This is a genomic window from Brachyspira hampsonii 30446 (genome assembly GCF_000316195.1).
Classification (GTDB): domain Bacteria; phylum Spirochaetota; class Brachyspiria; order Brachyspirales; family Brachyspiraceae; genus Brachyspira; species Brachyspira hampsonii_C.
In genome coordinates, this window is the sequence record NZ_JH994111.1 from 668,928 (window position 1) to 726,598 (window position 57,671).

48 protein-coding genes (2 of these 48 cut by a window edge) are annotated in these 57,671 nt (G+C 27.3%); 23 read left to right on the forward strand and 25 right to left on the reverse strand.

All coding sequences use genetic code 11. The annotated features are described in order from the left end of the window. From A966_RS07820 to A966_RS07830, 3 genes are all read right to left on the reverse strand, one after another. Positions 1-1,029 carry the 5' portion of a lysozyme inhibitor LprI family protein gene (locus tag A966_RS07820; protein ID WP_008724348.1) on the reverse strand. The gene continues 900 nt to the left of window position 1, outside the view, so 1,029 of the gene's 1,929 nt are visible here — the first part of the coding sequence; its start codon is at positions 1,027-1,029; its stop codon lies beyond the left edge, outside the window. A 130-nt stretch (positions 1,030-1,159) separates the two neighbouring features. Further along, on the reverse strand, positions 1,160-2,053 hold the full coding sequence (locus A966_RS07825) for an Rpn family recombination-promoting nuclease/putative transposase (RefSeq protein WP_008724350.1): 894 nt from the start codon (positions 2,051-2,053) through the stop codon (positions 1,160-1,162). 103 nt (positions 2,054-2,156) lie between these two features. Continuing rightward, the gene (locus A966_RS07830) at positions 2,157-3,830 is read right to left on the reverse strand and encodes an ankyrin repeat domain-containing protein (protein ID WP_008724352.1); all 1,674 of its coding nucleotides are present in this window, start codon (positions 3,828-3,830) and stop codon (positions 2,157-2,159) included. 245 nt (positions 3,831-4,075) lie between these two features. Here A966_RS07830 and A966_RS07835 point away from each other — a divergent pair, with 245 nt between their 5' ends. Further along, positions 4,076-4,783, forward strand: a complete 708-nt coding sequence (locus A966_RS07835; RefSeq protein ID WP_008724355.1) for an acyl-[acyl-carrier-protein] thioesterase — start codon at positions 4,076-4,078, stop codon at positions 4,781-4,783. A 69-nt stretch (positions 4,784-4,852) separates the two neighbouring features. Continuing rightward, entirely contained in the window at positions 4,853-5,302 is a 450-nt protein-coding gene (gene rpiB / locus A966_RS07840) for a ribose 5-phosphate isomerase B (RefSeq protein ID WP_008724357.1), read from the forward strand. Between the two features lie 69 nt (positions 5,303-5,371). On the opposite strand, the gene A966_RS07845 is transcribed toward rpiB, so the two are convergent. The 8 genes from A966_RS07845 to rpsF all read right to left on the reverse strand — a co-directional run bounded on the left by A966_RS07845 (position 5,372) and on the right by rpsF (position 14,345). Next, positions 5,372-6,964 carry an ankyrin repeat domain-containing protein gene (locus A966_RS07845; RefSeq protein WP_008724359.1) on the reverse strand — a complete coding sequence of 531 codons (1,593 nt, stop codon included), beginning with the start codon at positions 6,962-6,964 and terminating at the stop codon, positions 5,372-5,374. Between the two features lie 337 nt (positions 6,965-7,301). Beyond that, the gene (locus tag A966_RS07850) at positions 7,302-8,909 is read right to left on the reverse strand and encodes an AIPR family protein (RefSeq protein ID WP_008724361.1); all 1,608 of its coding nucleotides are present in this window, start codon (positions 8,907-8,909) and stop codon (positions 7,302-7,304) included. Positions 8,910-9,417: 508 nt separating this feature from the next. Beyond that, a complete protein-coding gene (locus A966_RS07855; RefSeq protein WP_008724363.1) occupies positions 9,418-11,166 on the reverse strand; it encodes a protein-disulfide reductase DsbD family protein in 1,749 nt (582 codons plus the stop codon). A 195-nt stretch (positions 11,167-11,361) separates the two neighbouring features. After that, positions 11,362-11,949, reverse strand: coding sequence for a flavodoxin family protein (locus A966_RS07860; RefSeq protein WP_008724365.1), 588 nt, complete (start codon positions 11,947-11,949; stop codon positions 11,362-11,364). 73 nt (positions 11,950-12,022) lie between these two features. After that, positions 12,023-12,973, reverse strand: a complete 951-nt coding sequence (locus A966_RS07865; protein ID WP_008724367.1) for an aldo/keto reductase — start codon at positions 12,971-12,973, stop codon at positions 12,023-12,025. A gap of 223 nt (positions 12,974-13,196) precedes the next feature. Further along, entirely contained in the window at positions 13,197-13,523 is a 327-nt protein-coding gene (gene rpsR / locus A966_RS07870) for a 30S ribosomal protein S18 (protein ID WP_008724370.1), read from the reverse strand. Positions 13,524-13,556: 33 nt separating this feature from the next. Continuing rightward, positions 13,557-13,985 (reverse strand): single-stranded DNA-binding protein, encoded by a 429-nt coding sequence (gene ssb / locus A966_RS07875; RefSeq protein WP_008724372.1) that lies wholly within the window; start codon positions 13,983-13,985, stop codon positions 13,557-13,559. 12 nt (positions 13,986-13,997) lie between these two features. Beyond that, a complete protein-coding gene (gene rpsF / locus A966_RS07880) occupies positions 13,998-14,345 on the reverse strand; it encodes a 30S ribosomal protein S6 (protein WP_008724374.1) in 348 nt (115 codons plus the stop codon). A 245-nt stretch (positions 14,346-14,590) separates the two neighbouring features. On the opposite strand from rpsF, the gene A966_RS07885 reads away from it, so the two are divergent. After that, the gene (locus tag A966_RS07885) at positions 14,591-15,496 is read left to right on the forward strand and encodes a hypothetical protein (RefSeq protein ID WP_008724376.1); all 906 of its coding nucleotides are present in this window, start codon (positions 14,591-14,593) and stop codon (positions 15,494-15,496) included. Positions 15,497-15,654: 158 nt separating this feature from the next. After that, on the forward strand, positions 15,655-17,103 hold the full coding sequence (gene gatA / locus A966_RS07890) for an Asp-tRNA(Asn)/Glu-tRNA(Gln) amidotransferase subunit GatA (RefSeq protein ID WP_008724378.1): 1,449 nt from the start codon (positions 15,655-15,657) through the stop codon (positions 17,101-17,103). A gap of 79 nt (positions 17,104-17,182) precedes the next feature. Here the strand turns inward: gatA and A966_RS07895 are convergent, their stop codons facing one another. Beyond that, entirely contained in the window at positions 17,183-17,416 is a 234-nt protein-coding gene (locus A966_RS07895; protein WP_008724380.1) for a sulfurtransferase TusA family protein, read from the reverse strand. A gap of 255 nt (positions 17,417-17,671) precedes the next feature. After that, positions 17,672-18,757, reverse strand: coding sequence for a YedE family putative selenium transporter (gene yedE / locus A966_RS07900; RefSeq protein WP_008724382.1), 1,086 nt, complete (start codon positions 18,755-18,757; stop codon positions 17,672-17,674). Positions 18,758-18,895: 138 nt separating this feature from the next. On the opposite strand from yedE, the gene A966_RS07905 reads away from it, so the two are divergent. The 5 genes from A966_RS07905 (at position 18,896) to A966_RS07925 (ending at position 27,564) form a co-directional block, all read left to right on the forward strand. Then, positions 18,896-19,720 carry a DUF2262 domain-containing protein gene (locus tag A966_RS07905; protein WP_008724384.1) on the forward strand — a complete coding sequence of 275 codons (825 nt, stop codon included), beginning with the start codon at positions 18,896-18,898 and terminating at the stop codon, positions 19,718-19,720. 170 nt (positions 19,721-19,890) lie between these two features. Then, a complete protein-coding gene (locus tag A966_RS07910) occupies positions 19,891-20,241 on the forward strand; it encodes an aspartate 1-decarboxylase (RefSeq protein ID WP_008724386.1) in 351 nt (116 codons plus the stop codon). Between the two features lie 20 nt (positions 20,242-20,261). Then, on the forward strand, positions 20,262-24,563 hold the full coding sequence (locus A966_RS07915) for an acyl-CoA dehydratase activase-related protein (protein WP_008724389.1): 4,302 nt from the start codon (positions 20,262-20,264) through the stop codon (positions 24,561-24,563). A 367-nt stretch (positions 24,564-24,930) separates the two neighbouring features. Continuing rightward, complete coding sequence (locus A966_RS07920) at positions 24,931-26,937, forward strand: AAA family ATPase (RefSeq protein ID WP_008724392.1); 2,007 nt, start codon at positions 24,931-24,933, stop codon at positions 26,935-26,937. A gap of 198 nt (positions 26,938-27,135) precedes the next feature. After that, positions 27,136-27,564, forward strand: a complete 429-nt coding sequence (locus A966_RS07925; RefSeq protein ID WP_008724395.1) for a rhodanese-like domain-containing protein — start codon at positions 27,136-27,138, stop codon at positions 27,562-27,564. 64 nt (positions 27,565-27,628) lie between these two features. Here A966_RS07925 and A966_RS07930 read toward each other — a convergent pair whose 3' ends face one another. Further along, entirely contained in the window at positions 27,629-29,149 is a 1,521-nt protein-coding gene (locus A966_RS07930) for a bifunctional metallophosphatase/5'-nucleotidase (RefSeq protein ID WP_008724397.1), read from the reverse strand. A 141-nt stretch (positions 29,150-29,290) separates the two neighbouring features. Here A966_RS07930 and A966_RS07935 point away from each other — a divergent pair, with 141 nt between their 5' ends. The 4 genes from A966_RS07935 (at position 29,291) to A966_RS07950 (ending at position 35,808) form a co-directional block, all read left to right on the forward strand. Further along, the gene (locus tag A966_RS07935) at positions 29,291-30,679 is read left to right on the forward strand and encodes an MATE family efflux transporter (RefSeq protein WP_008724399.1); all 1,389 of its coding nucleotides are present in this window, start codon (positions 29,291-29,293) and stop codon (positions 30,677-30,679) included. A 438-nt stretch (positions 30,680-31,117) separates the two neighbouring features. Continuing rightward, positions 31,118-32,479: a cache domain-containing protein gene (locus A966_RS07940; protein ID WP_008724402.1), complete on the forward strand. Its 1,362-nt coding sequence runs from the start codon at positions 31,118-31,120 to the stop codon at positions 32,477-32,479. 66 nt (positions 32,480-32,545) lie between these two features. Next, positions 32,546-34,111 (forward strand): peptide ABC transporter substrate-binding protein, encoded by a 1,566-nt coding sequence (locus A966_RS07945; RefSeq protein WP_008724404.1) that lies wholly within the window; start codon positions 32,546-32,548, stop codon positions 34,109-34,111. 98 nt (positions 34,112-34,209) lie between these two features. Continuing rightward, on the forward strand, positions 34,210-35,808 hold the full coding sequence (locus A966_RS07950) for a peptide ABC transporter substrate-binding protein (RefSeq protein WP_008724406.1): 1,599 nt from the start codon (positions 34,210-34,212) through the stop codon (positions 35,806-35,808). Positions 35,809-35,872: 64 nt separating this feature from the next. Here the strand turns inward: A966_RS07950 and A966_RS07955 are convergent, their stop codons facing one another. The 4 genes from A966_RS07955 to mfd all read right to left on the reverse strand — a co-directional run bounded on the left by A966_RS07955 (position 35,873) and on the right by mfd (position 43,391). Beyond that, a complete protein-coding gene (locus tag A966_RS07955) occupies positions 35,873-37,750 on the reverse strand; it encodes a PTS fructose transporter subunit IIABC (RefSeq protein ID WP_008724408.1) in 1,878 nt (625 codons plus the stop codon). 37 nt (positions 37,751-37,787) lie between these two features. Beyond that, a complete protein-coding gene (gene pfkB / locus A966_RS07960) occupies positions 37,788-38,705 on the reverse strand; it encodes a 1-phosphofructokinase (protein WP_008724410.1) in 918 nt (305 codons plus the stop codon). A 17-nt stretch (positions 38,706-38,722) separates the two neighbouring features. Next, complete coding sequence (locus A966_RS07965; protein WP_008724412.1) at positions 38,723-39,466, reverse strand: DeoR/GlpR family DNA-binding transcription regulator; 744 nt, start codon at positions 39,464-39,466, stop codon at positions 38,723-38,725. A gap of 178 nt (positions 39,467-39,644) precedes the next feature. Next, entirely contained in the window at positions 39,645-43,391 is a 3,747-nt protein-coding gene (gene mfd, locus A966_RS07970) for a transcription-repair coupling factor (protein WP_008724415.1), read from the reverse strand. A gap of 175 nt (positions 43,392-43,566) precedes the next feature. On the opposite strand from mfd, the gene A966_RS07975 reads away from it, so the two are divergent. The 3 genes from A966_RS07975 to A966_RS07985 all read left to right on the forward strand — a co-directional run bounded on the left by A966_RS07975 (position 43,567) and on the right by A966_RS07985 (position 45,444). Then, positions 43,567-44,091: a hypothetical protein gene (locus tag A966_RS07975; protein ID WP_039955604.1), complete on the forward strand. Its 525-nt coding sequence runs from the start codon at positions 43,567-43,569 to the stop codon at positions 44,089-44,091. A 118-nt stretch (positions 44,092-44,209) separates the two neighbouring features. Next, on the forward strand, positions 44,210-44,773 hold the full coding sequence (locus A966_RS07980; RefSeq protein WP_008724420.1) for a hypothetical protein: 564 nt from the start codon (positions 44,210-44,212) through the stop codon (positions 44,771-44,773). Then, positions 44,770-45,444: an ABC transporter ATP-binding protein gene (locus A966_RS07985; RefSeq protein ID WP_008724423.1), complete on the forward strand. Its 675-nt coding sequence runs from the start codon at positions 44,770-44,772 to the stop codon at positions 45,442-45,444. Before A966_RS07980 ends, A966_RS07985 begins: the two co-directional genes overlap by 4 nt. Position 45,445: 1 nt before the next feature. On the opposite strand, the gene A966_RS07990 is transcribed toward A966_RS07985, so the two are convergent. The 3 genes from A966_RS07990 to A966_RS08000 form a co-directional block, all read right to left on the reverse strand. Then, positions 45,446-45,796 (reverse strand): PepSY-like domain-containing protein, encoded by a 351-nt coding sequence (locus A966_RS07990; RefSeq protein ID WP_008724425.1) that lies wholly within the window; start codon positions 45,794-45,796, stop codon positions 45,446-45,448. Positions 45,797-46,038: 242 nt separating this feature from the next. Further along, entirely contained in the window at positions 46,039-48,543 is a 2,505-nt protein-coding gene (gene gyrA, locus A966_RS07995; protein ID WP_008724427.1) for a DNA gyrase subunit A, read from the reverse strand. A gap of 184 nt (positions 48,544-48,727) precedes the next feature. Beyond that, on the reverse strand, positions 48,728-49,153 hold the full coding sequence (locus tag A966_RS08000) for a response regulator (RefSeq protein ID WP_008724429.1): 426 nt from the start codon (positions 49,151-49,153) through the stop codon (positions 48,728-48,730). A gap of 122 nt (positions 49,154-49,275) precedes the next feature. Between A966_RS08000 and A966_RS08005 the strand changes: the two genes are divergently transcribed. The 4 genes from A966_RS08005 (at position 49,276) to A966_RS08020 (ending at position 52,908) form a co-directional block, all read left to right on the forward strand. Beyond that, entirely contained in the window at positions 49,276-51,006 is a 1,731-nt protein-coding gene (locus A966_RS08005; RefSeq protein WP_008724431.1) for a motility associated factor glycosyltransferase family protein, read from the forward strand. Between the two features lie 24 nt (positions 51,007-51,030). Further along, on the forward strand, positions 51,031-51,681 hold the full coding sequence (locus A966_RS08010; protein ID WP_008724433.1) for an RluA family pseudouridine synthase: 651 nt from the start codon (positions 51,031-51,033) through the stop codon (positions 51,679-51,681). Positions 51,682-51,794: 113 nt separating this feature from the next. Beyond that, entirely contained in the window at positions 51,795-52,292 is a 498-nt protein-coding gene (tpx, locus tag A966_RS08015) for a thiol peroxidase (protein WP_008724435.1), read from the forward strand. Positions 52,293-52,425: 133 nt separating this feature from the next. Next, positions 52,426-52,908, forward strand: coding sequence for a glutathione peroxidase (locus A966_RS08020; protein WP_008724438.1), 483 nt, complete (start codon positions 52,426-52,428; stop codon positions 52,906-52,908). Positions 52,909-53,210: 302 nt separating this feature from the next. Here A966_RS08020 and A966_RS08025 read toward each other — a convergent pair whose 3' ends face one another. Then, entirely contained in the window at positions 53,211-54,068 is an 858-nt protein-coding gene (locus A966_RS08025) for an Rpn family recombination-promoting nuclease/putative transposase (protein ID WP_008724439.1), read from the reverse strand. 613 nt (positions 54,069-54,681) lie between these two features. On the opposite strand from A966_RS08025, the gene A966_RS08030 reads away from it, so the two are divergent. The 3 genes from A966_RS08030 to A966_RS08040 all read left to right on the forward strand — a co-directional run bounded on the left by A966_RS08030 (position 54,682) and on the right by A966_RS08040 (position 56,535). Beyond that, positions 54,682-55,419: a copper homeostasis protein CutC gene (locus tag A966_RS08030; protein WP_008724440.1), complete on the forward strand. Its 738-nt coding sequence runs from the start codon at positions 54,682-54,684 to the stop codon at positions 55,417-55,419. 80 nt (positions 55,420-55,499) lie between these two features. Further along, entirely contained in the window at positions 55,500-56,213 is a 714-nt protein-coding gene (locus A966_RS08035; protein WP_008724441.1) for an AzlC family ABC transporter permease, read from the forward strand. Further along, positions 56,206-56,535 (forward strand): branched-chain amino acid transporter permease, encoded by a 330-nt coding sequence (locus A966_RS08040; RefSeq protein ID WP_008724442.1) that lies wholly within the window; start codon positions 56,206-56,208, stop codon positions 56,533-56,535. Before A966_RS08035 ends, A966_RS08040 begins: the two co-directional genes overlap by 8 nt. A 5-nt stretch (positions 56,536-56,540) precedes the next feature. Here the strand turns inward: A966_RS08040 and lepB are convergent, their stop codons facing one another. The 3 genes in view from lepB to A966_RS08055 are tightly spaced (at most 8 nt apart) and all read right to left on the reverse strand, a layout consistent with a single transcriptional unit that may run on beyond the window. Next, positions 56,541-57,071 (reverse strand): signal peptidase I, encoded by a 531-nt coding sequence (lepB, locus tag A966_RS08045; RefSeq protein WP_008724443.1) that lies wholly within the window; start codon positions 57,069-57,071, stop codon positions 56,541-56,543. A gap of 8 nt (positions 57,072-57,079) precedes the next feature. After that, positions 57,080-57,646 carry an NUDIX domain-containing protein gene (locus A966_RS08050; RefSeq protein WP_008724444.1) on the reverse strand — a complete coding sequence of 189 codons (567 nt, stop codon included), beginning with the start codon at positions 57,644-57,646 and terminating at the stop codon, positions 57,080-57,082. Continuing rightward, positions 57,630-57,671: the final stretch of a hypothetical protein gene (locus tag A966_RS08055; protein WP_008724445.1), read on the reverse strand. The gene runs 1,005 nt beyond the window's last position; only the last 42 of its 1,047 coding nucleotides appear in the window; the start codon falls outside the window, past its right edge; the stop codon is at positions 57,630-57,632. Before A966_RS08055 ends, A966_RS08050 begins: the two co-directional genes overlap by 17 nt.

Consider the following 57,671-nt stretch of genomic DNA (forward strand, 5'->3'; position numbering starts at 1 on the left):
AAATGTATTTTTCTTAAACTCAAGAAAGCTAAGTCCATTCCATCCATCATAATACTCCATAAAATCAATTCCGTAATAATTTCTAAAATACTCCGTATCATCAAAATATAATTTATCATTGCTGAGTCTATTTGTAACATATGTTTTTAAATATTTATTTATTATATTTGTATTGACTATTTCTGGCACTACCATTACTGAAGCTATATGAGCTGTACCTTCCAATTCAATTGAACTTAAAGAATAATTATTTTCATTAAATAAATCTATATATCCAGTATTTTTTGTAATATATCTAGCGAAACCATTGTTATAAGCATCAGCTACTAATTTTTCTGCCCTTAAAGAATCAGGGGCTTCTATTATATAATCAACTAATTTCATTTTATTACTATAAGCGTCATCATCATACTTTGATATCATCATAGCAATATTACTTCCGCCTGCTTTTTTCCATTCTGTTAAATACTTTTTTTCTTCTTCAAAATAATAAAGCGAATCTGTAGCAAAATGAGATAAGAATAAAGCTAAATAAACATCAGCATCTTTTTTATTTAATTTTAATAATTCTTCTCTTGCCTTTTTTAATGCTAAATTCTGTTCTACATATAAATATTCATCAGCATAATAATCTGTAAGATCTTCATTATATCTATCCCAACTTGAAAATGTTTCACTAAATGGATCATAATTAACATTTGATATAAACTCTATAGAATATTTTTTTCTTTCATCATCATTGGCAAATTTCCTATTGAGAAAATCAAAATTTCTTTTTGCATATTCATTATTTTCTCTTGTATTTTTAAGCTCTTCATCAAATTTAGCTTTATCTACTCTAACACCTTTATAAACATATTTCATATCAAAGAATTCTTTTTTAGCTTCTGCTTTTTGATTATACGATGAAGTCTGAGAGTTAGTATTTTGTGATTGTTCTGTTTGATTTGCTTCTTTGTTACCGTCGCCGCAGGAAATAAGTGTAATTATTAAAATAAGTATTATTATAATAGAAAGAAGTTTTTTCATGCTAAACCGTCCATAAGTATTTTTATGTATCATAAATTAAAATGATTGAAATTGCAATTATAAAATATTTTTAACAAAAAAAGTGCTACATATAAAAATATGCATGCACTTCAATATTTTTTATTTATTATTATAGTTTTTCTATTTTTTCTATGCTCAAGCCTGTTAATTCACTAATAAGTTTAATATCCATATTTTTATTTTTCATATTTTTTGCAATTAATATTTGATTTTCTATTATACCTTCTTCTTTAGCCTTCTTCATATCTAATTCTATACTTTTATTAAAAAAATAAGTATCTACTTCTCGTTTTTTATATTTATCCATTACTGGACTATCGTTAATAAATATACGGCATTTTTTTTCTACTTCTTCAAATATAGTATTTTCTTTCATTAAAACAGACATATTTTCCCCCTTAAAAAATTTTACCCAAGAAATGAATTCTTTATGTATATTATCTAAATTTTCTATTTCATTAATATCTTTTAAATTGAATTTAGGAAGTTCAAGGAAATGCAATTGACAATGATCTGTTAGAATTTTATTATTGTTTAATTCTTTTAAAACATAACAGCTATGTACTTTATCTTCATCAGTTAATATAAAATTTGTAATATTAATACTTACAGTAGCTTTTAATTCATCATAAAAAGAACCTCTATTTAAACTAGAACTATAATTATAAGCCCAATAATATAAAGCTCTTTTTATAAAATCTTCATTTCCTCTCGATTGTATCTCTATTAAAACAGTTATACCTGTTTCTGTAGTAGCTTTAATATCAACTATAGATTCTTTCTCATCGTAATTTTCAGCAATATTAAATGGATTTAATATCTCTATTTTTTTAAAAGTTTCAAATCCTAAATCTTTAAATACGGCATTAATAAAGTTTAAAGCTATATTTTCATTACCTGTATGTGAAAATAAATAGCGTATAAAATAATCATTAATTCTATTTAAATTTTCAACAGTAACAGGTTCATTTAATATTTGTTTTAATCTATCCAAATCTTTCATAGTATTATTATACAAAAATAATTATAAAAGTAAAGTTTATTAAAATTATTATATATAATAAAGAGTGCATACATATATAATGCATACACTTTTTTATTATTTATTAGTAACTAAGATAATGTTCTAAATCGCTTGGATTAGTCATGTGATGAAGTGCTGATTTATCATTTCTAGCTGAAGCAATATCAATGGCTGTTTTTCCTTCTTTGTTTTTAATATTATAATCTGCCCCCATATTTACAAGAACTCCCACAATACCATAACTATAACTTGCAGCTGCAATCATTAATGGAGTATTTCCTTCTTTATTCTTTTTATTTATATCAGCACCATTTTTTATCATATAATAACAAAGATCCGCTCCGCCGCCGTACTTCTTGGCATTTACCAAATATGTTAAAGGAGTATCGCCTGTTGCTGAACATATAGCATTTAAATCAGGCTTCAAATCAATAATATTTTTAGCTAAACCAATATTATAATAATCTATTGCTTTCATTAAAGGAGTATATCCGTATCCATCTTCTAAATTTATATCAGTACCTTTATCTGATAAAAATTTTACCATTTCTTTATCATTTCTAGCAGCAGCTAAGCCAAGAGGTGTAATATTATCATATTGTTTATTTAAATCAGTATCATCTTTTATAAGTTTTTCTAATGCTTTCATATCTCCTTTTGATACAGCATTCATTAATTCATCATATCCGTCTATATTATTTGAAGCTTCGCTTGATAATAATTTTTCTATTTCATAATATTTTTTCTTCTTTGCTAATTCTATAGCTTCTTCTCTAGTTGTATTAGTATTAAGATTAAAAACATCATTATCTATTAATAATTTAGCTATATCATAATTACCATAATCTATTGCATTGTATATATAATCATCGCTTGAGTTTAAATTAGCTCCTTTATCAATTAAAAGCTTAGCTATTTCTATATTACCATTTTGAGCTGCTATTTTTATAGGAGAGTTAATCCAATCTCCATCTGCAAATATTTGAGCATTTACATCTTGTCCTATAGATATTAAATATTTAACCATTTCTATATTATCTTTTTCTATGGCATCAGGAATTAAGCTTGATTTCAAATCAATATCTCCGCTTTGTACAAGTATTTTAAGCATATCAAGATTATTATTGTTTATTGCTGCATCTGTTAAATAATAAGAATATTCATAACCATAATCTCTGCCTGCATCAAGTCCTTTATCAATTAAAATTTTACTCATTTCAACATTATTATTTCTAACAGCATAATAAAGCATATCAATACCATCTTCTGTTTCCATATCGCTTGCTCTGGCATTAACATCTGCCCCTTCTTTTATAAGCTCTTTTGCCAAATCATTGTACCCGAATTGTACTGCCAAAAACAAAGGAGTAGAATCTTTATATATGTATTTATCACCAAAATTTGTCATTTCAGTAATTTTTCCTTCTAGTCCTTCCTCTGCTAATAATTTTGATATTTCGTATATTGGTGCTTTATATTTATATTGATTAAGTATTTCATCTATTTTACTATATCCTGTAGCTATAGGATCTAACTCTGTACCTTGAATATATTCATTAGTATAGTTAGTTTTATTAATATCTATATCTGTATTATGATTTTCATTTGTAGTTGTAGGATTAATATATACTTTATTAGTTTCTGTTTTATTAGTTTGAGTATTTTCTGTTTGTTCTGTTTCTTTGTTTCCGCTGCCGCATGAAATTATGGCAGTAATTAAAATAATGCTTGCAATTATAGAAATAAAATTTTTCATAGTAAACCGTCCGTAGTATTCTGATTTTTATATCATAAATTAAAATAATTAAAATTTCAATTATAAAATATTATTACAATAAAAATAGCATGCATATAAAAAATATGTATACACTTTAATAATTTTATTTATATAAATAATCATCTAATTGTACGATATATAAAATTATACATTTATAATTACTTTGACAATTATATTTTTAGTATTATAATAATTAAAAAAATTATAATAAAAGGTTATTTTATATGTACGAAATGAAAACTATTGTAGGTACAAGCCAAATTGATAAAGATGGACTTCTTAAGGCTTCATCTATATTTGATATGATGCAGGATTGTTCTTTTTTTCAATTAGATTCTGATATAGAGCTTACTAAATATTTTAATGAAAATAATATAAGCATGTTTTTAGTATCAAGACAAGTAGATATATATAAACTTCCTAAATACAGTGATAAAGTAACCATACGAACCTATGTATATGAATGCAATGAGGCTTATGGGTATAGGAATACTTTTATATATGATGAAAATGATAATGAGCTTGCGGTTTGTTATGCTATTGGCGGATTTGTAGATTTATCAAGCGGAGCTTTAATTAGAGTACCGTCTTCATTTATAGAAAATTATAAATTTGATGAAAAACAAGAAATGAATTATCTTCCTAGAAAAATAAAGGCTGATAATTCTTTATTAGAAGAAGTTGATAGATTTAAAGTTAAAAAATATTGTATAGATGATAATAATCATGTTAATAATGCCAGATATATTGATATGGCAATAGATTATGTAGATGATTATTATAAAAGAATAAGAATAGAATACAGAGTACCTGCAGCATTGGGCAATGTTATAGTTGTAAAGAAGGCTGTAATTGATGATAAGATTTTATTAAAGTTTGATAGTGAAGATAATAAAACTTATGCTATATTGGAGTTTTCTTATAGCTTATAATTGGTTTTGCTTTATAATGCTGTTATAGATTTAAGATAGAAAAATATATAATAAAAAGGAAATAAAAACATGAAAATTGCTATAGGCTGTGATCATTCAGCTGTTGAATTAAAAAAAGAGATAATCAAATATTTAGAGGAATTAGGGCATGAGGTAAAAGACTTTGGAACTCATACTACTGAAAGTGTAGATTATCCTATATATGGGAAAAAAGTTGCTGATGAGGTGGCAAGCGGAAGATATGAAGGCGGCGTTTTAATATGCGGTACAGGTATTGGTATATCATTAGCGGCAAATAAAGTTAAAGGTATAAGAGCCGCTGTATGCAGTGAGCCTTATTCTGCAAAATTATCTAAACAGCATAACAATTCTAATATAATAGCATTCGGTGCTAGGGTTGTAGGTGTTGATTTAGCTAAAATGATAGTAAAAGAATGGATTGATGCTGAGTTTGAAGGCGGACGACATGAGAGAAGAGTTGGGCTTCTCACAAAAATAGAGAACGGCGAGGAAATTTAATTTTTTATTAGGTAACATAATATAAAAAGGGTTTTGAGTTAATTGAAAACTAAAGCCCTTTATTATTTTTTATTTATTGTATTCTTCTATTAACTTATTAAAGAAACCTCTTTCTAAATCAATAGCTTTTATTCTGCTTGTGTGATTAAATTTGGCAGCATCTGTTTTGTAATTATAATAATGCTCTTCGTTTTTTCCCTCTTTAGTATCTGATAGATTATACTTAGAGAAAGAAAATTTATCTAAATAAAAATCATTATTTTCTATTATAAATGTATAATAATATACTCCATCATCAGTTGCTTCTATTGTAATATAATTTCCTGATGAAGCAATATCATAAATTTGTGAGTAGTCATCATTTTGCATTGGATAAAAACCTGTTATAAACTCTGATTTATTTTCATCGTTTTTATCTCTTTTCCATATAGTTACATAATTAAAATATTTATCGTTTACTTCAAAATCATATACATATTTTTCCATTGATATAAGATTTTCTACATATTCTTCATTTAATATATGACTTTGTATTAAAATATATTTTTCATTATTATTTGTAAATTCAGTTTGTGAGGCAGGTGAATAAATATAGCTTGTATCTGCAAATTTAAAAGTTTGAGATATTTTATTTAATATTCTTATCATCAAATCTGCATTATTATTTTCAGTGATAACAGTATTAATCAAATTTGTAGGACTTAAAACAGGAAAATTTTCCATCAATACAAAAGATATATGAGGATCGTAAGTATGAATACTTTCTAATTCTTCTGTATCTTGAAAGCAGTGAATAGTAATATCCGCATTTTTTTCTTTTAAATAATCCATAATATCATACTTTTCATAATAGGCACTATACATTAAAGGAGTTCCCACATAACCATCGCGCATTCTGTTTATGGAATTGATATCAACACCAAGTTTTAAAAATAATATTACTAAATCCAAATTATCAGCTAAAATGGACTGAAATAATAAGTCGCTTTGTAATTGATAATCTATATCAGAAAAATAATAACCTGCAGATTCTAACTTTTTAATCAATTTTGATATTAAATTATAATTATTATTTTTTAAGTCAATTTTATTATATATTGTATTATAATCAAAATTAACTCCGCTATCTAATAAATAATCTATAATCTTATCAGTATAATTATAATTTAGTATTTCAGTATCATCTAAACTAATGCCATGTTCAACAAGCCATTTTACTAAATCATTATAAGCATAATTTTTATAGTCAAGTTTCTGCATTAGCATTAATATACTGTTTCCATCTTCATCTTCGCTGTTTATCCCTTCCAAAAGTAAATCTTTAATATTCTGCATTCTTTGTTTTTCTTCTTCTCTTCTTTCTTTTTTGGAATTATCAGATATTCCATAATTTGCTAATTCTGTGTCAATGGTTTTGTATAATATCTCATCAATTTCTTCTTCTGTATATGGTTTGATAGGATATATATTTTTAAATTCTGTTTTTTTCTTTATTGTTTCATTTGTTTGCTTACTTATAATTTGATTTGTATTTTGTGTAGTATTATTATTTACTGTTATGTTTGTATTGTTATTAACTGTTGTATTTGTTTGTGTGTTACTAGATTTGTTACTACAGCTTATTAAAATGCTTAAAGCTATTATTAACATAATTTTTTTCATAAACTTTCCTTAATTTATTTTTTAAATATTAAAAGTGTTCTAGCATTATACTAATTTATTTTTTAATTGTCAATTTTTATGTTGTTCTTTTTACCTATTTCATGCATTACGACACCATAGCGGAACTTTGTCGATGTACATCTAGCATGACTAACTCATATTAAATTTATAATGATGTATATTAGTACTTGTTTATCTAATTATGGTATATATAGTGGGTTGATAATTTTTTATGTGAATTTATAATTTGGATAATAATCATATTAATGTTATTGAGATGAATAATTTTATTATTACATTATTTATAATATGATGGATTAAGCCTCATATTAAAATATCATTTGATATATTCTAATATTATTTCTGTGGATTTTTGAGATTTAAAAAAATTAGTGTATGTAAAAGTTTTTATATTATCATTTCTATATTGTTGTACTATGTTATTAATTTTATCCATAGCAATATTAAATATTTCTATTGTTTTATTTTCATCAAAATTTTTTTTTAGTTCTGGTGAGATTTTTGTCATAAAAAATAAAACGGAATACAAAGAATGCGGAACGTGTTCGTAATTTGAATTTTGGTATTTTTCAATTATACAGTCATATATGTAAAAAGATATTAATAAATCATTATATATATCATCTCTTTTATATACTTCAGAATAGTATTTATTAACTAAATAATTTTTTGCTCTTTTAGCCTCATGTGGTATATCCATATATATAGAACAATATATTTGAAGTAATTTTTCAGATATTATGTGTTTTTCTAATAAGTTTTCTTCAGAATTCCTTTCAATTATTAATGATATATTTTTAATCGCAAAATATTCTTTTAATGTTTTTAAATTTTTTATATTTGATTTCAAATCAAACATTGTAATTTTGTTTTGATTATTTGTTCCTATTACTATTTGTTCTATCTTTTGATCATCTGTTGTTTGATATATTCTTAGTAATATAGAAGAAGTTACAAATATTTCATTTGTTTCATCTTTTTTAAAAATATTGTATAGTATTTTACTTGTTTGTCCCCCATTAACTATATATGGATCTTCTAATTCCATAATTGTTTGTCCTTTTAAAGTTTTTTTCTCGGCTCTTTTACATATAATAGATATACCATTATTTTTATACCAAAACATTTCAGGATCATTTATTATACTTTTTTCTATTTCTTTATTTAAACTTGTTTTTAACAATTTTCTTATATTTTTATTTAAAATATCATCTCCAATTTCTGAATATAATTTACAAATTTCATATGTATTAACATTAACTATATATGATAATATACCTGTGTTTATAGTTATACAATCTTTTGTATTTAAATTTAAAATGTGTGTTCTATTGGTTAATTTATTTTTATTTAGGAAAAATCTTGATTCAGTAATTACATTTATTTCAAATAAATTAGAATGTTCTTCCTGAAATTCTGATAATTTAATTTTATCTAAATCTGTTATATCATTACCATTTGTAACAAGAAATAAATTAAAATGTACTTTTTCAATGGGTAAATCTTCAAATTGTTTATATTTTTTTGAAAAAAAATCATTAAAATTTACACTATTTAATTTTTTATCAATGAATATTTTTTTGATACTATTTAAAAAATCATTTATATCCCTTGATCCTATAGTTGATGATAAATTTTGATCATTATGATATTTTACTTGAAATAAATTTATAATTATATCATCATAATCATCATCATCTATATAAAAAATATCTATATTATTATCATTTGGACCATCTGTTATATCATTTAATATTTCTACAGAGTAATTTCCTATGTAATTTTGTAGGGTATATATATTAAAACAATATGGAATTATATTATCTCCTTTTATTTTTCTTTGCTCTAAAAAATTTTGAATTTCTTTTTTATTACTTAGTTCTATTAAATGTTTTTTTAATATTTGATTTTCTAATTTATTCATAAAATATTTTCCTATATTATTTAGTCTACAATAATATTGTAAATTATAATATTTATTTTTCAATGGAACTATAGTTTGTATTTTTTACTTTTTTAATATAAAGTGTGGTTATTTGTAAAATCACAGATATAAAAATCAAAAATAAATTTAAAAATATTTATAGGGCTTTGCCTCGCACACTGCTTCTTTTGTTGACGCAAAGAACTTATATCATCGATAAACTCGGATACGTTTTGCAAAAGGCTATATTTGACGAAACGTGCTTTTTGCAAGGTGTGCTTAAATTTAATAGTTTATATTACATGTAAGATAATTTTAGTATGATGTAGTATTAATTTTATACTTGCACTTTCGCGAAGCGTGCCTTTGGCAGCAATTTTTTGCGGCGGAAAAAGTTGAATAAAAGAATTTACAAACTTAATAATTTTCAGTATATACTAATATGTTTTTTAATTGTCAATTTTTATAAATCAGATTATAAAACTATGATAAAAAATATTTACAAAATTTATTTATTAATTATTTTCTCTAAATCTTCTTTTATACTTAAAGCCATTTCATCATCAAAACTTGAAAATGAATTCTTTGTGTATAATATATTTTTGTTGCTGTCAATAACTATTATCCAAGGAAGCCATTTAACATTATACTCATCAGAAATATTTTTGTATTTATCAACATCAACTTCAGTGAAAATCATATTATCATCTATGAATTTTTTTAGTTCTTCATTTATAAATACTTTCTCTTTAAGTTCATAACAATTTGCACACCAAACAGCAGAGAAATCTATTAATATCGGTTTGTTATTTTGTTTTGAAAGCTCTAATGCTTCATTGTATGATATAGTATTTGAAACTTCGCTTTTTGACTTTATAAATCCGTATGTAGAACCTAATGCTATTGATATAATGACTACAGAAACGAATATTTTTATTTCTAATGCACTCAGTATAGCAGATTTATTTTTAATTATGTAAACTAATACTGCAAATACTAATATTGTAACAGAGGCAAGTATATAACTTATTTTATTAAATCCTAAAACTCCGAAAAGTATATTAGCATAATAGAAACTTATTATCATCATTAGAAAAGTGAAAATATATTTAACATATACCATCCAAGTTCCAGCCTTAGGCATTTTGGTGAGTATCGAAGCAAAAGTACCAAGAACAAATAATACAGAGGCAAAACCCAAAGCATAAACAGCCATGTATAAAGTTGCAAATACAGGATTAAGAAAACCAATTTCTAATATAACTGCTATTATAGGAGCAGCACAAGGAGTAGCAACTATTCCTGCAAGAAGCCCCATTATGTATTTATGAAATAATGACTGATTTTTTTTAGAGTACGCATTTGTTTTTGCAGATTGTAAAAAACTAGGAGCTTTAATCTCGTAAAAACCAGCCATAGAAAAAGTAAAGTATAAAAATAACAATACTAAAATAGTCAGTACAATAGGATTATATCCAATACTTCCAAATAGAATAGTTTTATGAAAAGCAAATCCAGCAACAGAAACCACAGCACCCAAAAGAGTGTATGTTGTAATTACTCCCAATGCAAATAAAAGAGAAGCTAATACACTTGATTTTTTATTGTTTTTGTCATCTGTTGTTGTTCCTAAAATAGACACTGTTATTGAGAGCAATGGATAAGTACAAGGCAAAAGTACGGATGCAAGTCCTGCTGCAAATATTAAAATCAATGTTATAAATATATTATTGCTTCCTTTTATATAATTTTCTATAGAACTTGCATTTTCTGGCTTTTCATCTGCTATATTATTGTTCGGTATATCAATTTCTTCTCCGTATATAACTTTACTTTGAGGCTGCAGACATACATTGTCTTTTGCTGAACATAATTGATAGGTAGATTTTATAAAGTTAATTTTATTTATATCAATGCCTTCTAAAATAAACTCTTGTTCGCCTTTTATTATAATGTCATCATGATATTTTTCTCCTTCTGGGTATATTGTATTAATTTGTTTATTTTCTGCAAAAAATAATATTTTATTTGCTATTTTTGATTCTAAATAGGCATAGTAATTGTTTGGTATATTTGCCTTTACTGCTAATTGATTATTATTATTCGTAATTAATGTAAAAGATATTTCTGCATTTTTATTCAAGCTGTCAAATGCATTTAAATTTATAAGATTATTATTTTGAGCCAAAGAAGTATATGCAGTAATAAAAATTACAATTATAATGTACTTTAAGACCTTAAATTGATTGTTATTCATTATTATTGCTCCGTTTTTTATCATATATTTTGTTTGTGTAATATAACATTTATAGCAACAAGTTTGTTAAAAGTCAATAGTTTAATTAAAATTAAAACATAAACTATAAAATTATATTATTCTAAAAAATACACAGTGAAAATTACGGAGAAATAAATAAAAATAAGAAAATATTTTTTGCATAAAAAATTAATATTATTTTAGTTTTTTATCTTCTAAAGCCTTCATTAAATAAGCTATATTTATACCAAGATTTTTTATAGTTTTTATTCCTTCTTCATCATTTTTTACATCTTCAATATCTTTACCAAAAGCAAAAGTCCAATAGCTTGATCCTGCTAAAAACATATCCTGAATAATTAAAAAATGATTCATAGCATCAATAGCATTCAAAGCTCCGCCTCTCCTCAAGGCACAAACAGAAGCACCAGCTTTATATTTAAATAAGTTTTTATCCCTATGCATATCAGAAATAACCGATGCCCTCTCTAAAAATGCCTGAAGATTAGAAGAAATATTTGCACTATAAACAGGAGATGCTAGTATGATGCCATCGGCATTTTTCATCTTCTCAAAATATTCTTGAAAATTATCATTTCTATGCACACAGTTAGTTTTTTTAGCACAGCCCCAGCATGCTTTACAAGGTTCTATCACTTGTCTTGCTAATTGTATCATTTCAGTTTCAATTCCTTCTCTGTTAAGCTCTTCAAATATTATGTTTACAAGAATAGCAGTATTTCCATCTTTTCTCGCACTTCCATTAATAGCTAATACTTTCATTTTTTAACACCTCTTTTAATATATAAAAATTAATATTCAAACATTATTTTTTAGTTTTTTATTTATTATAAAACTATTTCATATTCTCTTCCCAATCTCTTACTGTTTTTATATTAGTATCATCTGCCAATTTTTCTAAATATTTAATTTCATCTTCTTTTAAGATAATATTTAGAGACTCTTTTGCCTCTTCAACTTGATGTACTTTTGTAACCCCAATAATTGGTAATGTTCCTTTAGATATAGCCCAAGCAATGCTAACTTGTGCAGGGCTTGCATTATATTTTTTTCCAATAGTTTTTAAGCCTTCAATTAATGCTTCTAATTCTTTTAAGTGAGAATTGTAAGCTTTATCTCTCGCAGTATCTTTTTTGAATGGATTTGAAACATTATATTTTCCTGTTAATGCTCCTTGTTCTAAAACCATATAAGAGAAAAACATAATGCCTTTATCTTTAGAATATTTTAATATACCAGAGTTTTCAGAAAATCTATCTAATAGGCTAAAATGATTTTGAATAGCTGATATTTTTAATCCTTCTTTTTCAAGTATATCTTCAGCTTCTTTGATTTGTTCTATATTGAAATTTGAAAGTCCAATACTTTTAATTTGTTTATCTTTAGCTATTGGTATTATATAATTTATCCATTTTCTAAAGTCTGAAGGATTGTGAATCCAATATATATCTATTTTGTTAGTATTAAGACGTTTTTTACTTTCATCTAGCATTTCTTTAATAGGATTATCAGATTTTCCAGCTATTTGAGGAGTAAATTTTGTTGAGATTATGATATCATCCGTATTTGGCAAATTTTTAATAAAATTACCCAATATACGCTCTGAACTACCTTCTCCATAAACTGCAGCGGTATCCCATAAATTTAACCCTAATCTAATTGCTTTATCAAATACAGGTTTTAATTCTTCTTCAAATAAACTATTTCCAAAAACTTGATCTCCTCCTGCAAAACCTGCTCCCCAAGACCAAGCTCCTAATGCTATTTTAGGCATTTTTACTTCCATAAAATTAACTCCTTATCATATGTTATTAAATTATTTTGGATTATAAATATTTTTTCTATAATATCAAATATTTAATTGTTATAGTTAATTATGCTTAATAGGTATGGAAGTGAGATTATTATATTTATTAATTATTAATATTTTATTACAAAATAAAATAGTTAAAATAAAAAAGCCACCGTAAATAACAGCAGCTTTCATAATTTTTATATTTCAGTAAAAATTAATATCTAGTTTCATAAGGTAAAAGTGCTATATTTCTAGCTCTTTTAATAGCTTTAGTAACTAATCTTTGATGTTTAGAACAAGTACCGTTTAAGCGTTTAGGTATAATTTTACCGCTGTCTTTAACATATCTTTTTAATAATTTAATGTCTTTATAATCTAAAACATCAATATTATTTTTGCAGAAATAGCAAACTTTTTTCTTAAAGAATTTTTTTCTGCCATCTTTTTCATTAGCTTCTTTATTGAAATGAGGTTTTCTTTCACCTTTAGCTTTTACTTCTTCTTCGTTATTATTATTATTTTCATTATTTTCTAAATCCATTGTTTTTCTCCTAAAAAATTATACTATTAATTATTAAAATGGTACTTCATCATCATCTTCAAAACTGCCTAAATCAACATTTCCGCTAGAAGCAGAAGGAGAATAGGCAGTATCCATACCGGGAGCTGCATTAGCAGAAGTTCCAAGCATCTGCATAGACTGCATAATGATTCTCACTTTAGATCTGGCAGTATTAGTATCTTTATCCTGCCATCTTTCCTGCCTTAAAGTACCCATCACAGCAACTTGCTTTCCTTTTGTAAGATATTTGCTTACAGTTTCAGCCATTTTTCCGAAAGCAACAACATCAAAGTAATTAACTTCAGTAGTGTTTTTGCTGCTTACATAATAATTATTTGCTATAGAAAACTCAGCAACAGCACTTCCGCTAGGTAAATATTTAGATACAGGATCTGCTGTAAGTCTTCCTATTAAAGTTACACTGTTAAAATCTGTAGCCATAATAAAACCTGCTTAAGCCTCTTTAGAAGCTTCTTCATTAACATTTTCTTTATTGTTTTCTTTTTTATTTTTTTGAATAATTTCATCTAAACGAACTATTATGAATCTTAATATGCTAAGCTCATAGCGAAGTTCTTTTTCAATGCTTGATAAACTGCTTCCGTCGCATCTAAAATGGTAATAATAGAATTTACCCTGATTAACTTTACGAATAGGGTAGCTTAAATTATGAATACCATAATCAGCTTCATTAAAAATTTCTGCATGATAGTTTTGAAGAATAGTTTTTACATGATCTTTTGCATTTTGATGCACAGCGTCATTGATTTCTGTTACGAATAATATTTCATATTCTCTCATTGTTTTTAACTCCTTGGACAAAGCTTCTCTGAGTTTGTATTAAATTTTAACTCTATAAAGAAGCGAAGTATGTATTTTAATCAAAATATAATAAATTATTTTTTAGAAAAAGTCAATATATATCACTTTATTATCAAGTTATGTTTAATAAAGTGTAAAAAAATATCCATAAGTAAACATAATGTATTTGATTTTATTATTCAATAATAGTATAATAATAAATAATAAAAATCTTGGAGAACAAAATGAGAAAATTACTAGTTATGTTTTTGTTGGTAGCTATATCAATATCAGTTCATGCATACCAAACTGTTCCTTTCATGTTTAATGATTTAGTACCTTATGGAATCACTCCTGATGAAGTTAATGAAATATTAATGGCTTCTAATTTTTCTTCAGCAGCTGCTGAGCCTGTAAGCGGTACATTTTATGTTAGTAAATATCCTGATCCTGATTTAGTATGGTATAATCCTCATACTATGAAATGGATAAATGTTAAATTTACTACTAATGATGTTTCAGAAATTTTCACAAGAGATGAAAATATTTTATATTTTAATTTCATTGTTACTAATGAATTTAAATGTATGACAGTTAGAGCTGATGCCATTAATGAAGAAGCTACTTTAGCTGGAAAAGAAACTAAATGGGCTTATAAATTCTTCTTTCATGAAGATAAATTATTTGCTGTAAGTGCTGTTTATGAAGGTGATTACACATTAGAACAGTACAAATCAAGAAATGAAGGTAAAGAATATGCTCACCCAGGTTATGTAATGTCAAGAGGTTTATTCAGCAGAACTTTAGGCGGTTTCCATATGAAATACGGCGGATTCCACAATAGCGGATATACTACTTTTGATGATTTCACTTCTATGAGATATGGTAATTATGCCAATAGTGCTGCTAATACTTCTTTAGCTGTTTATTATGCTACTTATGCCGGCAAAAGTATTAACTTTGTTGCTTCTTATGTAGATAATTTTAGAATGCAGCCTATAGCTAATAGATTCCAAAACTTATATTATGAAAATTATTTTGATTTTGCTGATGTTCCTGTAGGAATACCTCCAGAAATCAAACCTCCAAAAGATGAAAATACTGAGAACAATAATAACAATGAAACTCAAGCTACTGAAAACGCTCAGTAATTATAATTGATTTTAATAAATAGAGAGTCTGTATTTTGCAGGCTCTCTATTTTTTTATATTATAGTTTAAAAAATATATTTATTTTTTGCAAAAAAGATTCATACATGATATAATCTTTCAAATTAATAACTTTTATTAATGGGAGAGGTTTTTTATTATGGAGTTAAATGAATTGACTATAATTCAAATAAGAGAAAAATTAAAAAATAAAGAAATAGATGCTCCTACATTAGTTGATTCTATCATAAAAAAAATAGAAGAAGACAATAAAAGAGATGATAAAATATATGCATATATTGAAATTTTCAAAGAGGAAGCATTAGAACAGGCTAAAAAAGCACAGGAAAGAATCAATAACGGAGAAGATTTGCCTTTGCTTGGAGTTCCATTGGCTATTAAAGATAATTTATGTTATAAAGATCATTTGATGACAGCTTCTTCAAAGATGCTTGAAGGTTATAAAGCTCCTTATACAGCACCAACAGTTCAGAGATTAATAGATAACGGAGCTATTATTATAGGCAGAACTAATATGGACGAGTTTGCTATGGGAGGTACTACAGAAACTTCAAATTACGGAGTTACTAGAAATCCTAAAAATAGAGCTCATGTTCCAGGAGGTTCTTCAGGCGGTTCTGCTGCTGCAGTTGCTGCTAATTTTGCTTTCGGTGCTTTGGGTAGTGATACAGGAGGATCAATAAGACAGCCGGCTTCTTTCTGCGGTATAGTTGGTGTTAAGCCTACTTATGGAAGAGTTCCTAGACTAGGCTGTGTTGCTATGGCAAGCAGTTTAGACCAAGTGGGACCTTTAACTAAAGATGTTAAAGATGCTGCTTTAATGACTAAGATTATTTCAGGATTTGATCCTAAAGAATCTACTACTTTAAATATCCCTGTACCTGATTATAATTCTTATTTAGATGGAAATATTAAGGGTATGAAAATAGGACTTGCTAAAGAGTATTATGATACAGATTTAATATCTCATGATGTTAAAGAGAATGTTATGGATGCTATAGGCAAATTAAAAGATCAGGGTGCCGAAATTGTTGAGATTAGTTTGCCTAATGCTAAATATGGCTCAAGAGTTTACACAGCAGTCATGGATGTTGAGGTTGCTTCTAATATGGGAAGATATGATGGTATAAGATACGGATATCACCCTAAAGGTGATTTTAATTTAGATGAATATTATTATACTTCAAGAAGTGTAGGACTTGCTTTTGAAACTAGAGCTAGAATATTATTCGGTACTTTGATGACAGGTAAAAAATTCTTCTACAGCCATTATCAGCATGCTTTGAAAGTAAGAAAACTTATGCAGATGGATTTTGATAATGCATTCAAAAATGTTGATGTTATAATTTCTCCTACTTCTCCTGTAACTGCAGGGCTTTTAGGCACTAGGGATCAAACAGACAGTGCTTTAAGTTTCTTGGCTGACAGTTATGTTTCTAATATTAACTTGGTTGGCTTACCTGCTATGAGTGTACCTTGCGGTGCAGATAAAAACAATATGCCTATTGGTATACAATTTATTACTAAACAATTTAATGAAGTTGATATGTTTAGAATGGCTTATGCTCATGAATTGGCTAATAAATAATTTAAGTTAGTTTTGAAAATATAAGGGGGCTTTAATGCCTCCTTTTTTATTGATTTATAAGAATATTTAATGATATTAATTATTTTACTTTTGTTAGAGTAACGAGTATATCTTCATTTTCTATATGTTTGAAAGTTCCTTCATAACCGTATTTTTTGCATCCTCTGATAACACTTTCACAGCTTGAATGTCCGCTCACTAAAACTTCTATGATTGTATTTAATTCTATATTATTAATAGCAGCACATTTTGCCTGAAAAGAGGCTTGAGAACATGACATTCCTCTAGTATCTACTTTTATAGTATCGGGCATATAAAATCCTTTTAAATTAAAATAAAGATGTATAATATTTTTTTATATAAGTTTTGTTTAGAAAAATTCTTATTATAAGAATTATATTTTTATCTAAATCTTTTTTATAATTTTTGCCTCTGCCTTGTATTATCATAACTCTATTAAGTTTTAAGAATACAAAGCAGAGGCAAAGTTTATTATATTACTTCCAAAAATTTGCTTCATTATCTCTCTTTTTTTATTATTGCAGCACACGGCTGTAAAAGAGATATATCACGCAGCAGTATTTTCTTTCATTGTAAAACCAATGATTATACAAAATACTAATCCTAAAATAACAGCTCCCATTCCATAAGCAGTAGGACCAGCAGTAGAACTTGCTAAATTAAAGTTATGAGCAAATCCTGCACCAACTAACATACCTATAACGAATATAAAACTGTCCATATTTCCTTCCGCAGATTGTATAACTTGTCTTCCAGGACATCCTGCACCTAAAGTGAAAGCTAATCCTGTAAGAATCATTGATACAGTATTCCATAAAATATTTGTATGGGCTATTGGCTGATTTTCCATAGATAAATTAAATCTGCTTGTAGCTATATTAACTATAAAAGCAGCAACGATAAAAGCTATAACACCTTTAGTCATATGGAAATCTTTCATAAATATTCCATCTCTAAGTCCGCCTACAGTACAGAATCTTGATTTTTGTGCTATAAATCCTATCACTATAGAAGCTATTAATGCTATTACTATAGGAGCTTTCATACTTCCAGGGCCAGATTCAGAGAAAAATATAGGACCGCCTTCAGAAAATTTAGTTTGTTTTAGTAATAGAATTAATAGAATTATTGATATAACTAACGGCAAGAATCCTACTAACTTATTTTTATAAGCTTTTGGCTGACCTAAAGAGAAATTTTGTTTCCAAAAGAAAACTCCTATTCCTCCACCTATAATGATGCCTATTAAACCGAATATTCCGTTAATATCACCGCCTGCCACTCTAAGCAAAGTTCTCCAAGGACAGCCCAAGAAAACTAAAGCTCCTATCATAGCAAAGAAGCCTAAACAGAATCTTATAATAGGTGAACTTCCTCCCTTAGGAACAAATTCCTTAGAGAGCATTGCTGAAACTGTAGCACCAATAACAAGCCCAATTAATTCAGGTCTTATATATTGTACTGCAGCCGCTCTATGTAATCCCAAAGCTCCAGCCAAATCGCGGGTAAAACATGCTATACATATACCCATATTGGCAGGGTTTCCCATTACAGCGAGCCAAGCAGCTATAGCACCTATAACAGCACCTGCTATTATAACTCCTATAGAGCTTGTGAAAATGTTTTTATTCATTTTCAACTCCTTTAATATATTTTTTTCAATTTTATAATAAAAAATGTTTATTATCAATATATAAGTTTTTTTTTGACAATTATTGTTATTTGTTTTAAAATAAATTATTAGTTTATAATACAATTATGGATTTTAATTATGTTTTATTTGCAAAAAGAAAGTGAATTTTTAGATGAGTATAAGGATGTAGCTTTTATAATAGGGTCTCCTGAATTTTTTGGTGCTAGGGCAGAAGATGATGATAAGATAAATGTACTTATGATGTGCATTGCATATAAAGATATTGAAACAGGATATATAGAAAAAAATAAAAAAATAGTTGTAAGAATGAAAATTGATGAAAAAGAGTTGGATTATTATAAAAAGATAATTAAGAGAGAGTCTGTTGTAAAATTGAAAGTTAGATACGAAAAAGAACAGGGAGAAGAATTAGCAGAGTTTTTGCTTGCTGATATTATAGATAATAATTACAAAGATGAAGATTTAAATAAAATGCTTAGAGACTATTTAAAGCCTATTTATTATAGTGATGAGGTTCTTGGGAGTTTTTTATATAATAGAATGGTAGGTTCTTTTGATAAAGAGATTGAATGGCTTAATAATAAAAAAGTGCTTATGGCATTTGATGATTCTACTGAAAGTGATAAAAATAAAGCTGTTAATTTTTTAAGAGATATATTTTTGGATAAGGAAGAATTCGACAAAAAAATAAAGGAATACTCTGCAAGAAAGATTATAAGAGAGGGTAACAATATTTCTTCTAAAAATGGTGGAAATACTATTGATGAGGAAGTATTTATTAAGGAGTTTATGAGTAAAATTGATTTTTTAGAGATTATAGTTCATGAAAAAGATGATTATGTTAATTATAGATTGGGAAATAAGAAAGTTTTTAAAATGGATATAATTGCTGAGGGTAATCTTAGCGGAAATTTATTTAATGCTTTTATAAGTCCTTTTTAGTGAAAAATATATTTTTTACTATTACATATTAAATGTATAAAATGTATTATTGTATTATAATTAATAATAGTATATAATAACTATTATTAATAAATATCTATATTTATAATATTGACATTTTCTAATATAATCGGTAAAATATTTTTAAAAATGATTATGGATTTTTATATATGATGAGAAGTGTCATAAAATCCAAAATAAACAGACTTACAGTTACAAGGACAGATTTAAACTTTAGAGATTCAATAACTATAGATGAGGCTCTTCTTGATAAATCAGATATAATGGATGGGGAGAGGGTATCGGTTATTAATTTAAGTAATGATATTCGCTTTGAAACTGAAGTTGTTAAAGGTATAAGGGGTACAGGTATCATAGGTATAAATGGAGATAATGTCCATTATGCAAAAAAAGATGATACTATAATAGTTCTTTTCTACGGGCATATACCGGAGGAAAATATAAAGAAGCATAAAACTAAAATAATATTTGTTAATTCGTATAATATGGTACTTGAATAATAAAAATTAGGAGAGATATTATGGAAAAAATTTTCAAAGCAGGTATTGATATTGGTTCAACTACTGCAAAAATGGTTGTATATGATAATGACAACATGATATTTAAAACTTATGTTAGACATAATGCCGACATAAAAGATACATTATTGTCAATATTAGATAACTTACAGGCTATGCATGGCGATTTGAAACTTTCACTTGCTATGACAGGTACTGCAGGTATGGGGGTATGTGAAAAGACAGGTGTTAGCTTCGTACAAGAGGTAATTGCTTCTTCAACAGCTATCAGAAAGATTTATCCTTACGGAAGAACATTAATAGATATCGGAGGAGAAGATGCTAAAATTATAGTATTTGATGATAACTTCAAAGCCGATATAAGAATGAATGGTAACTGTGCAGGCGGTACGGGTGCTTTCATAGACCAAATGGCTACACTTCTTAATGTTCAGCCTTCAGAGCTTTCTACATTAGCAGAAAAATCAACTTCTATTTATCCTATGGCAAGCAGATGCGGAGTATTCGCAAAAACAGATGTACAAACTCTTATAAGCCGTGATATTCCTAAAGCTGATATTGCTAAAAGTATATTCCAAGCTGTAGCTGTTCAAACAGTTAATACTTTGGCTAAAGGTTTTGAGATTAAGCCTAAGATATTATTTACAGGCGGTCCTTTAACATTCCTTCCAGAATTAAGAAGAACTTTCTTAGCTCTTTTAGATGCTACAGAAGATGATATGTATACTGTTGATCACCCAGAATTAACAGCTGCAATAGGTGCTGCTTTCGGTGAAGCAGAAGAGCAGACTATAATAAAAGTTTCTGATTTTACTAAATTAGTTCAAAATATTTCTGCAGAGGTAAAAATAACTAATTCTAAAACAAGAGAAGCATTATTTTCAAGTCAGGAAGAATATGAACAGTGGCAGGAAGAGCATAGCAAAGATAAAGTAAGAGCTGCTGATGTTTCTACTGTTAATGGTAAAAATACATTCTTAGGTATAGACTCTGGTTCTACTACTACAAAAATCGTTATTATAGATGAAGACGGACAGGTAGTATTAAGACATTACAGAAACAATAACGGCAACCCAGTAGGTGCTGTTACTGAAGGTCTTACAGAGATAAAAAAAGAATTAGATGAAAAAAATATTAAAATAAATATAGCAAGAACTGCCGTTACAGGATACGGTGAAGACTTGATAAAAGCTGCCTTTAATATGGACGAAGGTATCGTTGAAACTATGGCACATTACAGAGGTGCTAAGGCTTTTGATAAAGATGTCAGCTTCATACTTGATATAGGCGGACAGGATATGAAGGCTATATTCATTAAAGACGGTATTATAGAAAATATTGAAATTAATGAGGCTTGTTCTTCAGGATGCGGTTCATTTATAGAAACATTTGCAAGAGGAATGGGTTATAAAGTAGCTGATTTTGCTAATATTGCCTGCGAATCCGCAAGCCCTTGTGATTTAGGAAGCCGCTGTACAGTATTTATGAATAGTAAAGTTAAGCAATCATTAAGAGAAGGTTCTTCTGTTTCTGATATTTCTGCTGGTCTTGCTAAAAGTGTTACATTAAACTGTTTCACTAAAGTATTAAAAATTACTGATACTTCTATTTTAGGAGATCATATAGTCGTTCAAGGCGGTACTTTCAAAAACTCTGCTGTTCTTCGTTCTGTAGAAAAGTTTTTAGATAAAAAAGTTATTCGTCCTGATATATCTGAGCTTATGGGTGCTTATGGATGTGCATTGCTTGCTTTGGATACTTATAATACAAAAGAAGAAGATACTACATTTGTAGGTTTGGATAATTTACAGGAAGCTAATGATTATGAAAGAAAACAGCTTACTTGTAAAGGATGTGAAAATCTTTGTACTGTTACAAGATTAAAATTTAAAGATTTAAAATCATTCTACACAGGAAATAAATGCGAAAGAATATTCTCAAATAAAGGTACAGGCGAAAAGAAATATGGTATGGATATTACTCAGAAAAAACTATCTCTTCTTTTTGACAGACCTTTAGCACCTGATTCAGATGAAATAAAAGGTACTATTGGTATACCTCGCGTACTTAATATGTATCAAAACTTCCCATTCTGGGCTACTATACTTGTAGAATGCGGATACAGAGTGCAGTTATCATCTCCTTCTAGTATGGCTATAGCTGAAAAAGGTTCTGGTACTGTTATGAGTGATAATATATGTTTCCCTGCTAAAATAGCTAACGGACATATATATGATTTGATAGAATCTAAAGTAGACAGAATATTCTATCCTTCTGTAGTTTTAGAAAAAACTGAAGATGACGGAAGTTTCAATAGTTATAACTGCCCTGTAGTAACAGGATATCCAGATGTAATAGACAGTTCTATCAGCCCATTAACTAAATACGGCATACCTTTTGATGCTCCGACAATTTCTTTCTTGAATGAAGATTTATTATATAAAGGCTGTAAAGCTTATTTTGTAAAAGTGCTTGGAATAAATAAAAAAGATTTTGACAGAGCTTTCAAAATGGCTTTAAAAGAGCAGGAGAGAATCAAAAAAGAATTAAAAGCTGAAGGCAAAAAAATAATAGAACATGCCAAAGAAACTCAGACACCTACTATACTTATAGTAAGCAGACCTTATCATATTGACCCATTAATCAACCATAAAATACCTGAAACTATTGCTTCATTCGGTATTAATGTACTTACTGAAGATGGTCTTGATATAGATGAATCTCTTGCTGATGTACAAGTATTAACTCAATGGTCTTATCCTAATAAAATGTTTAAAGCTGCTTTGTGGGCTGCTAAACAAAATGACATGAAACTTGAAGTAGTTCAAATTAATAGTTTTGGATGCGGTCCAGATGCTACTACTTCAGATGAAATAAAATCTATACTTAATGCTTATGGTAAGAGTCCTACTTTGGTAAAAGTTGATGAAATATCAAGCCCTGGAAGTATCAGATTAAGAATACGCTCTATGATAGAAAGTATGAAAATGAAAGGCGATTTCATACCTAAAGAAAAACCTGAAAGAACTATCATTAAAAGATATGAGAAAAATGATAAAAGAAAAATACTTGTTCCTAAATTCGCTCAATTCTATGACGGCATGATACAAACTCTTTTGGAAAGAAGCGGATATGAACCTATAGCTTTACCAGATCCTGATGTAGAATCTGTAGAATTAGGTTTAAGATATGCCAATCAAGATATATGTTACCCTGCTACTATTGTAGTTGGTGATATTATAAGAGCAGTTCAAAGCGGACAGTATGATCCTAATGAAATAGCTGCTGGTATTACTCAGACAGGAGGACAATGCCGTGCTAGTAACTATGCTTCTCTTATAAAAAGAGGTTTAATTAATGCTGGTTATCCAGATGTTCCAGTAGTAACTGTAGGGCTTACTGTAGCTAATGATCAGCCTGGTTTTGAAGTATCAAAAATGGATTTGATGAAAGAAGGTATTGTAGCTATGCCTTATGCTGATGCTATATCTACAATGTACTACTACACTGCAGCCCGTGAGGTTAAAAAGGGAGAGGCTTTGGCTCTTGCTAATAAATATATAGCTTTACACCCTAAAGATTTTGCTCTTAAACCTACTGATAAATTATTAAAACAAGCTGTTGCTGAGTTTAATGCTATTGAAACTAATGATTTGGATATGCCTAAAGCTGGTTTGGTAGGTGAGATTTATGTAAAATATAATAACTTTGCTAATGGCGATGTTTGCGATTGGCTTATGGCTAAAGGAGTTGAAGTAATAGTTCCGCCTGTATTTGACTTCTTTGTACAGAAAGTTATAAGCGAACAGGTAAACAAAGAAACTCATGCAAGAGAGGTATCATTCCTTGGATATTACGGCTCTAAACTTTCAGAAAAAGTTATTGATGTAAGAGTAGATTCTATTAATCAGATAATGTCTAAATTCAAAGGTTTCAGACCTGCTCATCATATTCGTCAAATAGCTGAAAATGCTGCTAAAGTTACTGCTATGACTAACCAATTCGGAGAGGCTTGGCTTTTACCTGGTGAAATAGCTACTTTCGCAGAAGAAGGTGTTAATAATGTACTTTGTTTACAGCCTTTCGGTTGTATTGCTAATCACATTATAGCACGCGGTATTGAAACTAGACTTAAAACTAGATATCCTAATTTGAATCTTCTTTATTTGGATATGGATGCTGGTGCTAGTGAAGTTAATACTATAAACCGTTTAGAGTTCTTTGTTCGTTCTGCTAAAGACAGTATGAACAGTGTTATGTCTCAAGAAAGTATAAAAGATGAAGTTGGAGCTTATGCTAAATAATTAGTATTAGTTACTTAAAATATAAAAAAGATTAATAATGAAAGGCTTACAGATTATGATAATTTGTGAGCCTTTTTTATTGTTATTTTACAGCTGTTAGTAATTAGACTTGTTTTAAAACTACTTGAAAAGGTTATATATGAAATTTTAGTAATTTATTAATTATAAAAATAATGTTTTATATATTGTATAAAATATTATTTAAGTATATAAATATGCAGCCCTTATTCTAATTTAGGCTGTACATGATGCTTAACTATAACTTCATTAGTATGCAGATGAGACTTACTTAGTATGCAGTTAAATGGTGGCATCTTAAAATAAGTGTATAAGAATAATAAATAGATAAAAGCAAAGGATAAAACTTATGAAGAGATATTTAACAATAAAAAATTTCAGAAACATTAATCCTATAATAGTGAGCAAAGAGGCATCAGACAAAGAAAAAGAAAATGAAGTAAAATACGGCAGATTATATATTAACGGCGATGTAGAGCAGGGGGCATTAATAAGTATTATAGGAGCCAATGGCACTGGGAAAAGTAATATACTTTCAGCTATAGAAAAAGCATTTAAAGGGGGTATAGATGATAAAATAGATAACCCTAAAATAGAAGGTTTTATAGGATGCAAGCCTGAGTTAGAAATATTTATTGAATCAGACAGCGGTCTTATATATAAAGGTAAGTGTGAAGCTATAGAGATAAAAAAAGAAGGCTATGGTGATGAATATAAATATAAACTTGTATGGGAATTAGAAGAAAATAAAATTAATACTGATATTATATTAATTAAAGATTATTTATTAAAGATAACAGATTATATATTTAGAAGAGAAATGAACATAGATGAAAAGAATAATAAAAAAAATATAGATGAAGAGAATATAATTTATGATATTTATAAGAATAATTATGAACTTGATAATAAATCAAAAAAAGAATACACTTATGAAGATATATTAGATTATACCGTATCAAAAATAATGGATATAATTTATAAGTACAAAGAAAATGAAAATATAGATAAATTAAAATTATTAGTGAGCTTGCTTGATAAAACATTTTATATAGAAAATGAAACTTCTAAATATTATGAGTTTGATTTTAATGAAGATTTAATTGATAAAAATTATTTTGAAAAATTATTGTGTATATTAAAAGAAATTGAATGTAAAGATATAAATATATATGTTCATAGAGAAAATATAAAAGACAGTGAGCTTACAATAAAATGTTATGGAACTAGAATAGATAATATTATATATAAATCTAATTTTCTGCGTTCATTATTCAAAGCCTCTGATAATATGGATATGTATAATAATTTAATAGAAAACTATACTGATATATTATTGGATGTTGCTTTTACAAAGCAGACAGAAAGCGAGATAAATAAGCTTTTTGACAGCACTGTATCAAAGAAATTCAATGAGCTTTATAAATCAGATAATGAATATAAATTTAAAATAGCATTAGAGGAGCGTACTATAAAAATATATTTTGAAACTAAAAACGGACTTACAAATTTAGAAAATGAATCTGAAGGCTTTAATTGGTTTTTTAGTTTATTCTTCAATACAATAAATCCTAATGAATTAAAAAAAGGCGATATAATAATAATTGATGAACCAGAACAGCATTTATCAGTACCTTTAATTAAAGAGCTAAGAAAATTTTTAAAAGAGTTTGCAAAAGAGAATGGAATTACTATAATAACATCCACTCAAATACCTTATTTTGCTGATATTAATTATTTAGATGAGTTAAAAATAGTAGAACCTAAACAAGACGGCATTGGGGTAAAAATAGAAAATGACTTCTCTGCCACTTACGGAAAAGTAGATACATTAGAAAAAATTATCAATGCATTTGGAGTTAAGCATATAGATATTATGAGAGATACTAAAATAGTATATGTTGAAGGTATTACAGATTATAATTATATTACAGCTTTCAAATTATTAATGGAGTATATAGAAAACAAAGAAATAAATACAGCTTTTATGCCTATTAATGGGGTGGGAAGACCTAATGATGAAAGACAAAAAAATGATATAATAGATTCTTTATTTAAACTTTCTAGTAATCCAATTTTATTAATTGACAGTGATATTTCGGCAGATCAATTTACAGAATTAGCAGAAGGAACAAGTTTGAAAATAACTCAGCTTAAAGATATTAATCCAAATTTCATTACAATAGAAGATTTATTTGATGATAAAGATAAACGAACTTATAAAATATATGAAAATCATAAAGATGCTTTGCTTTCTGCTTTGTTCAAAAATAATATAATAGACTATTATGAAAAAAATATGATATCTCAGTTAACTATTGATAATTTCTTTAAGGTTATTAGAGAAATAGATTAGTTAAAAATTATACTAAAAAATAATAGGTATTATATAGTATTTTGATATATGATTCATTAAAGTATTTAAATTTAGAATATAAGTACAAAAAAAAATAAAATTTTCTCAAAAAATAATAAAAAATTAATATTTTAGGGAACTTTCATATATTAAATTCGTCTAATTAGTAAATTAAATATACTAATAGGGAGTAGACCTATGAAAAGGAATCTTTTTATTATCATCGCATTATTATTAACAGCAGTAGTATGTAATGCACAAACTGCACAAACTAATGAAGTTTCATACGAGCTTGACAATGTAAAAGTTGTTAATAAAAATGGCTTAGCCATTAATGATTTTATATCATTATGGAAATCTGATCCTAATATAATATTAGTTGATGTCAGAACACCTCAAGAAATTAAAGAAACAGGAACTATAAAAAATGCTGTCAATATTGATTATAGGGCTGAAGGCTACAGCAAAAAACTTTTATCATTGGATAAAAATAAAAAATATATGTTCTACTGCAAAACAGGAGGACGCTCTGGAAAGACAGTGCAGTATTTGATTGATAATGGATTTAAAAATGTTAACTATCTTAAAGAGGCAGGATATATAGAATTTTCATCTGCTTTGAAATAATTATATTTATTAAGTACATAAAATATAAGGGACTGTTATTACAGCCCCTTTTTTATATAAAAAATCATTTAAATATTATACGCGCTGTATTATCAATGGCACTCTCTGGAACATTCTTATATTCTTTTAGAGTTTTTATTATTAAATCTCTTATATCAAGTCCTGTATGTATGGTATTTTCACCGTACTGAAATAAAGGTTTGCCGCTTTCATCAATATATTTTTCTCCTCCATTAAATATATAATCGGCAACAGCGACTACATATTTTTCATTGTCATTTATACTTTTTCCTTTTATATATGATTCTAAAAGTTTTCCATTACTGTCGAAATTAATAATGCAGTCTTTTGAAACCTGTAAAAATGCTCCTTCTCCTTTTCTCGAAGCTGATAATTCTAATATATTTTTTAAATCTTTTCCATTTAAAGTTGTGAGTATTATCAAATTATCGAATGGGAAAAACTCATACATATTTCCTAATGTAACTTTTCCGCTTGGAAGTTTTCCTCGTAGAGAACCTGAATTTATTAATGCTATATCAATACCTTCCTGAGATGAAGCAGCTATATCAGAAACAAAATTTCCTAAAGCAGTAGATTTATTTCTAACATTTTCATCAGTTAATTCATAAGGAAGTTTTGCTATTTCAATATTAAACTCTTTATCTACCTCAATCTGCATTTGATTTATTTTAGCCAATATATTTTCATCTTCTTTTATATTTTCATCTAATCTATTGAGTTTATATTCAGGATAAGCATATTTTCCATTTTTGAATATTACATCAATAGTTCCAATATACTCTCCATATTCCCCCGTCTGAACTATTGTGGTATTTCCTATAACAACAGGAGCATCTAATAGAGTATGAGTATGTCCTCCTATTATTATATTAAATGTATTTGGTATTTCCTGAGCTATTTTTTTATCAGTATCGAATCCTGCATGACTTAATAGAATTGTTATATCATTTGTAGTATTTAATGGTATTTCTGCTAAGAGATTTTTTATAGAGGTAACTTCATCTTCTATATCTATATAATCAAGCCCCTGAATTATATTCATTTTTTCACTTTGCAAAACTCCTACTATTGCAGTATGTATACCGTTAATATTTGTTACTATATATGGAAGAACATAATTTTCGCCTGTTGCTTTTACTTTAACATTACATGCTATTGTTGGGAAATTTCTATTACTTATAATATTATTTAATTGTTCTATTCCAAAATCAAATTCATGATTTCCCAAAGTTGATACATTAAAGCCCATATCATTCATAAGTTCTGCTTCGTCCATACCTTGATATACAATAGAAAATACGCTTCCTGCAATTGTATCGCCGGCATGCATTACTATAACATTTTTATTTTCTTTTTTTACATTATCAATAAAAGTTTTTCTTCTAGCGGCACCTGCATATCTGTTTGTAGAGCCGTCTTCTTTTGATATAGTAATAAATTCCTTATTTTTTGAATGTGTGTCATTTACATGTACTATTGTAAGAACTTTTTGATTATTTACATCATTAGAACATGATAAAATTAAAAAAATAGAAATAATTAATACATATAAGTTTTTCATTTTAGTATCCTAGCATATAATAGTTTAATGATATAATATTAACTTTTAAAGTCAATAATTTAAAGTTTGACTAAAACATAAATAGGTTTATTATATATCATAAAATATAAACTATATTAAAAAATAATAGATGAGATAATTATGAGTAATGAAGCAGTATTAGATAATAATAATTCAAAATCAAATGATCTTGCAAATAAGCCTGTAGGAAAATTGCTTTTTCAATTAGCACTTCCAGCAATAGCCGCACAAATAATAAATGTACTTTATAATGTTGTAGACAGAATGTATATAGGGCATATTCCTAATATTGGGGCAATGGCTTTAACAGGGGTAGGAGTTACAATGCCTGTTATAATGGCGGTTTCGGCATTTGCATATCTTATCAGCATGGGCGGTTCTCCTAGAGCTTCTATTATGATGGGAAGGCAGGATTATAATAAAGCTGAAGAAATAGTTGGAAACTGTGCTATGACATTAATTATCATTTCAGTAACTTTAACTATAATATTATTATTATTTTCAAGGCCTCTTCTTATGATTTTCGGAGCAAGTGAAAATACTATTATATATGCATTAAGATATTTAAGAATATATTCAATAGGCACAATATTCGTTCAATTAGCTTTAGGACTCAATGCTTTTATCACTGCTCAGGGAAAAGCAAAAACAAGTATGTTTACAGTTTTGATAGGTGCTTTAACTAATATAATATTGGATCCTATATTTATATTTGTATTTAATATGGATGTAAGAGGTGCTGCACTTGCCACTATTATATCGCAGGCTATATCATGTATATGGATACTTTCTTTTATGACTTCAAATAGAAGCATATTAAAATTGAAATTAAAAAATTTAAAAATATCTCCTAATATAATACTTCCATGTTTAGCTTTAGGTTTTTCACCGTTTATAATGCAGTTTACAGAAAGTATTTTATTTGTATCTTTTAATACATCGCTTTTGAAATACGGAGGAGATTTAGCCGTTGGTGCCATGACTATACTAAGCAGCATTATGCAGTTTTCTTTTCTTCCTATAATGGGACTTACTCAAGGAGCTCAGCCTATTATAAGTTATAATTACGGAGCAAATAATTTAAATAGGGTAAAATCTGCTTTTAAGATACTCTTAATAAGCTGTATTTCTTTTTCTTTTTTAATGTGGTTTATATCTGAATTTTTTCCTTATGTTTTCGTGAGGATATTTACAAGTAATGAAGAATTAATAAATTATGCTGTTTGGGCTTTAAAAATATATATGGCAGCTTCATTAATATTCGGAGCACAAACCGCATGTCAGCAGACATTTGTTGCTTTAGGAAATGCTAAAATATCTGCATTCTTAGCTATATTAAGAAAGGTAATATTATTAATACCTCTTATATTTATATTACCGATATTTTTTGAAAATAAAGTAATGGCGGTACTTCTTGCAGAACCTATAGCTGATTTTTTAGCTGTTTGTACAACTGTAACATTGTTTACAATTTCTTTTAAAAAATTACTTAAAAATAGTTCTATATAGTAATATTAGACTTGTTTCAAAACTACTTGACAATATTAATTATAAAAATTATTTAATTTTCAAATTACAGAGAAGATATTTTATATGTTGTACAAATTGTTATTTTAGTATATAAATATGCAGTCTTTCGCCACAGGCGTACTTCGTATGCTTCTCGCCGCAGGCGGGCTGTGCCTGTGCCACACCGAAGGCGGACAGGCGTCACAAAAGAAGTGGGGGTGTGGCACGACTGTGTACTTCGTAGGGCTAGTCCCCACAAATTATAAATAAAATTACTTTTGAAACAAGTCTAATATTATGAATGAGAATTATAACATTTTTAAATAATGTAAATGAAATTTAAAAATATATTTTATAAAAGTAAAAGTAATTGCAAAAAATAACAAAATATTTTACACTATATTGGAAAATATTATTTTATTTAAGTATCATAAGATTATGAATAGCAGAAATAATTTAAATATTAAAATAAGTTTATTTATTATAATACCTATAATAGTTATAATAATGATATGCTGTATTATAACTATTATGTATACATATAATATTTCTAGAGATATGTCATTATCTGCAATAGATCAAATATCTGAAGTTAAATTGCTGAATATGAAAGATGTCGTCAATAGTGAATTAAATTTCATTAGAAGTATAAAAATTGTGTCAGAAGAATTATACAGCAGCAGCATAAGAAATAGAAAGATATATGAAAAATTTATGGATAAATTTGCTAAAAATATCAGTGAAAATGCTGAAGCAGTTTTTTTACTTTTTCTTCCGAATGCAATTGATGATGATAATATATATAGAAATGACAGCTTGTATAAAAATATAAACGGACAATTTGGAATATATATCGGCAAAGATAAAGACGGAAATATATCAAGACTTGATGCTGAAAATTTAGAATTAAAATCATCATTTATAGAAAATGCAATAGAAAAAAATGAAATGTACATAACTCCGATATATACTGTTCAGATGCAAAATAAGTATAAGCAGATTCAAACTTATATAATGCCTATATATTCTAATGATGATAAAATTATAGGTATAATTGGTTTGGATATGAGTTCTGCTAGTATGAATTTTTATAAAGAAAATGATATATCTATTACTTTATTTGATGAGAATGGAAATATTATTTATTGCAACACTGATGTTGAAATTATAGGAGAAAATTTTACTAATTTATATCATCCGTATAATAATTATAATGTAATGGATATTGTAAATTCTAATGAAAGTTTAATAATAGAAAAATACAATTTCAAAAATTTAAATAGATATTTTTATATTGTAAAGCCTATAGAGTTATTTGATAATGTTCATTGGGGTATTGAGGTGGCAGTGCCGTCGGCTATGGTATTAAAAAATAATAGTAAAATGTTTATAATGATAGGAATTATGATTTCTGTGATGATTATTTTAATAATTATTATAATACCTAATATTATAAATAGAAAAGTAATACCTGTAATAAATTTTATTAATAAGAACAAATATAAAATGAAATCATATAATATAGATTTAAATAATTCTGTAAATAATATAAAATCGGATAAAATTACAGATATGAATGCTGATAATAATAACACTATAGAATATTTAAATAGTATTATTAATGTATTGAAAGATAATCAGTATAAGATATCTAATAATTCCAAGTTAGAAGTTTCAAATGATGATAAGTCAAATAATAATTATAAATTTGTAAATTGTATTTCTGATAACTATAAATCCATTGCAGATGAATCTGAAGAGTTAAAGAATATAATAGAGTATTTTAAACTAATAAAATAATATTATTTGACATTAAATGTTATAGAGTATATACTTAATTGAAGTAAAATGCATTTGGATAATAAAATGTTAACAAAATATTATATTCTTATAATTATTCTGATGTCTGTAATTATATCATGTACAAAAATAGAAGAAAGCATTACCGACAGTCCTCCTTCAGGGAAGTATTTTTCATTGCTGATAAATATAGGTCAGGAACCATATACTATGGATCCTAGTAAAAATGTAACATCAGATACTTTAATATATTTAAATCATATATTTGAAGGATTGGTTGGTAAGGATAAAGACGGTAAAGTAATACCTGCTGCCGCTGAAAGTTGGAATGTAAGTGCTGACGGACTTGTGTACACATTTCATTTAAGAAAAGATGCTTATTGGTCTGACGGCAATCCGGTTTTAGCAAAAGATTTTGTTTATTCTTTTAGAAGGCTATTTGATCCTAATACAAAAAGCAAATTCGCATATCAATATAGTTTTATAAATAATTCTAAAGATGTACTTAGCGGTGAAATAGAAACAAAATATTTGGGTGTTGAAGCTATAGATGATTATACATTAGAGATAATATTAGATATGCCTTTAGCTTATTTTATTGAAATTTTATCATACCCTACATTTTATCCTTTAAGAGAAGATATAATAAAACTTCATGGAGATAATTGGACAGAAAAACCTGAAACTTTTATAGGAAATGGAGCATTTAAAGTTGTAGAGAGAAAAATAGATAATAATATTATAATGGAAAAAAATGAATTTTATTGGAATAATAAAGAAGTTATACCAAGCAGGCTAGAGTTTATATTAAAAAATGATCCTCAATACTCTTTGAACTCTGTAAAGAATGGTTCGCTTCATTTTTCAAGAAACTTTCCAATAGAGAATATAGCATCATTGCAAAGATCTGGATATATATACGATGTGCCTAGAATAGGAACATATTTTTATTTTATAAATAATACAAATAGAGTATTATCTGATGTAAATGTGAGAAAAGCATTATCTCTTGTAATTGATAGAAATTATATAGTTGAAAATATCACTAGAAATGGTGAAAAACCTGCAGCAGCTTTTGTACCTTACGGCATACCTGGATTTTTTGGAGATTTTAGAAAAAATGGCGGCGATTATATAGATATAAGTAAAGGAAGTTATGAGAATAATGTTAAAGAAGCAAAGAGACTTATGATCCTTGCCGGATATCCTAATGGTAATGATTTTCCTGTTATGACATTAAAAACCACTTATGGTATACATAGAGATATATTTGAGGCTATACAAAAAATGTGGAAGGAAAACTTAGGTATTGATGTAAATATAGAAGAGTTAGAGTTATCTGATTTATTTACTCAAAGATTTGATAAAAATTTTGAAATAGCAAGCGGAACTTGGAATGGAGATTTTAATGATCCTATAAATTTTCTTTCGGTATTTTTAAGCACATCGCCTAATAATAATAGTGTTTACAATAATACAAGATATGATGATCTTATAAAAACAGCAGCATTAATTACAGATTCATCTCATAGAATGATGACTATGCATAAAGCTGAAGAATTATTAATTAATGATATGGCAATAATACCTATATATTTTTCTAATGAACCATATTGGTATCGCCAAAATTAAAAGGCGTTTTGTATGATTCTATGGGACAGCATAGTTTTGCTATGGCATATTTAGAAGATTAATTTTAATTTAAAATAAAATGTTAGGAGTTAATATTAATGAAAAAAATATTTATTTTATTTATGATTTTTATATCATTTATTATGTCCTGCTCTAATAATAAATCAGAAGACGGCATATCTATATTTATTAATACAGGACCGGAACCCAATACTATAGATCCTAGTATTAATGTAACTTCAGATGCCGTATTCTATTTGATGCATACATTTGAGGGATTAATAGAAAAAGATATGAATGGGAAATTAGTTCCGGGTGTAGCAGAGAGCTGGGAAATAAGTGATGACGGACTTACTTATACATTCAAACTTAGAACTAATTCTAAATGGACAGACGGCAAATCAGTTGTTGCTGATGATTTTGTTTATTCTTGGCAAAGAGTTGTTGATCCTGCTACAGGAAGTCAGTACGGATATCAGCATGAACCTGTAAAAAATGCCAAAGCTATAACAGCCGGAGAGATGCCTAAAGAAAGTTTGGGTATAAAAGCAATAGATGATTATACTTTAGAAGTAACTTTAGAAGCTCCTACTGCTTATTTCTTAGAGCTTTTAACTTTTCCTACATTTTATCCGCTTAGAAAAGATATTATAGAACAGTACGGAGATGAATGGACTTTAAATGCTGATACTTATATAGGAAATGGTGCTTTTAAACTCGTAGAAAGAAACAGAGATGAAAGTCTTGTAATGGTAAAAAATACTAATTATTGGAATATAGAAGATATAGTTCCTGATAAAATAACATTTGTACTTATGGAAAATGAAACTGCTTCAGTTGCAGGTGTTAAAGCAGGTTCTTTGCATTTTGCAAGATCTTTCCCAAGACAGGATATACAGACACTTCAAAAAGAAGGACTTATAGTAATAGAGCCTAGAATATCATCATATTATTATTGTTTAAATTTAACTAATGATATATTAAAAGATGTAAGAGTAAGAAGAGCATTATCTCTTGCCATTGACAGAAATTATATAGTAGAACAGGTTACAAGAGGAGGGGAGAAGCCTGCAGGTGCTTTAGTTCCTTTTGGAATATCAGACTATGAAGGAGATTTCAGAGAAAATGGAGGAGAATATATTGATGTAACTAAAGAAGGATATGCCAAAAATGTTGAGGAAGCTAAAAAATTAATGGCTGAAGCAGGATATCCTAATGGGGCAGGTTTTCCTGTTATGGAGTTTAAGGCAGATCCCGGTATACATGTAAAAATATTTGAAGCTGTTCAGCAGATGTGGAAAGAAAATTTAGGAATTGATGTTACATTAACTCAGGAAGAATGGGCAGTATTTTTGCAAACTAGATATGATAGAAATATTACAATGGCAAGAGGAGGCTGGAATGGCGATTTTGATGATCCTGTAAACTTTATGAGTTTATGCTTAAGTTATTCACCTAATAATTACAGTGTTTATAGTAATAAGGCTTATGATGATATAATAAGTCAGGTTATGCTTTCAGGAGATCAGAAATTCAGAATGGAGACTATGCATAAAGCAGAAGAAATGCTTATGAAAGAAGAGGCTATAATACCTATATATTATTATACAGAGCCTTTGCTTGTATCTCCTAAACTTAAAGGTGTTTATTATGATCCTCTAGGATTTCATAAATTCCATCATTGTTATTTAGAATAGTTTGAAATGTTATCGGCTGTATCCTTATTAAATAAGAATACAGCCTTTTTTAAGAAGATATATGTTAATTTTCTGATGGTTTCTTAATAAATCCAAGTATAAAAGCAGTTATAACAGAACCTATTACTATAGCAAGCAAATATAGAAGCGGATTATTAACTATAGGAAGAACAAATATTCCGCCATGAGGAGCTCTTAATTGTATACGAAAAGCCATAGTTAAAGCTCCGGCAATAGCAGCACCAATCATACAAGAAGGAATAACTCTTATAGGATCTGATGCGGCAAATGGTATAGCTCCTTCAGTAATGAATGAAAGTCCCATAACATAGCAAGTTTTACCTGCATCTTTTTCATCAGCAGTGAATTTATTTCTAAATATTGTAGTAGCTAATGCTATACCCAAAGGCGGAACCATACCCCCAGCCATAACAGCAGCATGAGGAGCATAATCGCCAGATGCTATCATTGCTATGCCAAATGTGAATGCCGCTTTATTTATAGGTCCTCCCATATCAGTGGACATCATAGCACCAAGTATAGCACCTAATAATATTAAGTTTCCGGTACCCATATTCTTTAAGAAATTAGAAAGTCCTGAGTTTATTGCAGCTATTGGATCAACTATGAATAAATACATTATAGCACCTGTGAAAAATATTCCAAATAACGGATATAGTAAAACGGGTTTAATTCCGTCCAAACTTTCAGGCAATTTAGAAAATACTTTTTTTAGTAAAAGAGTAATATATCCGCCCAAAAATCCGCCTATAAGTCCGCCTAAAAATCCGCCGCCGCTGTTTAATGATATAAGCCCCCCAACCATAGCAGGAGCAAATCCAGGTCTGTCGGCAATACTCATACCTATAAATGCCGCCATTACAGGAACCATTAGGAAGAATGCATTTCCTCCTCCTATATCATTTAAAAGTTTCGCAAATGCATTATATGAAGGATCATTAGGATTGCTTGAGTTAATACCAAACATAAATGAAAATGCTATAAGTATACCTCCGCCTACAACAAAAGGAAGCATATTTGATACACCAGACATTAAATGCTTGTATACTCCTGTTTTAGGCTTTTTAGCAAATTTGTTTGAAGAAGAACCATCAGAATTAATTTGATATATAGGTGCTGTTTGATTTAAGGCATTTTGTATTAATCTTTCAGGATCTTTTATAGCTTCTTTAACGCCCACTATATCAACATTCTTTCCAGCAAATCTATCCATAGCAACATTTTTATCTGCTGCTACTATTATACCTTTGGCATTTTTTATTTCATCTTTTGTAAGCTCATTTTTTACACCGCTTGATCCATTAGTTTCTACTTTTATAGTAATTCCAAGTTCTTTACCTTTTTTAAGCAGAGCATCGGCTGCCATATAAGTATGTGCTATACCTGTAGGACATGCTGTTACGGCAAGTACCTGATATGAATCATTATTATTATTATTTTCCTGATTTAAAGAGGAATTCTCATTATCATTTTCAGCATTTTTTACTAATATATCAAATACTTCTTCTTTAGTTTTTGCATTTAATAATGCCTCTCTAATATCATCTTCAAGAAGCATAGTTGTTATTTTTGATAATAACTCTATATGAGAGTCATTAGAGTTCTCAGGAGCTGCTATCATAAAAAATAAATGAGAAGGCTCGCCATCTAATGATTCATAATCAACACCTTGTTTAGAAATGCCTATAGCAACTGTCGGAATTTTTACAGCCTTAGTTTTACCATGCGGTATTGCTATGCCCTCTTCCATACCTGTAGAGCTTTGAGATTCTCTTTTTAATATCTCTTTTTTATACTCTTCTTTGTCATTTAATCTTCCATTCTTATAGAGAATATCAACCATTTCATCTATAATTTCTAATTTTGTTTTTCCCTTTAGATCTACATCAATACAATCTAAAGTTATGACATCTTTTAGCATTTTTAGCCTCCATTTTTTATTTATAGCATTTATAATATTAATTAATTTTTTTTATTTCTGTATTCTCTAAAAATTTCTTCATACTATCAAATGTAGTTAAACCTTCAGAACAAGCTGTAGAACTTCCGCTTGCTATAGCATATTTATAAGAATCAATTATATTCAAATTATTGCTTAATCCATAAACTATACCAGCAACCATAGAATCCCCAGCTCCAACAGAACTTATTAATTTTCCGTCTGGAGCATTTCCTAAATATGCTTCATCTTTTGTTACTAAAACAGATCCCTCTTTTCCTAGAGATACTATTACATTCTCACTTCCTTCTTTTATTAATTCTCTTGCATACTTTATAATATCTTCTGTAGTTTCTATTTGTTTATTGAAATATTCGCTTAATTCTTTTTTATTTGGCTTTGTTAAAAATACTCCTTCTTTTAATCCAAATTTGAAAGCCTCATCTCTTGCATCTAGTATTACTTTTATATTTTTATTTGATATTGATATAATATCTTTATATATGCTGTTTTCTATTGAGTTAGGAACGCTTCCAGATAATACTAGTATATCATTTTCTTTTATACTATTTTTTATATAATCTAAAAGCTCATTAACTTTTTCTTTTGAAATATTAGGTGATTTTCCTGCTATTTCACTTTCTGTTTTATTTGTTTTTAATTTTATATTGATTCTTGTATCTTCTTCTAAGTATATAAAATTCTCTTTAATGCCATATTCTTTAATATGCTTTTTTATATAATCTCCTGTGAATCCTCCGCAAAAACCTAAAGCAATGGAATCAATATTGAAATTTTTTAAAACTTTGGAAACATTTATTCCCTTTCCTCCAGCCAATGTATAGGCATTATTAACTTTGTTTAATTCTCCCTCTTCAAAGTTATCCATGCCTATATAATAATCTACAGCTGGGTTTAATGTTAAAGTATATATCATAAATAATCCCTCACTTTTTATTGATTAACTATAAATAATCCTTTTAATTTATTTTTTATATTATCATCTATATCTTTTTCATTAGTTATCAAATAGGAATCTTCTAAGTTATAAAAATTAATAAAACTTTTCTTTTTTAACTTTGATTCATCGCATAAAAAGTAAGTTTTATTCGCTTTTGAAGCAGCTTCGCTTTTTATTAATGCCTCCTCACTGTCTGGTGTGGAATATCCGTTAATATCTATTGCATTTGCTCCCATAAATGCTAAATCAAAATTGAAATTCCTTATTGATAAAACAGCACTAGCTCCAACTAAAGCACCTGTAAGCATTTTCATTTTTCCGCCTATTAAGTATGATTCTATTTTTTTGTTATAAAGTTCCTCTATATGACTTAAACCGTTAGTTACCACTTTTATATTTTCTATGCCTGCTAAATATTTAATCATAGCAAAAACACTAGTTCCCGCATCTAAATATATTGTATTACCGCTTTCAACTAATGAAGCAGCAAACTTTCCTATTTTTTCTTTTTCTTCTGAATATATTTCCTTTTTGTATATCAAACTTTCTTCCTGAGTATCAACTAATATAGCACCTCCATGAACTCTTCTTATTTTTCCTGCTTTTTCAAGAAATGTTAAATCTCTCCTGATAGTTGCCTCTGAAACATTAAGTCTTTCAATGAGTTCTTCTATTTTGATATTCTTTTTCTCTTTTATAACTTCAAAAATTAATTCATATCTGCTTACTTTCAGCACTTTTATTCTTACCTCATTCAATCTTTATATTAATAATTATATCAAAAAAAACTATAAAAATCAATCAAAATCAATCAAAAATAATCAATTTCAATCAAAAAATATAAAAAAAACTGCATTAAGTATAATTTGCAGCATATTATTATACTTAATGCAGCTTAAATAAGTTAAAATTATATTATTTTTTATTTACTTTTATCAATTTAGGAGATCTTCTTGATATAGTTCTTTTTTTATTATTTTTGTTATTTTTTAGATTAGCTTCGGCAATGCTCATTTTGGAATGTTCTTCTTTTTTATTGTCTATTTTATTTTCATTATTTTTGTTACTTTCATTTTGTGAATTACTATTCTCTGTATAATTTTCACTTTCTATTTCTAATATTACATTTTTTATTTTTTCTAACTTCCATTCAATATCATTTTCTTTTTCATTTACAACAGGTATTATTAATTGATTAAGATTATCCTTATCAAAATAAACTCCTGAATTTTTAGTATTGATTAATTTTACAAGTTTATCAGTATCTATTTTTGAAAGTTTATCAAGTTTAAGATATATATTATACTGTCCCTCTATAACAGATAATATTCTAATTCTTTTTAATATGATTTTGAGTTTTGCTATATTGAAAATATCTTCTAATTCTCTAGGAAGTTTTCCGTATTTATCTGTCATAAACTCTTTGGAATATTCTATATCCTCATCGCTTTGAGAACGCATTATTAATTTGTATGCGGATATTTTCTCTTTTGAATCTGCTATATAAGAGTCAGGAATAAATAAATTATGCTTCAAATCTATAACGGTATCGAATGTTACTTCTTTTATTTCGCCTTTATATTCATTGGCAGCTTCTTCAAGCATTTGAGTATAAAGTTCATAACCTACCTGATATATCATACCGGATTGCTCTTTACCTAAAATATTTCCTGCCCCTCTTATTTCCAAATCACGCATAGCTATTTTAAATCCTGCCCCTAAATCTGTATGTTCGGATATAGCTTCAAGTCTTTTATAAGCAACTTCTGTAAGAGCTAAATCGCTTGGATAGAACATATAAGCATAAGCCTCTCTGTCGCTTCTTCCAACTCTTCCTCTTAATTGATAAAGTTCAGATAATCCTAATTTATTTGCATTATCTATTAGTATAGTATTAGCATTAGGTATGTCTATGCCGTTTTCTATTATAGTAGTTGATACTAGTATGTCATATTTATGATTAATAAAATCTTCCATTATTTTTTCTAACTGATGCCCTGTCATTCTTCCATGTGCCACGCATATTCTTGCCTTAGGACAAAGTTTTTTTATCATAAGTGCAAATGATTCTATTGTGTCTATTCTGTTATAAAGATAAAATACTTGTCCTTCTCTTTTTAGCTCTCTTTCTATTGCATTTACAACTGCTTCTTCGCTGAACTCTGTAACGAAAGTTTTTACAGGTATTCTATTTAATGGTGGGGTTTCTATTATACTGATATCTCTTATCCCTGTTAAAGCCATATTTAAAGTTCTAGGTATAGGAGTAGCTGAAAGGGTGAGAACATCTGTTTCTAATCTTAATTTTTTTAATGCTTCTTTATGCTTAACACCAAATCTCTGCTCTTCATCTATAACTATAAGTCCGAGATTTTTAAACTCAATATCTTTTGATAAAAGCATATGAGTTCCTACTATTAAATCGCAGGAGCCTGTTTTTAATAATTCTTTATTTCTTTTTGCCTGCCTGCTTGTAACGAATCTATTTAAAACTTCTATTCTAATAGGAAAATCTTCAAATCTTTTTTTGGCATTATTATAATGCTGCTGCGATAATATAGTAGTAGGGCAGAGTATAGCACATTGTTTTCCTGCCATTATAGCTTTAAATACAGCTCTGAATGCCACTTCTGTTTTTCCAAATCCTACATCTCCGCATACAAGTCTGTCCATCATTTTCCCGCTTTCCATATCTTCTTTTATATCATTAATAGCTCTTAACTGATCAACCGTTTCCTCATAACGAAATGAAGCTTCAAAATCGTCCTGCCATTGAGTATCAGCCCCATAAACATTTCCTCTGATATTGGATCTTATAGCATAAAGTTTTATTAATTCTCTGGCAGTAGCTAAGGCATCTTCTCTTGCCTTGCTCTTTATTTTATCCCAAGCACTTCCGCCTAACAATGTTAATTTAGGAGCTTCGCCATGTCCGGATATGTATTTCTGCACGAAGTTCATTTGCTCTACAGGTATATAAAGTTTATCGCCTTTAGCATATTCTAATGTGATATAGTCTTTTTCTTTACCATTGGACATTTTTCTTGTAAGACCTAAATACTTTCCTATACCATAATTAACATGTACAGCATAATCTCCTACATTTAAATCTACAAATGTTTCTATTAAGTTTTTATTAACTTTAGGTATTTTTCTTACTTTTTTTCTCTTTCTTCCAAATACTTCCCAATCTGCTATGAATATTGTTTTTATATCATCTTTTATAAAACCTGATGATGCTTGGGTAGTTATTATATAAAAATTATTTTCATTTTTTGAATAATCTTTTTTTATTTCTTTATCTTTATTAGCATCTTCAAGAATTATTTCTTTATTATCTTCATTATTATTCTCAGTATTTTCTATGCTGTTATTTATTATTTCTTTATTGTCATTATTTTCTTTATATTCAGATACTTTTTCTTCATATTCTATTTCATTTTCGGTTATGATTATTGGAGATAAATCCTGCATTATCTTATAAAATCTTAATGCCTGATCATTATGACCTGTAGATAAAATAATTAAATAATCTTTTTCTCTATATTCTTTAACATAATCGAGAAAATCTGTTAATCTTGATTTAAAAGAAATACCCTCTAAAAAGTTAAATTTATATATATCTGTATCTGTTATGAAAGGAGATATATTTATTGATTTTTTTATTATCTCAGAAAAGTAATTATTATCAATATAAAGTTTATAAATATCTTCTATTATATTAAATATATTATCTATATCATTAAAATTTTCTTTTATAGTATCTATAATAGTGATAAATTTATTTTTTAATTTTAAAGCATCGTCAATGAATATATAGCCATAATCAAAATAATCAAATATAGTTTCTAAGTCATTATAAAAAATAGGCAGTAAATTTTCACTTCCGGCGAAATATTTTCTTTTTATTATATTGTCTCTAATTTCATCATTAATATTGTTATTGTTTAAAAATTCATTTACCGCCGTATCGCTATATACCGCTTCCCTCACAGGATAAATAATGATATTTTCTGCAGTTTTGAAAGATCTTCCGTCTTCTATGTTGAATAATCTTATACTCTCTATTTCATCATCAAATAATTCTATTCTAATAGGATTATCATATTCCACAGAAAATATATCTACTATACTTCCTCTTACAGAAGCAGTACCTTTTTCAGCAACTTCTCTTTCTATAACATATCCTAAATCATATAGTGTTAATCTTAAATTATCTAAATCTAATTTATCTCCTACATTTAAATATATAGGCAGATTTTTCAGATCATTTCTATTTGGTAATTTTCTAGTTACAGCATTTATTGTTGTTATTATTATACATTTTTCTTTATTTATCAATTTATACAATATATTTATTCTTTCCTGTGCTATATCAGTAATAGGAGACATTTTAGTAAAAGGAACTGTATCATAATCAGGAAAATAATAATTAGGTATATTATAAAAGTTTAAAGATTGGCTTAGAAGCATAGCATCGCTTTCATTTTCTTTGATTATTAAAATACTTTCTGTATTAAAAATAGAAGCAAAAAATAAAGAATCACTTCCTCCTTTAAGTCCTGTTATGCTTTTTGTTTTTTTTATATCGAAATTTACAAATTCTTCACTTTTTGAAAATTTTTCTATTAATTCTCTATATATTGATTCATTATTATGCATATTACTTTTACCATTTATATAATGTGTTAAAATGTCAATATATAATAAATATTATTTTATTAAATAGCAATAGTTCATAATGAAAAGGTTTTGAAAAATTAATACAAATATAATTTTATATTATAATTAGTTTTTATGCCGAAAATAAAAAAAATATTTTTAAATAAGGTATCTTATGTTGAAATTGTATAGTATATTCGTATTATTATTTATTATAAGCTCTTGTGCTTCTAATGTTAAAGTATCTGAAAGTAAATACAATAGTATATGGATAAAATCGGTTAAGGGTAAAAGTGTGCTTGCTCCTAACGGATATTTATACACATTTAAAGAAAATGGAAATGTTGAATATAAAATAAATGGTATGAAAAGGGGTACAGGAATATTTTTATATGCAGAAAGTTCTACTAATGCTTATTATTATGAAAAGATGCCTTTAAATTATGTTGCTTATGATGTAAGAGATTCTATTCCAAACAGCAATGTAAATATGCTGGTAGGCTTTATTCTTAATAATGGTGTATTAGAAATGACTTCAGGCTATACTAAAGAATACAAAAAAAGATTATCCGATTGGAAAAAAACTAATTTAACAATATACAATACCTTAAGAGAAGGAAAAGATATGTCTGAATATCCTATTCCTTTAATAGAAGAGGTAGATAATTTCAATACAATAGAATTCGGAGCATTAAGATAATTCTTATATGTAGTAAAAATAATTTGCTTAAGTAATCATAGATAATATCGATATTCAGTTTTAGAGCTATTTTACAAAGATACGGCTAATAGGTTAAAAAAAATAAAAGGTTTTTATTGTGTATAATTCAACTATAGGATATGCTTCAAAACTTATTAAAGGAAGTATTGTATTTTCAATAATAATATTTATTTCATTATCTCAGCTTATGACTGTAACTTCTATATTCAGTTTGGTATGGAAATATGAAATATTATTAAATGAAAATATACCTTTCTTCAGAGAGTTTTCTATATACGCTTTATTTATAGGAATATTAATAATAGGGGTGTTATATTCTGCAATATCCAGCTCTTATATATTTTCAAAGAACAGCAGAATGTTTTCCACTTTGCGTATATTCGGAGCTACTAAATTAGCTATAAGAAAATTAGCCATATTAATAAGTCTTTTATATCCTTTAGTATCATTTTTGATTTGTATTATAGAAATGTTAATATTGTATATAAGATATAGTTCATATATATTAACTTTGATAGAAGTTTCTGATGTAATTAACGGAGCTTATGTAGTATTACTTGCAAATGCTGCATTAATAATAGGATTTATGATAGGAGCTTTTATTTCTAATTCTATACTTTTGAGAAAAGATCCTTATGATGATTTGAGGGGAACACTATGAATATAAAAATAATCAATGTATCAAAGGTTTTCCCTTTGGGAGTTAATCAATTTAATGCCTGCGAAGATATTAGTTTGGATATCAATCAAGGCGATTTTATAAGTTTTGTAGGACATACAGGAAGCGGAAAAAGTACATTGCTAAGTATAATAGGCGGAATACTTAAACCTACTAGCGGAACTATATATTATGATTCTTTCAAATTGAATGGAGCTAGCGAAGATGTTCTTGCAAGTTTTAGACGAGAATATTTTTCTTATATATTTCAATATCCTGTTATTATACCTACTATAAGCGTTATTGATAATATATTAATGCCTTTATCTTTTAAACATAAAATTACAGAAGAAAAAATAAATCAGACTAAGGAAAATATAGAATTATTTGCTCTTAAAGATAAAACATATTCTAAAGCATCTAATCTCTCAGGCGGCGAAATGAAAAAGGTTGCTATATTAAGAGCATTGGCTTACGGCTGTAAATGCTTAATAGCCGATGAGCCTACAAGCGATCTTGATCCTGCAAGTACAAAAACTTTGATGGAAATATTGACAACTATTAATAAACAAGGAACTAGCATCATTATGGTTACACATGCACACAATATAGCAGCTTATGCCAATAATGTTTATGAAATGTCTAATGGCAAAATAGTTCGCTGTTTAAAATGATTTAATTGCTGTATATATGCATTTCCAAATAATGATCTAATATTACTCTATATGAATTAATGATTTTCCTTATTTCATTAATATCTAAATTTTCATATTTATATTTTGTTTCAAATCTTTTTAATTTACTTATTTTCTTTTGAACTATATCAGGAATAACATCTTCAGGAAGCCTTTTTTCACTATTAATAGAAATCCAATTACCATTCTCATCAAATGTGATAAAGACTTCATTATCAAGTTCTACTTTAAAAATATTATCTATTTTTTCAATTTCTACTATCTGTGCTTTAAGAAATTTACTCTTTATAAATATTTCAGCATCATAAGGCAGCTTTATTGTAGTATCCATAATGTAACCTCAAAATAACATATTAATATTATCTATATTTTTATATATTTAATAAGTAAATTTTTTCTTTAACATTTAAGAGAAAAAATTATATTTAATTAAAATTAAAGATTTAATAAATAAAATAACAATTATTTCAAATATTCATTTTGTCATATTACCAATATAATAAAATTTTATAAAAATGCAATTTTTTAATTAAAAAAGCCTATATTAAAAAATATAGGCTTATAAATATTAAATTATTTTTTTTCTTCACTATCAGCAGGTACAACAGCTAAATCGCTAACCCTAGCACCGTCAGAAATATTAACGATTTTTACACCCTTAGCATTTCTTCCAAGTTCAGGTATAGAATCAGCTTTGATTTTTATAGTCATGTCATCAGTAGTAACAACCATTATCTCATCTTTATCACCTACAGTTTTTACGCTGACAACATTTCCTGTTTTGTTATCCGGCTTAATATAAATCTGTCCTTTTCCTCCTCTTCCTTTAACATTAAACTGTTTTGAAGAAAGTCTTTTACCTATACCATTTTCTGTAATAACGATTAATGATTCACCCTTATGTATAGCATTTCCTGATACGCAAACATCACCATCATCTAAGGCAATACCTTTAACACCAGCTGCTGCTCTTCCCATTTTTCTAATCTTCTCTTCAGTGATTCTTAAAGCAAGTCCTGAAGCCGTAGTCATAATAAAATCATCTCCGCTCTGAACAGCAGAAACAGCCACTAATTCATCATTATTTTCTAATGTTAAAGCAAGTATTCCTCTTTTTTTGGCATTTTCAAGATGCTTTAATTCCATTTTCTTTATAGTACCCATTTTTGTAACCATAATAATAGATTTCTTAGGATCAAACTCGGATACTGTGAAGTAGCTTGTAATTTTCTCTTCAGGTGCTAAATTAAGTATAAATTTAATACTTTTACCCTGAGATATCTTGCTTAAAGCAGGTATTTCATGCACCTTCATCCAGAAAGCCTTACCTCTGTCTGTAAATATAAATAAATAGTCTTTAGTAGAAGCAACAAATAAATGTTCTATATAATGCTCGCCTTGAGATTTTCCGCCCTGAACACCTACGCCGCCTCTGCCTTGAGTACGATAACTTGAAGCTGGTACTCTCTTAATGAATCCCTGAGTAGTGATAGATACTGCTACATCTTCATCATGTATCAAATCTTCTTCATCTATTTCTGTATCATTAGTTTTTCCGATTATCTCGCTTCTTCTGTCATCACCGTATTTTTCTGCTATTTTTTTAAGCTCATCTTTGATAACAGCAAGTATTTTTTCTGGGTGGGCGAGTAAGTCCTCACAGTAGGCTATAAACTCTCTTAATTGCTGTAATTCTTGTTCTATTTTTAATTTTTCTAAAGCAGTTAAGCGTTTGAGAGGCATGTCAAGTATAGCCTGAGCCTGTTTTTCAGAAAGTTTGAATCTGTTCATAAGAGTTGTTCTTGCAGCATCAGTATTTTCGCTTTCTCTTATTATTCTTATAACCTCTTCAATATTAGCCTGAGCTATTAGTAAACCTTCTAATATATGAGCTTTAGCCCTAGCTTGATTCAAATCATATTCTGTTCTTTTTGTGATAACCTCAACTCTGTGGTCGACAAAATATTTTATAAGTTCTTTTAAATTTAAAACTTTAGGCTCGCCATTAACTAAGGCAAGATTAATAATACCAAAAGTAGTTTCCAAATCAGTATGCTTCCATAACTGATTAAGCACTATTTGTGTGGCAACACCTTTTTTAAGTTCTATTATAAGACGAATACCTGCTCTGTTGCTAGATTCATCTCTAATATCAGCAACACCTTCAATTTTACCTTGTTTTACTAATTCAGCTATTTTTTCATGCAAATTAGTTTTTACAACGCCGTAAGGAAGCTCTTTAACTATTATAGCCTCTCTGTCTTTTTTGGTTTCTTCTACTTCAAGTCTTGCTCTTAGCTTTATTCGTCCTTTTCCTGTAGTATAAGCCTCTTTTATTCCCTCTTTACCGTATATAATTCCAGCAGTAGGGAAATCAGGACCTTGTACATAACGCATCAAATCTTTAATTTCTGCATCCTGATGATCTATATAATAAACTATAGCATTTACAACCTCTTTTAAGTTATGAGGCGGCATATTAGTAGCCATACCAATAGCAATACCCATACTTCCATTGACTAAAAGCTGAGGTACTGTAGCAGGAAGCACAGAAGGCTCAGTTCTGGAATCATCGAAGTTCGGTACAAATTTAACAGTTTCTTTTTCTATATCATTAAGCATCTCTTCTGCAAAACGAGTCATTCTCGCTTCAGTATAACGCATTGCTGCAGGAGGGTCATCATCTATAGAACCGAAATTACCCTGTCCGTCTACAAGTAAATAACGCATAGAGAAATCCTGTGCCATTCTTACCATAGTTCCGTAAACTGCAGCATCTCCGTGAGGGTGATAACGAGCCAAAACTTCTCCGACTGTGGCTGCAGATTTCTTATATGGTTTATCATGTGTAAGATTAGCATCGTACATAGCATATAAGATTCTTCTATGAACAGGTTTTAAACCGTCTCTTACATCAGGCAATGCCCTAGATACGATAACGCTCATAGCATAAGTTAAATAAGATTCTCTTAATTCATTTTCTATTGAAATATGATCTACTCTTTTTAAGATATCTTTTGTCAGTGTGGAATATTGTCTTTCTTCTGAATTATCTTCTTTATTCTTTTTTACTGCCATATATTTATATCCTTAAAAAATATTCATACAATTATAACATTTTATGATAAAATTATCAATATACAAAATGATACTATAATATAGAAGAAAATATATGATTTATATTATAACTATTGTAATAATATATTTTATTTCTGAAAATATAGCATCAGATATTATAAATTAAAAGTGTTAAAGACTAAATTTATTTTAAATAATCTTCTCTTCCTATTACCCTAGCTAAATGATATATCATAGTCTGACGCTGAACAGGCTTTACAATATAACCGTCTACTTTTAATTTTAAGAACTCCATTAATACGCCTTTATTGGCATAAGAAGTAACAACTATTATCTTGGAGTCTATATTTAATGCTCTAATTCTTTTAAGTAAATCGATTCCGTTCATCTGCGGCATATCAAAATCCGTCATTATTATATCCGGTTTATCTGCTGCTTCTCTAAGCTTTGTTAAAGCATCCATAGCGCCGTCAGCTTCCAATATTACATCAAATTTTTCAGATAATAATATCTTTCTTTCAGCTATTCTTATAGTACTAGAATCATCTATAACCATTACTTTATATGGCTTTCCTGTTTTAGTATTATATCCTAATGGTGAAGTTGACATAAAAATACCTCATAAAAGTTATATCTTTATAATTTATAATAATTATAGATATTGTCAATTATTTTTTATTATATATTGTGCTATATATTTGATTTTTATATTTTTTTTGTTATTATAAATAGATGAATATATCAGTAAAACTGCATAATTTATTAAAAGAAGAAAAAAGCGAACTCGACGCTTCATACAAAATAGAAAAAAATAAAGATAATATCATAATAATTTCTAAAAATGGAAGAGCTTTACATAGTAAATATAATATTAATAATGAATCAAAAAGAGCTTTAGAAAATATCAATAAAAATAAAAATCTCCTCATAATATATGGATATGGATTAGGATATACTTTAAAATATCTGATTGAAAATATTGATAATTATTTTAATAAAGAAATCATAAAAACTCTTAAAATAATAGTTGTCATAGAAGATGCAGCAGTTTTCAAATATTCTTATTATAATATATACAATACGGATAATAAGAATATATTTTTTGTATATAAAGATGACAGTATTGATTATATAAATAAAATCATTGATTATAAAAGCATAAATGGTATTAATTTGGTTCTTCTTCCATCGCTTACCAAAGAAGAAAAGGATAATGCTAATATATTTTATACTCAGATATTAAATATAATGGAAAAAGAAATATCAAATATATTTACCAATATGTATTTTGAGAATATATGGACTAAGAATATAATATTTAATAGTGAGTATATAAAAAAATCATCGGATATAATTCATTTTAAAGATGCATTCAAAGGATTAAAGGCTCTTTTAATATGTCCAGGACCTACATTGAAGCATAGTATAGATACAATAAAAAAAGAAAGAGAAAATTTCTTTATTATATGCGTTGATACTAGTTACAGTGTATTATGTAAACATGGCATAATTCCTGATTTTGTGATTACTGTAGACGGAGGATTTTTTAATTCTTTAGATTTTGTATATGAAAATAGTGTATTTCCTTATTTGGTTATGGATATAGCGGCAAATAAAATAATACCTAGAAATATAAATGCTGATATTATAAGATTTACTTCTTCTGAAAATTTAGGAATAATAAAATATATACAAGATTTTACCAAATTATCATGTCTTACTACTTCAAGCACCGTAGCAACAACTATGATAGATTTTGCTCATTATATTGGTTTAGATGAAGTATTATTAATAGGTTTTGACAATAGCTATCCTTTTTATGAGAGGCATATTAAACATGCTCTTTCTTATGAATATATGGTGAATAAAACTAATAAATTAAAAACTTATGAATCATATTATTTTAATGCTATAAGAAATAATAATACAAATATAGATAATTATCCGCCTACGGAATTTGTATTTGAAAGTCAGATGGAATATTTTAATGAATTCAAAGATAAATATTCAAATATGAAAATAAATAGAATTACTAAAGAAGCTGTGAAAATAGATTCTATAGAAGAGGGCAGCATAGAGAATTTTTCTATTGATAATATAAGAAAGAAAGCATTAAATATAGCTAATAGCATATATGAAAAAGATAATAATACTGATATAAAAAAAGCATATATAGAATTAAAAAATACATTAGAAGAATTTAGAAATATTTTGTCAAATATATATAACGATATAAATAATAATTTAAATAATATAGATGAATTATATTATGAAACAATGAATCTTGTAAAAGAATATCAAAAAAAAGCAAGCATACTGCAAACTATTTTATCAGCGACTATACTTATGTGCGAAAGGGGAGAAAGAGAAAAAAAAGAAAAATTAATATTTCTTATTGCTGAAAGTTTGAGAAATGTGAATTACTTTTTTACTAGAATATCTTTAATTATAGAAAAATTATAATAATTATAAAAAAGTGAATATAAAATGAAAATTATTTATGAAGATGATTATTTCATTGCTATTGATAAAGAAGCAGGTATTGAAGCAGATAATAATTTAATAAATATGATAAAAAAAGAATATAATCATATTGACAGTTTATATTTAGTTCATAGAATAGATAAATTTACTTCAGGAATACTTATTCTTGCTAGAGATGAGAAAACTAAACAATATTTTGAAGAATCTTTTAAAAATAAAATCATTAATAAAGTATATCATGCCATAGTTCAGGGAAAAGTGAAAAAAGATAATGGTACAATAGATGTATCAATAGGAATAGACAAAAAAAATCCTAATAGGAGAATACCATTGCCTGTAAAAGATGGAGGAGAATCAGCAGTAACTCATTATAAAGTTCTGAAAATATTAAATGAACATACTTTACTTGAGCTTAAACCAGTAACAGGCAGAACGCATCAGATAAGAGTGCATCTTTCATATATAGGACATCCAATAATAGGTGATAAAATATATTCAAAAAATGCTGATATTTATAAAATGAAAGGTTTTGCTTTAATAGCAAAAGAAATTAATTTTGTTCACCCAATCACAAAAAAAGATATAAAGATAGATATAAAATACAATAAAGAGTTTTTAATTAGGATTAAGCTCCTTGAAAGAGTTAAAAAATAAAATTATTCATTTTTTTTATTGACTTTTTTCCTAATAATTTATATATTTTCTTAAATAATAAAAGATTATATTTAATTTTTATTAAAATTAATAAATAATAGAAGGAGTAAAAAATGACAGTTACATTTCAAGGTGCAACACAAACTTTAGAAGGTGCTCAATTAACAGTAGGAGCTAAAGCTTTAGATTTTACAGTAGTAAAAACAGATTTAAGTCCATGGTCTTTAAAAGATGCAGGTGATACAGTAAAAATAATAGCTTCTGTACCATCTCTAGATACACCAGTATGCGATGTACAAACTAAAAGATTCAATAAAGAAGCTGCTTCTTTAAAAGGAGTAACAGTAGTAACAGTATCTGTTGACTTACCATTTGCTCAAGCTAGATGGTGTGCTGCTGCTAATGCTTCTTCACATATAGTAGCTTCTGACTATAATCAAAAAGATTTCGGAAGAAAATACGGTACTTTATTAAAAGAATTACAACTTTTAACTCGTGCTGTATTTGTACTTGACAAAGACAATACTGTTAAATATGTACAATATGTTCCAGAAATCACTAATGAACCAGATTATGATGCTGCTTTAAATGCTGCTAAAGCTCTTTTATAATTTATAATTAGAGAGTAATTTTAAGGCATATTCTATTATTATAGAGTATGCCTTTTTTATTTGCATATATATAAAAACTAATTTATAATTTCAAAATAAATAATTAATACTTATAAAAATTTATGGAGGAATTATGAGTATATATGACTACACTGTAAAAGATGCTGAAGGCAAGGATGTTAAATTAAAAAAATATGAAGGTAAAGTTTTATTAATAGTAAATACTGCCACAAAATGCGGATTTACAAAGCAGTATCCAGCATTGCAAGATTTATATAAAAAATATAAAAAAGAAGGCTTTGAAATATTAGATTTCCCTTGCAATCAATTCGGAGGTCAGGCTAAAGAACCTATTGAAGAGATTGCCGAGTTTAGAAAAGAAAAATTTGGTATTACTTTCAAACTATTTGATAAAGTAAAAGTTAATAGTAAAAATGCAGATCCTTTATTTGTTTATTTAAAATCAGAAAAACCAACTGAAGAGGGTGTTGAAAAAATAAGATGGAACTTCGGTAAGTTTTTAATAGACAGACAGGGAAATATAGTAGGACGCTATGATCCTAGAGTAAAACCTGAAGAACTTGATGAGATAGTAGGAGAACTTCTTAAAAAGTAATAAATAAAAATTAAGAGCTTTTATATATTGTTGTATATAGAAGCTCTTTTTATTTCTAATAGTTAAAAGTTTTTTATTTATAAAAAATTATTCTCTGTTTATATTATATGTACGCCACTATACTATTACTATTTTTTATTATAGTTTTTCTATTTCTTTATTATTTATATATAAAAAATTTGTTCACTAAAAGTATCTGACAAGTAAACTTGCCAGATGTTCACAAATTTTTTATTTCTTTATTTTTATATATAAAAAAATTTGTTCACTAAAAGTATCTGACAAGTAAACTTGCCAGATGTTCACAAATTTTTTATTTCTTCTATACTTAATCCTGTGTTTTCACTTATAATTTTTATGTCTATGCCTGCATTCTTGAAACTTTTAGCTATGGATATTTGCTGCTGCCTTTTACCTTGTTCTATGCCTTCTTCTCTTCCTAATCTTCTTTCTTCTTCAAGCATTATTTGATTACCATATAAATATGCCTGCCTTTTATCATATTCGTTCATCAGTAGTCTATCTTTAATAAAGTTATTGTATCTTCTTTGTACTTCTTCCATTATAGGTTTTTCTTTTACTAGATCAGACATAATAACCTCCTTATTATCTTTTTCTTTCATTGTAAAAAATTTAAGCCAGCAGTTTAAATCTGATTGTAATAAATTATATTTAAATTTTTTGAGTTCAATTATATGAATTTGCAAATGATCTGTTAACAGTCTTTTGCCGTTAGTATCATAAATCATATAACATGAATGTATAGAATCATTATCATCTAAATTAAAATTAAGTAAGTTGATACTAATTACTGGAGTTAAAGCATCATATTTTTCTCCATGCTTTAATAGCTTACTATAATTAGCTGTCCAATAATATAGTATGCGTTCTGGAAATCTAGAATTACCTTGTAACTGTATTTCTATAATTACAACAGTACCATTTTGAGTTATACACTTTACATCTGCTATTGTTTCCTTATCTTCATAATTTTCCTTATAATTAAATGGAGTAAGTATCTCTACTGATCTAAAAGTTTTCATATTAGAGTCAAGCATTATTGAATTGATAAAGTCAAGCAGTATAGGATTACTGTCTGGTGATGAAAATAAATACCTCACAAAATAATCATTTAAAACATTAATATCTCTTCTGCTCATAATACTATTATACAAAAAATAACTATAAAAGTAAAGTTTAAGACTATCATATATTTTATCTCCTAAAGGTTTTATGGTTTGTATATTTAAGCTTAATAGTTTACTCTTATTTTTCCAGCTTCCTTTTAAATCAATATTCTTTTTGCCATTTCCTAAATTAATAATATTATTTAACTGACTATTATCTATTTTAAAGCTGAATTATTCTTTTTTATCAGAATTATCATAATCAAAGGCAGTTAATTTAATGTTATTTTTATACATTTCTCCGCTTATAGGTATTGGATTATTAATACTATTATATTTATAATATCCGTCTATATAAGACTTCTTATTTTCTGTAATACTATCAGGATTTGAAGTATGTATATTTATTTTAATAGGGTATTTGTAAATAGTTCCTTCAATAGTAAAAAATAAATGCTTGTTATATTGGTAGTATAAGCAAAAGCAGATATGTAAATTATATTAATTAATAACATTATAAATAATTTTTTCATAAATCTACTCTTTATTATTAAATATATAAGTTCAGTATTTATAATAATTTTGACAATTGGTAAATTTCTAGTATAATTTACGCGTTTTAATAATTTGATATAAAGGCATTATTATGAATATCAAAATAGAAATATGCGTTGATTCTGTAGAGTCCTGTATAAATTCTGAAAAAGGCGGAGCTGACCGACTTGAGCTTTGCGGAAATATGTTCGAGGGAGGTACAACTGCAAGTTTCGGTGTTTTAGAATTAGCAAGAGAAAAGGTGAATATACCAATATATGCAATGGTGCGTCCTAGGGGCGGAGATTTCTGCTATGATGATACAGAGTTTGAAGTAATGAAAAGAGAAATAAAACTCATGAAGGAATTAAAAATTGACGGTATAGTATTCGGCATACTTACAAAAGAAGGAAAAGTTGATAAAGAAAGATGCAGTGAACTATTAGATTTATGGGGAAATAGTAAAGCTACTTTTCATAGGGCAGTAGATGTAAGCTGTGATTTGAATAAAGCATGCGAAGATATAATATCTATTGGTTTTGAGAGAATACTCACTTCCGGAGGTGAGGCTAATGTTATGAACGGTATAATCAAATTAAAAGAATTAGTTTCAAAATATAATAATAAAATAATAATAATGCCCGGAAGCGGAATAAATGAAAGAAATATAGAATATATAAAAGATACTCTAAAAGCTAATGAATATCATATGACAGCAAATAAAACAGTTAATAGTTTAATGGAATACAGAAATGAAAATGTATTTATGGGAACAGCTTTAAGGTCTTCAGAGTTTAGTATAAAATATACTGATGAAGAAAAGGTAAAAAATATAAAATCAAAATTATAAAAATAATATTGACATAAATATTTTTTTTATTATCCTATTATTTTTTTAATACAACATTAAATACTAAAACTATAAAGAATATGAATACTAAAAAACATGATTTAATTTCAGCATTAAAATATGCTTTTCCTTTTACTGTACCTGTTCTTGTAGGGTATATATTTTTGGGTATGGCTTATGGAGTACTTATGAAATCTAAAGGTCTTGATACTTGGCTTGCCGTTTTTTTAAGTTTATTTGCCTATTGCGGAAGCATGCAGTATACCGCTATTAATTATTTATTTTTAGCTCCTTTTAATCCTCTATATGCTTTTATGCTTACATTAATAGTTAATTCAAGGGTAGGTTTTTATGGAATATCTCTTGCATCAAAATTTCAAAATACAGGAATTATAAAACCTTATTTGATATATACTTTAAGCGATGAAACTTTTTCTATACTATGCTCTGCAGATATACCGGAAAATATTAATAAAAACGCCTTTCTTTTCTTTGTGTCTTTCATAGATCACATGTATTGGAATATAGGTACATTGTTAGGCTGTTTAATAGGATCTTTTATCACTTTCAATACTAAAGGGCTTGATTTTGTTTTAACTGCTTTATTTGTCGTGATATTTACAGAACAATGGCTTGAAAGTAAAGATCATAGAGGTGCTTTGATTGGGCTTATATGCTCTATACCTATTTTAATATTTAAAACTAATATATTCATAATACTTGCTATGGTATTGATATTCATATCTATAAGTATAATTTATAAATATAATGAAGATGGAAAAATATATGAATAATAAAGAAATATTTATAACAGCTTTGATGATTGTAATTGGAACCGCTTTTTTAAGATTTCTTCCTTTTATCATAATAAATAAATCATTATCTGAAAATAGATATGTACAGTTTTTAGGTAAAGTGCTTCCTTATTCTATGATAGCACTTCTTGTGATATATTGTTTGAAAGATATAAATATTATAAAATTTCCTTATGCCTTACCGGAATTAATATCTATAGCAATTATAATAATTTTGCATGTAATAAAAAGAAATGTTTTAATAAGTATAGGAGCAGGAACTATAATTTATATGTTTTTGGTGCAGGTGATATTTGTATAATAATTTTATTCTGAAATATTATTATGATGAAAAATATTATTAAATAGCTGAAATCTTTTTTTAGGGCTGAATATGAGTATAACCTGACCTTTTATATCTTTTTCATCTACAAGCCCAAAATATCTGCTATCCTCGCTTACCTTTATATTATCTCCCAAAACGAAATACTGATTACTGCCTACAATATAGAGTCCGTCATCTTCGCTTGAAAATATATAATATTCATGTTCTATAAGATTGTCATTTAAATAAAGTCCGCCTTCTTTTATTTCTACTTTATCGCCCTCTATTCCTATAACTCTTTTTACGAGATTTGTATCATCATAATTAAATACTACAACATCAAAATTTTTAATTCTATTAAATATAAAATTCTTTTTTAAAAGAAGTATTTGATCTCCCTCAAAAAAAGTAGGCTCCATAGATTTATTAGTAACAATATATGTGTCAAAGAAAAATATTCTAATAAATCCGGCTATTAAAACGGCACTTAATGAAGCTAATATTATTTCTACAATTTGTTTTTTATTTGTCATATAAAAAATTAAAAATTATTAATATAATAAGAAAAAGCATCTTTTGCAGATTCAAAAGCTATTTTTTCAAAATCAATATCTTCTCTTCTTATAAAAATAACTTTTGAAGCATCATCATTCGCAGCAGCATCTGGTATATAATCTAATTTTGAATAAAAGAATATATCCGTTGTAACATACATAATACCATCATATATATATTCATTAGCTCCGCTCATAAAAAAATGTATATCATTTAATTTTATATTTGTCTCTTCAAAAACTTCTCTAACAGCAGTATCTTCAGCCCTTTCATAAGGCTCGCAAAAACCTCCCGGCATATCTATATAGCCTTTTTTAGGTTCGAATTTCCTTTCAACGAATACTATTCCATTTGGTGTTTCTATTATAACTCCTACAGCTGATGCCGGATTAGTAAAATATGTTCTTTTACATTTTGAACATTGAAAAATCTTTATATCATTAAAAATAAAAGTATCTTTTTCTCCGCAATAAGGACAATATTTAAATTGATATTTAATATGTTCTTTTATTTTTAAAGCATTTGTAAAATTATTATTAGTATGTTCTTGCATAATTTTTATTAATATAATATGAAGC

What these genes read in the sequence shown, in the direction of transcription:
- A966_RS07825 (WP_008724350.1), bottom strand. Translation starts at nt 2,053, where the DNA reads ATGAAAGATTTGGATAGATTAAAACAAATATTAAATGAACCTGTTACT.
- A966_RS07830 (WP_008724352.1), bottom strand. Translation starts at nt 3,830, where the DNA reads ATGAAAAATTTTATTTCTATAATTGCAAGCATTATTTTAATTACTGCC.
- A966_RS07835 (WP_008724355.1), top strand. Translation starts at nt 4,076, where the DNA reads ATGTACGAAATGAAAACTATTGTAGGTACAAGCCAAATTGATAAAGAT.
- rpiB (WP_008724357.1), top strand. Translation starts at nt 4,853, where the DNA reads ATGAAAATTGCTATAGGCTGTGATCATTCAGCTGTTGAATTAAAAAAA.
- A966_RS07845 (WP_008724359.1), bottom strand. Translation starts at nt 6,964, where the DNA reads ATGAAAAAAATTATGTTAATAATAGCTTTAAGCATTTTAATAAGCTGT.
- A966_RS07850 (WP_008724361.1), bottom strand. Translation starts at nt 8,909, where the DNA reads ATGAATAAATTAGAAAATCAAATATTAAAAAAACATTTAATAGAACTA.
- A966_RS07855 (WP_008724363.1), bottom strand. Translation starts at nt 11,166, where the DNA reads ATGAATAACAATCAATTTAAGGTCTTAAAGTACATTATAATTGTAATT.
- A966_RS07860 (WP_008724365.1), bottom strand. Translation starts at nt 11,949, where the DNA reads ATGAAAGTATTAGCTATTAATGGAAGTGCGAGAAAAGATGGAAATACT.
- A966_RS07865 (WP_008724367.1), bottom strand. Translation starts at nt 12,973, where the DNA reads ATGGAAGTAAAAATGCCTAAAATAGCATTAGGAGCTTGGTCTTGGGGA.
- rpsR (WP_008724370.1), bottom strand. Translation starts at nt 13,523, where the DNA reads ATGGATTTAGAAAATAATGAAAATAATAATAATAACGAAGAAGAAGTA.
- ssb (WP_008724372.1), bottom strand. Translation starts at nt 13,985, where the DNA reads ATGGCTACAGATTTTAACAGTGTAACTTTAATAGGAAGACTTACAGCA.
- rpsF (WP_008724374.1), bottom strand. Translation starts at nt 14,345, where the DNA reads ATGAGAGAATATGAAATATTATTCGTAACAGAAATCAATGACGCTGTG.
- A966_RS07885 (WP_008724376.1), top strand. Translation starts at nt 14,591, where the DNA reads ATGAGAAAATTACTAGTTATGTTTTTGTTGGTAGCTATATCAATATCA.
- gatA (WP_008724378.1), top strand. Translation starts at nt 15,655, where the DNA reads ATGGAGTTAAATGAATTGACTATAATTCAAATAAGAGAAAAATTAAAA.
- A966_RS07895 (WP_008724380.1), bottom strand. Translation starts at nt 17,416, where the DNA reads ATGCCCGATACTATAAAAGTAGATACTAGAGGAATGTCATGTTCTCAA.
- yedE (WP_008724382.1), bottom strand. Translation starts at nt 18,757, where the DNA reads ATGAATAAAAACATTTTCACAAGCTCTATAGGAGTTATAATAGCAGGT.
- A966_RS07905 (WP_008724384.1), top strand. Translation starts at nt 18,896, where the DNA reads ATGTTTTATTTGCAAAAAGAAAGTGAATTTTTAGATGAGTATAAGGAT.
- A966_RS07910 (WP_008724386.1), top strand. Translation starts at nt 19,891, where the DNA reads ATGATGAGAAGTGTCATAAAATCCAAAATAAACAGACTTACAGTTACA.
- A966_RS07915 (WP_008724389.1), top strand. Translation starts at nt 20,262, where the DNA reads ATGGAAAAAATTTTCAAAGCAGGTATTGATATTGGTTCAACTACTGCA.
- A966_RS07920 (WP_008724392.1), top strand. Translation starts at nt 24,931, where the DNA reads ATGAAGAGATATTTAACAATAAAAAATTTCAGAAACATTAATCCTATA.
- A966_RS07925 (WP_008724395.1), top strand. Translation starts at nt 27,136, where the DNA reads ATGAAAAGGAATCTTTTTATTATCATCGCATTATTATTAACAGCAGTA.
- A966_RS07930 (WP_008724397.1), bottom strand. Translation starts at nt 29,149, where the DNA reads ATGAAAAACTTATATGTATTAATTATTTCTATTTTTTTAATTTTATCA.
- A966_RS07935 (WP_008724399.1), top strand. Translation starts at nt 29,291, where the DNA reads ATGAGTAATGAAGCAGTATTAGATAATAATAATTCAAAATCAAATGAT.
- A966_RS07940 (WP_008724402.1), top strand. Translation starts at nt 31,118, where the DNA reads ATGAATAGCAGAAATAATTTAAATATTAAAATAAGTTTATTTATTATA.
- A966_RS07945 (WP_008724404.1), top strand. Translation starts at nt 32,546, where the DNA reads ATGTTAACAAAATATTATATTCTTATAATTATTCTGATGTCTGTAATT.
- A966_RS07950 (WP_008724406.1), top strand. Translation starts at nt 34,210, where the DNA reads ATGAAAAAAATATTTATTTTATTTATGATTTTTATATCATTTATTATG.
- A966_RS07955 (WP_008724408.1), bottom strand. Translation starts at nt 37,750, where the DNA reads ATGCTAAAAGATGTCATAACTTTAGATTGTATTGATGTAGATCTAAAG.
- pfkB (WP_008724410.1), bottom strand. Translation starts at nt 38,705, where the DNA reads ATGATATATACTTTAACATTAAACCCAGCTGTAGATTATTATATAGGC.
- mfd (WP_008724415.1), bottom strand. Translation starts at nt 43,391, where the DNA reads ATGCATAATAATGAATCAATATATAGAGAATTAATAGAAAAATTTTCA.
- A966_RS07975 (WP_039955604.1), top strand. Translation starts at nt 43,567, where the DNA reads ATGTTGAAATTGTATAGTATATTCGTATTATTATTTATTATAAGCTCT.
- A966_RS07985 (WP_008724423.1), top strand. Translation starts at nt 44,770, where the DNA reads ATGAATATAAAAATAATCAATGTATCAAAGGTTTTCCCTTTGGGAGTT.
- A966_RS07990 (WP_008724425.1), bottom strand. Translation starts at nt 45,796, where the DNA reads ATGGATACTACAATAAAGCTGCCTTATGATGCTGAAATATTTATAAAG.
- gyrA (WP_008724427.1), bottom strand. Translation starts at nt 48,543, where the DNA reads ATGGCAGTAAAAAAGAATAAAGAAGATAATTCAGAAGAAAGACAATAT.
- A966_RS08000 (WP_008724429.1), bottom strand. Translation starts at nt 49,153, where the DNA reads ATGTCAACTTCACCATTAGGATATAATACTAAAACAGGAAAGCCATAT.
- A966_RS08005 (WP_008724431.1), top strand. Translation starts at nt 49,276, where the DNA reads ATGAATATATCAGTAAAACTGCATAATTTATTAAAAGAAGAAAAAAGC.
- A966_RS08010 (WP_008724433.1), top strand. Translation starts at nt 51,031, where the DNA reads ATGAAAATTATTTATGAAGATGATTATTTCATTGCTATTGATAAAGAA.
- tpx (WP_008724435.1), top strand. Translation starts at nt 51,795, where the DNA reads ATGACAGTTACATTTCAAGGTGCAACACAAACTTTAGAAGGTGCTCAA.
- A966_RS08020 (WP_008724438.1), top strand. Translation starts at nt 52,426, where the DNA reads ATGAGTATATATGACTACACTGTAAAAGATGCTGAAGGCAAGGATGTT.
- A966_RS08025 (WP_008724439.1), bottom strand. Translation starts at nt 54,068, where the DNA reads ATGAGCAGAAGAGATATTAATGTTTTAAATGATTATTTTGTGAGGTAT.
- A966_RS08030 (WP_008724440.1), top strand. Translation starts at nt 54,682, where the DNA reads ATGAATATCAAAATAGAAATATGCGTTGATTCTGTAGAGTCCTGTATA.
- A966_RS08035 (WP_008724441.1), top strand. Translation starts at nt 55,500, where the DNA reads ATGAATACTAAAAAACATGATTTAATTTCAGCATTAAAATATGCTTTT.
- A966_RS08040 (WP_008724442.1), top strand. Translation starts at nt 56,206, where the DNA reads ATGAATAATAAAGAAATATTTATAACAGCTTTGATGATTGTAATTGGA.
- lepB (WP_008724443.1), bottom strand. Translation starts at nt 57,071, where the DNA reads ATGACAAATAAAAAACAAATTGTAGAAATAATATTAGCTTCATTAAGT.
- A966_RS08050 (WP_008724444.1), bottom strand. Translation starts at nt 57,646, where the DNA reads ATGCAAGAACATACTAATAATAATTTTACAAATGCTTTAAAAATAAAA.